Origin of the sequence: Agrococcus sediminis (assembly GCF_007923295.1) — a bacterium.
Taxonomy (GTDB): domain Bacteria; phylum Actinomycetota; class Actinomycetes; order Actinomycetales; family Microbacteriaceae; genus Agrococcus; species Agrococcus sediminis.
In genome coordinates, this window is sequence record NZ_VOIR01000011.1 from 223605 (window position 1) to 281275 (window position 57671).

At 74.2% G+C, this 57671-nt stretch carries 46 protein-coding genes, 1 tRNA gene and 1 pseudogene (2 of these 48 cut by a window edge); 26 read left to right on the forward strand and 22 right to left on the reverse strand.

Translation table 11 applies throughout. The features are described 5' to 3' along the window. The 6 genes in view from FQ330_RS01555 to FQ330_RS01580 are tightly spaced (at most 2 nt apart) and all read right to left on the reverse strand, a layout consistent with a single transcriptional unit that may run on beyond the window. On the reverse strand, positions 1-826 hold the 5' end (the start) of the coding sequence (locus FQ330_RS01555; protein ID WP_146354657.1) for a protein kinase domain-containing protein. Its footprint begins 917 nt before the window's first position; the window shows 826 of its 1743 coding nt (coding positions 1-826); it begins with the start codon at positions 824-826; its stop codon lies off the left edge, out of view. Then, positions 823-2304 (reverse strand): peptidoglycan D,D-transpeptidase FtsI family protein, encoded by a 1482-nt coding sequence (locus tag FQ330_RS01560; protein ID WP_318655675.1) that lies wholly within the window; start codon positions 2302-2304, stop codon positions 823-825. The genes FQ330_RS01555 and FQ330_RS01560 overlap by 4 nt, the downstream gene beginning before the upstream one ends. Next, on the reverse strand, positions 2301-3707 hold the full coding sequence (locus FQ330_RS01565; RefSeq protein WP_146354659.1) for an FtsW/RodA/SpoVE family cell cycle protein: 1407 nt from the start codon (positions 3705-3707) through the stop codon (positions 2301-2303). Before FQ330_RS01565 ends, FQ330_RS01560 begins: the two co-directional genes overlap by 4 nt. Continuing rightward, positions 3704-4945 (reverse strand): PP2C family protein-serine/threonine phosphatase, encoded by a 1242-nt coding sequence (locus FQ330_RS01570; protein WP_128189833.1) that lies wholly within the window; start codon positions 4943-4945, stop codon positions 3704-3706. Before FQ330_RS01570 ends, FQ330_RS01565 begins: the two co-directional genes overlap by 4 nt. Positions 4946-4947: 2 nt before the next feature. Beyond that, a complete protein-coding gene (locus FQ330_RS01575) occupies positions 4948-5490 on the reverse strand; it encodes an FHA domain-containing protein FhaB/FipA (protein WP_128189832.1) in 543 nt (180 codons plus the stop codon). Beyond that, positions 5487-6167, reverse strand: a complete 681-nt coding sequence (locus tag FQ330_RS01580) for an FhaA domain-containing protein (RefSeq protein ID WP_146355310.1) — start codon at positions 6165-6167, stop codon at positions 5487-5489. The genes FQ330_RS01575 and FQ330_RS01580 overlap by 4 nt, the downstream gene beginning before the upstream one ends. Positions 6168-6260: 93 nt before the next feature. Between FQ330_RS01580 and FQ330_RS01585 the strand changes: the two genes are divergently transcribed. Next, positions 6261-6344, forward strand: a tRNA-Leu gene (locus FQ330_RS01585). Between the two features lie 124 nt (positions 6345-6468). Here the strand turns inward: FQ330_RS01585 and FQ330_RS01590 are convergent. From FQ330_RS01590 to FQ330_RS01610, 5 genes are all read right to left on the reverse strand, one after another. Continuing rightward, positions 6469-7641, reverse strand: coding sequence for a zinc-dependent alcohol dehydrogenase (locus FQ330_RS01590; RefSeq protein WP_146354661.1), 1173 nt, complete (start codon positions 7639-7641; stop codon positions 6469-6471). A 53-nt stretch (positions 7642-7694) separates the two neighbouring features. After that, the gene (locus tag FQ330_RS01595) at positions 7695-9164 is read right to left on the reverse strand and encodes an MFS transporter (protein ID WP_146354663.1); all 1470 of its coding nucleotides are present in this window, start codon (positions 9162-9164) and stop codon (positions 7695-7697) included. Positions 9165-9241: 77 nt separating this feature from the next. Next, entirely contained in the window at positions 9242-10450 is a 1209-nt protein-coding gene (locus tag FQ330_RS01600; RefSeq protein ID WP_146354665.1) for a M20 family metallopeptidase, read from the reverse strand. Further along, positions 10447-11622, reverse strand: coding sequence for a M24 family metallopeptidase (locus FQ330_RS01605; protein WP_146354667.1), 1176 nt, complete (start codon positions 11620-11622; stop codon positions 10447-10449). Before FQ330_RS01605 ends, FQ330_RS01600 begins: the two co-directional genes overlap by 4 nt. Before the next feature lie 235 nt (positions 11623-11857). After that, positions 11858-13237, reverse strand: coding sequence for a glucose-6-phosphate dehydrogenase (locus tag FQ330_RS01610; RefSeq protein ID WP_146354669.1), 1380 nt, complete (start codon positions 13235-13237; stop codon positions 11858-11860). Between the two features lie 56 nt (positions 13238-13293). Between FQ330_RS01610 and FQ330_RS01615 the strand changes: the two genes are divergently transcribed. Continuing rightward, complete coding sequence (locus FQ330_RS01615; protein WP_146354671.1) at positions 13294-13764, forward strand: hypothetical protein; 471 nt, start codon at positions 13294-13296, stop codon at positions 13762-13764. Between the two features lie 27 nt (positions 13765-13791). Here FQ330_RS01615 and FQ330_RS01620 read toward each other — a convergent pair whose 3' ends face one another. After that, positions 13792-14052, reverse strand: coding sequence for a hypothetical protein (locus tag FQ330_RS01620; RefSeq protein ID WP_128189825.1), 261 nt, complete (start codon positions 14050-14052; stop codon positions 13792-13794). Between the two features lie 294 nt (positions 14053-14346). On the opposite strand from FQ330_RS01620, the gene FQ330_RS01625 reads away from it, so the two are divergent. Further along, positions 14347-21960: an LPXTG cell wall anchor domain-containing protein gene (locus tag FQ330_RS01625; RefSeq protein WP_146354673.1), complete on the forward strand. Its 7614-nt coding sequence runs from the start codon at positions 14347-14349 to the stop codon at positions 21958-21960. Between the two features lie 240 nt (positions 21961-22200). Continuing rightward, positions 22201-22773 (forward strand): HhH-GPD-type base excision DNA repair protein, encoded by a 573-nt coding sequence (locus tag FQ330_RS01630; RefSeq protein ID WP_146354675.1) that lies wholly within the window; start codon positions 22201-22203, stop codon positions 22771-22773. A gap of 41 nt (positions 22774-22814) precedes the next feature. Here the strand turns inward: FQ330_RS01630 and FQ330_RS01635 are convergent, their stop codons facing one another. Continuing rightward, positions 22815-23438, reverse strand: a complete 624-nt coding sequence (locus FQ330_RS01635) for a TetR/AcrR family transcriptional regulator (RefSeq protein WP_146354677.1) — start codon at positions 23436-23438, stop codon at positions 22815-22817. 72 nt (positions 23439-23510) lie between these two features. Here FQ330_RS01635 and FQ330_RS01640 point away from each other — a divergent pair, with 72 nt between their 5' ends. Further along, positions 23511-23804 carry a DUF1905 domain-containing protein gene (locus FQ330_RS01640; protein ID WP_146354679.1) on the forward strand — a complete coding sequence of 98 codons (294 nt, stop codon included), beginning with the start codon at positions 23511-23513 and terminating at the stop codon, positions 23802-23804. Continuing rightward, complete coding sequence (locus FQ330_RS01645) at positions 23801-24595, forward strand: alpha/beta fold hydrolase (RefSeq protein ID WP_146354681.1); 795 nt, start codon at positions 23801-23803, stop codon at positions 24593-24595. Before FQ330_RS01640 ends, FQ330_RS01645 begins: the two co-directional genes overlap by 4 nt. Before the next feature lie 142 nt (positions 24596-24737). Here the strand turns inward: FQ330_RS01645 and FQ330_RS01650 are convergent, their stop codons facing one another. After that, on the reverse strand, positions 24738-25745 hold the full coding sequence (locus FQ330_RS01650) for a pirin family protein (protein ID WP_146354683.1): 1008 nt from the start codon (positions 25743-25745) through the stop codon (positions 24738-24740). Positions 25746-25802: 57 nt separating this feature from the next. Between FQ330_RS01650 and FQ330_RS13135 the strand changes: the two genes are divergently transcribed. Next, a complete protein-coding gene (locus tag FQ330_RS13135; RefSeq protein WP_192575798.1) occupies positions 25803-26483 on the forward strand; it encodes an RDD family protein in 681 nt (226 codons plus the stop codon). 34 nt (positions 26484-26517) lie between these two features. Here FQ330_RS13135 and treS read toward each other — a convergent pair whose 3' ends face one another. Next, complete coding sequence (gene treS / locus FQ330_RS01660; protein ID WP_146355312.1) at positions 26518-28218, reverse strand: maltose alpha-D-glucosyltransferase; 1701 nt, start codon at positions 28216-28218, stop codon at positions 26518-26520. A 113-nt stretch (positions 28219-28331) separates the two neighbouring features. Then, on the reverse strand, positions 28332-29339 hold the full coding sequence (locus FQ330_RS01665; RefSeq protein WP_192575799.1) for a LacI family DNA-binding transcriptional regulator: 1008 nt from the start codon (positions 29337-29339) through the stop codon (positions 28332-28334). A 271-nt stretch (positions 29340-29610) separates the two neighbouring features. Here FQ330_RS01665 and FQ330_RS01670 point away from each other — a divergent pair, with 271 nt between their 5' ends. From FQ330_RS01670 to nhaA, 4 genes are all read left to right on the forward strand, one after another. Beyond that, complete coding sequence (locus FQ330_RS01670; RefSeq protein ID WP_146355314.1) at positions 29611-30945, forward strand: ABC transporter substrate-binding protein; 1335 nt, start codon at positions 29611-29613, stop codon at positions 30943-30945. A 472-nt stretch (positions 30946-31417) separates the two neighbouring features. Then, a complete protein-coding gene (locus FQ330_RS01675) occupies positions 31418-32569 on the forward strand; it encodes a carbohydrate ABC transporter permease (RefSeq protein WP_146355316.1) in 1152 nt (383 codons plus the stop codon). Continuing rightward, entirely contained in the window at positions 32566-33546 is a 981-nt protein-coding gene (locus tag FQ330_RS01680; RefSeq protein ID WP_146354687.1) for a carbohydrate ABC transporter permease, read from the forward strand. Before FQ330_RS01675 ends, FQ330_RS01680 begins: the two co-directional genes overlap by 4 nt. Before the next feature lie 213 nt (positions 33547-33759). Then, positions 33760-35013 carry a Na+/H+ antiporter NhaA gene (gene nhaA / locus FQ330_RS01685; protein WP_146354689.1) on the forward strand — a complete coding sequence of 418 codons (1254 nt, stop codon included), beginning with the start codon at positions 33760-33762 and terminating at the stop codon, positions 35011-35013. A 6-nt stretch (positions 35014-35019) separates the two neighbouring features. Here nhaA and FQ330_RS01690 read toward each other — a convergent pair whose 3' ends face one another. Then, the gene (locus FQ330_RS01690) at positions 35020-35490 is read right to left on the reverse strand and encodes an amylo-alpha-1,6-glucosidase (protein ID WP_225792677.1); all 471 of its coding nucleotides are present in this window, start codon (positions 35488-35490) and stop codon (positions 35020-35022) included. On the opposite strand from FQ330_RS01690, the pseudogene FQ330_RS01695 reads away from it, so the two are divergent. Then, positions 35464-35658: pseudogene (locus FQ330_RS01695) on the forward strand (carbohydrate ABC transporter permease); the annotation flags it as partial. The gene FQ330_RS01690 and the pseudogene FQ330_RS01695 sit on opposite strands and share 27 nt — an antisense overlap. A gap of 147 nt (positions 35659-35805) precedes the next feature. Here FQ330_RS01695 and FQ330_RS01700 read toward each other — a convergent pair. From FQ330_RS01700 to FQ330_RS01710, 3 genes are all read right to left on the reverse strand, one after another. Then, entirely contained in the window at positions 35806-37875 is a 2070-nt protein-coding gene (locus FQ330_RS01700; RefSeq protein ID WP_146354692.1) for a glycogen debranching N-terminal domain-containing protein, read from the reverse strand. Positions 37876-38013: 138 nt separating this feature from the next. Continuing rightward, positions 38014-39513, reverse strand: coding sequence for an MFS transporter (locus FQ330_RS01705; protein WP_225792636.1), 1500 nt, complete (start codon positions 39511-39513; stop codon positions 38014-38016). Next, positions 39510-40874, reverse strand: coding sequence for a glutamyl-tRNA reductase (locus FQ330_RS01710; protein ID WP_146354694.1), 1365 nt, complete (start codon positions 40872-40874; stop codon positions 39510-39512). The genes FQ330_RS01705 and FQ330_RS01710 overlap by 4 nt, the downstream gene beginning before the upstream one ends. An 82-nt stretch (positions 40875-40956) precedes the next feature. Between FQ330_RS01710 and hemE the strand changes: the two genes are divergently transcribed. From hemE to FQ330_RS01775, 13 genes are all read left to right on the forward strand, one after another. Then, positions 40957-42054: a uroporphyrinogen decarboxylase gene (hemE, locus tag FQ330_RS01715; RefSeq protein ID WP_146354696.1), complete on the forward strand. Its 1098-nt coding sequence runs from the start codon at positions 40957-40959 to the stop codon at positions 42052-42054. Beyond that, on the forward strand, positions 42051-43739 hold the full coding sequence (hemG, locus tag FQ330_RS01720; protein WP_225792637.1) for a protoporphyrinogen oxidase: 1689 nt from the start codon (positions 42051-42053) through the stop codon (positions 43737-43739). Before hemE ends, hemG begins: the two co-directional genes overlap by 4 nt. Beyond that, the gene (hemQ, locus tag FQ330_RS01725) at positions 43736-44455 is read left to right on the forward strand and encodes a hydrogen peroxide-dependent heme synthase (RefSeq protein WP_146354698.1); all 720 of its coding nucleotides are present in this window, start codon (positions 43736-43738) and stop codon (positions 44453-44455) included. The genes hemG and hemQ overlap by 4 nt, the downstream gene beginning before the upstream one ends. A gap of 56 nt (positions 44456-44511) precedes the next feature. Continuing rightward, the gene (locus tag FQ330_RS01730) at positions 44512-45765 is read left to right on the forward strand and encodes a ferrochelatase (RefSeq protein ID WP_128189542.1); all 1254 of its coding nucleotides are present in this window, start codon (positions 44512-44514) and stop codon (positions 45763-45765) included. Next, positions 45762-46700: a hydroxymethylbilane synthase gene (gene hemC / locus FQ330_RS01735; protein WP_225792638.1), complete on the forward strand. Its 939-nt coding sequence runs from the start codon at positions 45762-45764 to the stop codon at positions 46698-46700. The genes FQ330_RS01730 and hemC overlap by 4 nt, the downstream gene beginning before the upstream one ends. A gap of 92 nt (positions 46701-46792) precedes the next feature. Next, complete coding sequence (locus FQ330_RS01740) at positions 46793-47611, forward strand: uroporphyrinogen-III synthase (RefSeq protein WP_146354700.1); 819 nt, start codon at positions 46793-46795, stop codon at positions 47609-47611. A 152-nt stretch (positions 47612-47763) separates the two neighbouring features. Further along, a complete protein-coding gene (locus FQ330_RS01745; RefSeq protein ID WP_146354702.1) occupies positions 47764-48252 on the forward strand; it encodes an aminoacyl-tRNA deacylase in 489 nt (162 codons plus the stop codon). Between the two features lie 218 nt (positions 48253-48470). Continuing rightward, on the forward strand, positions 48471-50111 hold the full coding sequence (locus tag FQ330_RS01750) for an ATP-binding cassette domain-containing protein (RefSeq protein ID WP_146354704.1): 1641 nt from the start codon (positions 48471-48473) through the stop codon (positions 50109-50111). Between the two features lie 21 nt (positions 50112-50132). Next, complete coding sequence (locus tag FQ330_RS01755; RefSeq protein WP_128189891.1) at positions 50133-51149, forward strand: serine hydrolase domain-containing protein; 1017 nt, start codon at positions 50133-50135, stop codon at positions 51147-51149. Beyond that, on the forward strand, positions 51146-51598 hold the full coding sequence (locus tag FQ330_RS01760) for a hypothetical protein (protein WP_128189890.1): 453 nt from the start codon (positions 51146-51148) through the stop codon (positions 51596-51598). Before FQ330_RS01755 ends, FQ330_RS01760 begins: the two co-directional genes overlap by 4 nt. A gap of 65 nt (positions 51599-51663) precedes the next feature. Further along, the gene (gene hemB / locus FQ330_RS01765) at positions 51664-52644 is read left to right on the forward strand and encodes a porphobilinogen synthase (protein ID WP_146354706.1); all 981 of its coding nucleotides are present in this window, start codon (positions 51664-51666) and stop codon (positions 52642-52644) included. Further along, positions 52641-53945: a glutamate-1-semialdehyde 2,1-aminomutase gene (gene hemL, locus FQ330_RS01770; RefSeq protein WP_146354709.1), complete on the forward strand. Its 1305-nt coding sequence runs from the start codon at positions 52641-52643 to the stop codon at positions 53943-53945. Before hemB ends, hemL begins: the two co-directional genes overlap by 4 nt. Before the next feature lie 49 nt (positions 53946-53994). Then, positions 53995-54849 carry a hypothetical protein gene (locus FQ330_RS01775; protein ID WP_146354711.1) on the forward strand — a complete coding sequence of 285 codons (855 nt, stop codon included), beginning with the start codon at positions 53995-53997 and terminating at the stop codon, positions 54847-54849. Between the two features lie 6 nt (positions 54850-54855). Here the strand turns inward: FQ330_RS01775 and nucS are convergent, their stop codons facing one another. Next, positions 54856-55551: an endonuclease NucS gene (nucS, locus tag FQ330_RS01780; protein ID WP_128189886.1), complete on the reverse strand. Its 696-nt coding sequence runs from the start codon at positions 55549-55551 to the stop codon at positions 54856-54858. Beyond that, on the reverse strand, positions 55548-56735 hold the full coding sequence (locus FQ330_RS01785; protein ID WP_146354713.1) for an MFS transporter: 1188 nt from the start codon (positions 56733-56735) through the stop codon (positions 55548-55550). Before FQ330_RS01785 ends, nucS begins: the two co-directional genes overlap by 4 nt. A 68-nt stretch (positions 56736-56803) precedes the next feature. Between FQ330_RS01785 and FQ330_RS01790 the strand changes: the two genes are divergently transcribed. Then, positions 56804-57671: the 5' portion of an ABC transporter ATP-binding protein gene (locus tag FQ330_RS01790; RefSeq protein WP_146354715.1), read on the forward strand. Its footprint extends 173 nt past the window's final position; the window shows 868 of its 1041 coding nt (coding positions 1-868); it begins with the start codon at positions 56804-56806; its stop codon lies off the right edge, out of view.

A 57671-nucleotide genomic window follows, 5' to 3' on the forward strand; every position in this document is an offset into this window, starting at 1 on the left:
CCGCGATGTCGCCGCGGCGCAGCATGGTCGCGGCGCGCGACAGGTGCGCCGCCGAGGTCGGGCGGTCGGCGGGGGTCTTCGCGATGCACGACAGCACGAGGTTGCGCACCGGCTCCGGCACGGTGCCGGGCAGGTCCGGCGGCGCGTCGTTGATGTGCGCCATCGCGATCGCGACCTGCGACTCGCCCGTGAACGGCCGCCGGCCGGCGAGCGCCTCGTAGGCGACGATGCCGAGCGAGTAGATGTCGGTCGACGGCGCCGCCTGCTGCCCCGAGGCCTGCTCGGGCGAGAGGTACTGCACCGTGCCCATGACCTGGCCGGTCGCGGTGAGCGGCACCTGGTCGGCGATGCGCGCGATGCCGAAGTCGGTGATCTTGACGCGGCCCTCGGGCGTGATGAGCAGGTTGCCGGGCTTGATGTCGCGGTGCACGAGCCCCGCCTGGTGCGCGGCGTGGAGCGCTGCGGAGGTCTGCGCGACGATGTCGAGCACCTTGTCGGCCGAGAGCGTGCGGTCGCGGTCGAGGATCGCGCTGAGCGGCTCGCCCGGCACGAGCTCCATCACGAGGAAGGCGCTGCCCTCCTCCTCGCCGTAGTCGAAGACGTTGGCGATGCCCTCGTGGTTGACGAGCGCGGCGTGACGGGCCTCGGCGCGGAAGCGCTCGAGGAACCCGGGGTCGCCCATGTACTCGTCCTTGAGGATCTTGAGCGCCACCGTGCGGCCGATCACCTGATCGGTCGCCTGCCACACCTCGCCCATGCCGCCGATGGCGATCCGGCTGGTCAGCTGGTATCGCCCACCGAAGGTGAGTCCGCTGGATGGTCTCATGAGTTCAGCACCGCCTCGATCACTGCTCTCCCGATAGGTGCGGCGATCACGTTTGAAGTATCACCGACGATGTTCTCATCCGGCACGACCACGACGGCGACTGCCACGCTCCGGTCGTCCGTCTCGCCGTAGCCCGTGAACCACAGGTTGAACGGCTCGTTGTTCTCGCCCGTCTCCGCGGTGCCGGTCTTGCCGCCCACCGTCACACCCGGGATCGCGGCGTTCGAGGCGAGCCCCTCGCTCACGCCGAGCTCCATCGCGCCGCGCAGCGCCGCCGCCGTCTCGGCCGAGATGGGGTTGCCCTGGATGGTCGGCTCCGGGTCGTCGAGCACGTCGAGGTTGGGCGCGAGCACGCGGTCGACCATGTTGGGCCGCATCATCGTGCCGTCGTTCGCGATCGCCGCGGTGGTCATCGCCACCTGCAGGGGCGTCACGCGCACGTCGTACTGGCCGAAGGCCGTCAGCATCGTCTGCGCCTCGTCGAGGCCCGTGGGGTAGGAGCTGGGGGTCACGTCGAGCGGGATGTCGAGCGGCTGGCCGTAGCCGAACGCCGCCGCCTGCTCGGCGAGCGCATCCTGGCCGAGCTCCTGCCCGAGCTGCGCGATGGGGATGTTGCACGAGAGCACGAGCGACGTCTCGAGCGTCGCCTGCTCGCCGGGACCGCACGCCTCGCGGGAGGCGTTGCGCACCTCGCTCGTCGACTGCGGCAGCGTGAGCGTCTCGGGGTTGTCGAACTCCGACTGCATGTCGAAGCGGCCCGACTCGAGCGCGGCGGCGACGGTCACGAGCTTGAAGACCGAGCCGGGGTAGTAGAGGTCGCCCGCGATCGCGCGGTTCTGCAGCGGCTGCTCGGGATCGGCGAGCAGCTGGTTGTACGTCTCGGTGACGGCCGCGGTGTTGTGGCTCGCGAAGGCGTTGGGGTCGAACGTGGGGCTCGAGTACATCGCGAGCACGTCGCCCGTCTCGGGGTCGAGCGCGACGACCGCGCCCTCCCGGCCGCCCAGCGCATCCGCCGCCGCCTGCTGCGCGTCGTGGTCGATCGTCAGCTCGACCGACGAGCCCGCCGGGTCCTGCCCGGTGAGCGTCGCCAGGATCTGGTCGAGGAACTGGCTGTTGGCGCTGCCGGTGAGCTCGGCGTTCATCGCGCCCTCGATGCCCGTGTTGCCCTGCCCGAGCGTGTTGTAGCCCGTGACGGGCGCGTAGAGCGGCCCCATCGGGTACTCGCGCTGCCACTCGAACTCGTCGTTCGACGGCGTCGACAGCGCCACCTGCACGCCGTCGACCACGATCGAGCCGCGCTCGACCGCGAAGGAGTCGTACAGCGTGCGCGTGTTGCGCGGATCGGCGTGCAGCGAGTCGGCCTGCACGGCCTGGATCATCGTCGACGAGCCGAAGAGCCCGAGGAACATCACCAGCAGCAGCGTGCTCACGCGGCGGATGGGCCTGCGCATGCTCTGCTCCCGTTCGACGCCCGTCATGCGATCCCCCTTCCGCGCACCGAGTCGCTCAGCCTCAGCAGCAGCGCGACGATGAGCCAGTTGGCCAGCAGCGAGGAGCCGCCGGCTGCCAGGAACGGCGTGGTGAGGCCCGTCAGCGGGATGAGCCTCGTGACGCCGCCCACGACGATGAACACCTGCAGGCCGATCGCGAAGGCGAGGCCCACGGCGAGGAGCTTCGTGAAGTCGTCCGGCCCCTGGAAGCCCACGCGCACGCCGCGCGAGACCAGGATCAGGTAGAGCCCGAGGATCGCGAAGATGCCGGCGAGGCCCAGCTCCTCGCCGAGCGACGGGATGATGTAGTCGCTGTTGGCGTACGGCGTGATGTCGGGCCGGCCGAGGCCGAGCCCGGTGCCGAGCAGGCCGCCGTGCGCCATGCCGAACACGCCCTGCACGATCTGGAACGAGCCGCCCTGCGCCTCGTAGACGCTCTGGTCGAAGGCGTGGATCCAGGCGTCGATGCGGCGCTGCACGTAGCCGAGCACGAAGTAGGCCGCGATGCCGCCGAGCGCGACGAGGCCGACGCCGATGAACATCCACGAGCGGCGGCCGGTGGCGACGTAGATCATCACGAGGAACAGGCCGAAGTAGAGCATCGACGTGCCGAGGTCGCGCTGGAACACCAGCACGAGCATGCACATGCCCCAGACGATGAGGATGGGCCCGAGGTCGCGCAGGCGCGGGAAGCGGATGCCGAGCACCTTCCTGCCCACGACCGACAGCGAGTCGCGCGCCGTCATGAGGTAGCCGGCGAAGAAGATCGCGAGGGCGATCTTGGCGAGCTCGCCCGGCTGCAGCGAGACGATGCTGCCGATGCCGATCCACACGGTCGCGCCGTTGATCGTGCGGCCGATGCCGGGCACGAGGGGCAGCACGAGCAGGATGATCGCGATCGCCATGGCGAGGAACCGGTAGCGCGCGAGCACGCGGTGGTTGCGCACGACGACGATCGCCGCGATCGCGACGACGAGCGCGATGCCCGTCCAGGTGATCTGGCGCATGGAGGCGGCGTCCCAGCCGGTGACGCCCTCGGCGATGTCGATGCGGTAGATCATCGCGATGCCGAGGCCGTTGAGCACCGTCGCGACCGGCAGGATGATCGCGTCGGCCTCGCGCGCGACGATGCGCAGCGCGATGTGGAGGGCGAGCGTCAGGATGCCGAGCCCGGCGGCGAGCTGCAGCGGGAACAGGTCGACGCGCTGCAGGGCGCCGAGCTGCACGAGCACCATCGCGCCGCCCGCGATCACCCAGGCGATCACGAGCAGGAACAGCTCGAGGTTGCGCAGCTTCGCGGGGTTGCGGATGCGCACGCGGATCGCCTCGGTCACATCGCGCAGCTGCACGATGCCCGTCTGGAGGGCGCTGGGAGCGGTGCGATCCGTCATGGCGTCGGCTCCAATCGCTCGACCACGGCCTGCGCGGCCTGGAGCGAGTCGGCGGAGATCGTCTGCTCGACGTTGCGCTGGTTGAAGGGGGTGAGGTCGTCGATCGCGATGTCGGTCTCCTGCACCTCGGTCGCGAGGACGATCGGCCCGATCTGCTGCTGGATGCCCTGGTAGATCGCGACGTTGCCGGCCTCGTTGACGCCGACGAAGTAGCGGTCCTGGGTCCAGCCGTAGAACAGCACGCTCACGATCGCGACGAGGATCACCGTGAGCACCGCGCCGACGCCCCAGCTGATGCGCCGGTTGCGCCGCATGCGCCGCTGCTCGGCGAGCAGCTCCTGCAGGAACTCCTCGCTCTCGGGCTCGAAGTGCTCGAACGCGGGCTGCTGGCGCGACTGGCGCGGGTGCAGCAGCAGCTGGCCGAGGCTCACCGAGGTGCGCTCGGGCTCGACCGCCTCGTAGCTGATGGGGGCGGCGGCGGAGCCGACGGTGGTCGGCTCGATCGACGACGAGCGCTGCTCGTCGATGTCGCACAGCACCACGGTCACGTTGTCGGGCGCGCCGCGCGAGAGCGACTCGTTGACGAGCCGCTGCACGGTCGACGGGGTGTCGAGCCCCTGCTCGAGGATGGCGCGGATGCGCTCCTCGTCGACGTAGCTCGAGAGGCCGTCGGAGCACACGAGCCAGCGGTCGCCGGGCAGCGCCTGCTCGACGGCCGTATCGATCTCGGGGTGCGTCTCGACGTTGCCGAGCACGCGCATCACGACGTTGCGGCGCGGGTGGTGCTCGGCCTCCTCGCGCGTGATGCGGCCGGCCTCGACGAGCTTCTGCACGAAGGTGTGGTCGGTCGAGAGCTGCTCGAGCGCGCCCACGCGGTAGCGGTAGATGCGGCTGTCGCCGATGTGGGCCATGGCGACGCGGTCGCCGACCCGGATGATGCCGGAGGCGGTCGTGCCCATGCCGCTGAGCTCGGGGTGCTCGACCATCGCCTGCTGGAGCGCGTCGTTGCCCTCTCGCAGCCGCTCGGCGAGCGCCTGCGCGGCCTCCTCGGCACTGCCGTACTCGCGGTCGGCCTCGCGCGCCTTGCGGGTCACGATCGCGCTCGCGACGTCGCCGCCGGCGTGACCGCCCATGCCGTCGGCGACGAAGCACAGGTGGTTCCCGGCGTAGCCGGAGTCCTGGTTCTCCGTGCGGATCCGGCCGACGTGGCTGATCGCGGCGGCGAGGGGTGTGCTCAAGCTCAGCGCCTCAGCTCGAACGTCGTCGTGCCGATCCGCACGGCGCTGCCGACCTGCACGGGCGTCGCCTCGCTGATGCGCTTGCCGTCGACGTAGGTGCCGTTCGTCGAGCCGAGGTCCTGCACCATCCACTGGTCGCGCCAGCGCACGACCTTCGCGTGGTTGTTGGAGGTGTAGTCGTCCTTGATCTGGAGGCCCGCGCCGCTCGAGCGGCCGATCGTCAGGCCCGTCGCCGGCAGGTCGAGCTCGAGGCCCGCCCGGGGGCCCGACGTGATGACGACGCGGGTCGCGGCGCCCGGGGCGGATGCGGCGGCCGGCGCCGCGCGCTCGGTGACGGTCGTCGGCGCATCCGCTGCCGCCGCGGCGGCCGGCGCCGTCGTGGCCGCCTGCTCGCGGGAGCGCTGGTTCTGCACCGCCACGCGCTGCAGCGGCGTCAGGCGCGGCCCGAACAGGTCGCTGCGCAGCGAGTACAGCACGATGAAGATGAACAGCCAGAGCAGCGCGAGGAAGCCGATCCGGATGATGATGAGGGTCAGCTCGCTCACGGGCGCTGCTCCTTGGACTGCGCCAGCACGCGGTAGACGATGCGGGTGGCTCCGATGTCGATGATCGAGTCGGGCTCGAGCAGCGCGCTCTTGAGCGCCCGCCCGTTGAGGGTCGTGCCGTTCGTGGAGCCGAGGTCGCTCACCTGGGCGCGGGTGCCGTCCCAGACGATCTCGGCGTGCTTGCGCGAGGCGCCGGCGTCGTCGACCGTGATGTCGGCGTCCGAGCCGCGGCCGATGACGGTGCGGCCCTTGCGCAGCGTGTGCCGCTTGCCCTTGATGTCGACGACCGCCGTCCAGACGACCTCGCCGGCCTCGGTGTCGGAGGAGATCTCGAACATGCCGGTCGTCATCGCCTCGTCGGGCGTGAGGCCGAGGCCGATGGGGCCCGGGAACGAGTAGCCGGACTGCCGCGCGTGCGTCTGGAGCGTGCCGGTCAGCTCGTCGAGCAGGGCGTCGCCGAGGCGCCGCAGGCGCTGGAAGTCGGAGGGGGCGAGCCGCACGGTGAGGCGGTTCGGCACGAGGATGCGGTCGCGCGAGACGACGGAGGCGTTGGTGTCGAGCTCGCGCTTGAGCGCGCTCGCGAGCTCGACCGGCTCGACGCCGGCGCGGAAGGTCTTCGCGAAGGCGCCGTTGACGGCCTTCTCGAGCCCGCGCTCGATCGAATCGAGGAATCCCATGTCCGTCATCACCGTCCCTATGCCGCCGCAAGCGTACCCGGCGAGTCTAGGAACCTGATATTCTCGTGGGGTTGCCCTGGTTCTCCGGGGTGCGCGCGAGTGGCGGAATTGGCAGACGCGCTGGCTTCAGGTGCCAGTGTCCGCAAGGACGTGGGGGTTCAAGTCCCCCCTCGCGCACGAACGGCCCCGGGCTCCACCCCGGGGCCTTTCGCTTGCGGGGCTGGGTCTCGGTACGGCGGCCTCCGGCCGCCTACTCGACCTTGACCCCTCCGGGCGCAACGCCGCTGTGCGGCATTGCGCCCTACGGCGTCAAGACCACCTTGATGCAGCCGTCCTGCTTCTTCTGGAAGAGCTCGTACATCTCGGGGGCGCGCTCGAGCGGCACGCGGTGCGTCACGAGGTCCTCGACGCCGAGCGGGTCGGACGGGTCCTCGACGAGCGGCAGGAGCGCATCCCGCCACGACTGCACGTTGCACTGGCCCATGCGGATCGCGACCTGCTTGTCGAACAGGGTCATCATCGGGATGGGGTCGGCCTGGCCGACGTACACGCCGCTCAGCGACACCGTGCCGCCCCGCCGCACCGCGTCGAACGCCGTGTAGAGCGCGGTCAGGCGGTCGAGGCCGGCGTTGCGCAGCATCGGCTTCGCCAGCAGGTCGGGCAGCGCGCCGACGACCGCCTGCGCCGCGGCGGTGCCGGGCGCGCCGTGCGCCTCCATGCCGACGGCGTCGACGATCGAGTCGGGTCCGCGGCCGTCGGTCGCCGCGCGCAGCACCTCGACCGCGTCGGTCATGTCGATCGTCTCGACGCCGTGCCGCTCGGCCATCGCGCGGCGCTCGGGCACCGGGTCGACGCCGATCACGCGGTGGCCGAGGTGCCGGCCGATGCGGGCGGCGAACTGCCCGACCGGCCCCAGCCCGAGCACGGCGAGCGTGCCGCCCTCGGGCACGTCGGCGTACTGCACGCCCTGCCACGCGGTGGGCAGGATGTCGCTGAGGAACAGGTAGCGGTCGTCGGGCAGCTCGTGCCCCACCTTCGTGGCGTTGAAGTCGGCGAGCGGCACGCGCAGCCGCTCGGCCTGGCCGCCGGGCACCGAGCCGTACAGCGACGTGTAGCCGTACAGCGACGCGCCCGTGCCCTGCTCGCGGTTCTGCGTCGTCTCGCACTGCGTGGTGAGCCCGCGGGCGCACATGAAGCAGCTGCCGCACGCGATGACGAACGGGATCACCACGCGGTCGCCCGGCCGGAGCGTCGTGACCGCGGGCCCCACCTCCTCGACGATGCCCATCGTCTCGTGCCCCAGCACATCCCCCTCCTCGAGGAACGGCCCGAACAGCTCGTAGAGGTGGAGGTCCGACCCGCAGATGGCCGTCGACGTGACGCGGATCACCGCATCCGTCGACTCCTGCAGCCGCGGGTCGGGCACCTCCTCGACCGAGACCTTGCGCTTTCCCTGCCAGGTGAGTGCTCGCATGGCCTCGACGATACGCCGATGGGGTGCAGATCGCCTGGGGGAGGCTCCCAGGTTCAGCCGGCGCGGCCGGTGCCTCCCTGGCGCAGCTCGCCGTCGACGAGCTCGTGCTTCGGGTCGTGCACCTTGCCGATGAGCTGCTCGCCGATCGCGATGCGGTCGACGTCGTCCTCGCCCGGCACGACGTCGCCGCGGAGGCTGCGCCCGGCCGTCTCGTTGAACGTCCAGATGGCGATGAGGCCGATGATGCCCGCGACCGTCATGTAGAAGCCGGGCACGAGCGTCGAGCCGGTCTCGCCGATCAGCCACTCGTTGATGAGGCCCGCCGGGCCGCCGAGCAGCGAGGTGGCGACGTTGTAGCCGAGCGCGAAGCCCGCGTAGCGCACGGTCGTCGGGAAGAGCGCCGGCAGCGTCGCGGAGATGTTGCACAGCAGCATCACGAGGAACAGGCCGAAGATCGCCAGTCCCAGCACCTGGAGCACGACGTTGCCGGTGTTGAGCAGCAGGATCGCCGGCACCGAGAAGAGCGTGAAGCCGATCGCGGCGGTGAGCAGCACGGGCCGCCTGCCGATGCGGTCGGTGAGCGCACCGAGCGGGATGATCACCGCCATCATCACGAGCTGCACGCCGACGAGCATGAGGCCCGACTGCGTCGCGTCCATGTCGAGGGAGGTGGTGAGGAACGTGGGCATGTAGGTCAGCACCAGGTAGAACGCGGTGTTGATGAGGATCGTGATGCCCATGATCTTCAGCAGCTGCTTCGGCTGCTGCACGACGACGTCGCGCAGCGTCTGCCAGGCGCTCGTGCGCGTGTCGCGCTCCTTCGCCTCGATGAACGTCTCGGAGTCGTGCAGGCGCGCGCGCATGAGCAGCGCGACGATGCCGAGCGGCAGCGTGAGCAGGAACGGCAGGCGCCACCAGCCCTCGGCCATGCCGTCGGTGCCGACGATGAGCTCGAGCGCCGTCACGAGGATCGCGGCGAGCGAGAAGCCGAGCAGCGTGCCGAACTCGAGGAAGGAGCCCCAGAAGCCGCGCCGGTCGTCGGGCGCGTGCTCGGCCATGTAGACCGCCGCGCCGGCGTACTCGCCGCCTGCCGAGAAGCCCTGCACGATGCGCAGCAGGAACAGCAGCGCGGGCGCGAGCCAGCCGACCTGCTCGAAGGTGGGCAGGATGCCGATCGCCGCGGTGGCGACCGAGATCATCATGATCGTGAAGACGAGCACCTTCTGGCGGCCGATGCGGTCGCCGAGCGGGCCGAGCACGGCGCCGCCGATGGGGCGGATCAGGAACGAGACGGCGAAGCCGAACAGCGTCCAGAGGATGGCGTCCTCGGAGCCGCCGAAGATCTGCGTCGACAGGTGCACGGCGAGGTAGCCGTAGATGCCGTAGTCGAACCACTCGATGGCGTTGCCCGCCATCGCGCCCAGCACCGACTTCTTGACGGTCTTGCGCTGGAGCGGGGAGAGGTCGAGCTCGCGCGTGATGGGCGGCGGCTCGGTGGGGTGTGCTGCGTGCTGCTCGGTCATGGCCGTGTCCCTCCTGGGCGGCGCCGCGCGTGCTGCCGGTGCCGGTCGTGGTGCGTCGGGGTCGTGCGGATGGGCTGTCAGGTGTGCAGGTGGATGAGCATGCGAGTGTACGCGCGGGCGGCGGCCGAGAGGTCGGCGATGCGCACGCGCTCGTCGGGCTGGTGCGCCTGGCCGGTGATGTCGCCCGGGCCCAGGATGATCGTCGGGCAGCCGTGGTGCTCGGCGATGAAGCCGCCCTCGCACGCCGCCGTCCAGGCCTCCACCGGGGCCGCCGCGCCCTCGGCGCGGAGCGCCTCGACGGCGGCGGCGACGAGCGGATGCGTCGGGGCGGTCTCGAAGCCGGGCATCTCCATGAGGAGCGACGCGTGGGCGTCGCAGCCGTCGTCGCCGAGCACGCCGCCGATCCCGGCCTCGAGCTGCGCGAGCGCCTCGGCGCCGGTCTCGCCCGGCATCAGCCGGCGGTCGACGAGCAGCGTGCAGCGGTCGGGCACGATCGACGTGCCGTGGCCGCCCTCGATGCGGCCCACGCTCCACGTCGCCGAGCCGAGCAGGCCCGTCGCGCCCGCGCGCATCCGCTCGTGGTCGTCGGCGATCCACGTGGCGATGCGCGCGGCGGTCGTGATCGCGCTCGCGCCGTCCTCGGGGCGGCCGGCGTGGGCGGCGCGCCCGCGCACCTCGACCTGCAGGTTGGCGGCGCCGCGGCACGCGATCACGACCGCGAGGTCGGTGGGCTCGGCGACGATGCACGCGCGGTAGGCGTCGCGCGGGCCCTCGTCGGCGCGCAGGTGCGCCTGGATGCCGGTCGCGAGATCCTCCTCGTCGACCGTCACGAGCAGCTCGAGCGGCAGCTCGGGGCGCACGCGGTGCACCGCCGCCATCGCCTGCAGCGCGGCGGCGAGGCCGCCCTTCATGTCGGTGGCGCCGCGGCCCGTCAGCCAGCCGTCGGCGACGCGCGGGTTGAACGGGTCGGCCGCCCAGCCCTCGCCCGCCGGCACGACGTCGGAGTGGCCGAGGATGAGCACGCCCGGCGCCTCGGGGGAGGGGTCGGGCCCGAAGCGGATCGAGAGGTTGGGGCGGTCGGGCGCGACGAGCGAGCGCCGGCTGCGCCCGCCGAGGCGCGACGCGATCGACTCGAGCACGCGCACCGCGACGAGCTCGGTGCCGCCCGGGTTCTCGCTCGCGGCGAGGATGAGCGACGAGGTGTCGGCGACGATGGTCGCCTCGTCGATGAGCGCGAGCGCCCGCGCGACGTCGTCGACGTCCGCGGCCTCGCGCGCATCCGTCATGCGCCCTCCCGCACGATGAGCTCGCGCGGCGCGTCGGTGAGCAGCTCGACGCCGTCGGCGGTGATCGCGATCGACTCGCTGAGCTCGCAGCCGTAGCCCTCCATCCACATGCCGGCGATGATGTGCAGGCACATGCCGGGCTCGATGACCGTCAGGTCGTCGCCGCGGATCGAGACGGTGCGCTCGCCCCAGTCGGGCGGGTAGCCGATGCCGATCGAGTAGCCGAGGCGCGACGGCTTCTCGATCGAGTGCTGCGCGAGGTGCTCGCGCCAGATGCCGTGCACGTCGGCCACCACGGCGCCCGGTCGCATGCCCTCGAGCACCGCCTGCAGGCCCTCGGCGGTGATCTCGGCGAGGCCCGCGAGGCGCGCGTCGGGGCGGCCGAGCGAGACCGTGCGCGCGAGCGGCGCGTGGTAGCGGCGGTGGGCGCCCGCGAGCTCGATCGAGATCGCCTCGCCGCGGTCGAGCCGGCGGGCGCTGAAGGTCATGTGGGGCGTGTCGGCCGACTCGCCGGTCGGCAGCATCGGCACGATCGCCGGGTAGTCGCCCTCGACGCCCTCGACGCCGGTGGCCTGCGCGAACTGGATCGCGGCCGCGATGTCGTTGAGGCGCGCGCCGTCGGCGATCGCGTCGATGCCCGCCCGCATGGCGGCGGAGGCGACGCGGCCGGCTCCCCGCATGAGCTCCAGCTCGTACGGGCTCTTCACGAGCCGCACCCAGTTGACGAGGTCGTGGCTGTCGACGAGCTGCCACTCGGGCAGGCCGCGCTCGAGGGCGTGGAAGGAGCGCACGGTGAGGAAGTGCGCCTCGGGCTCGTAGCCGATGCGTCCGCGGTGCGCGAAGCCGTGCTCGCGCAGCTGCTCGGCCGCCCAGTCGAAGGGGTGCGCATCGCGCTGGTGCACGAGCGACTCGGGGTAGCCGAGGATGCGCTCGCGGGACAGGAGCGCGGTGCGGTGCGCGCCGCCGGCGTCCATCGCGCGCATGATGAGCAGCGGCTCGCCGGTGAGCGGCACGAACAGCAGCTGCGGCATGTAGAACGACCAGGCGTCGTAGCCGGTCAGGTAGTGCAGGTTGGCGGGGTCGACGACCACGAGCCCGTCGAGGCCCGAGCGCTGCATGCGCGCGCGGGTGCGGGCGAGCCGGTCGGCGAGCTCCTCGGTGCTGGGCGGCATGCGAGCAAGCCTAGGGCCCGGTCCCGGCGGCGAGCCCGGCCTCGCCGAGCGCCCTGGCATCGGCTGCGGGCAGGAAGAAGCGGTGCGGACTGGCACATCGGGCGCTTGCGCTCTCGCAAGTTCTGGTGAAGGCGCCTGGTCGGTCCGCACCGCTTGACTTGCCCAGGACTGTACGCCTGCCCGCCGCCGGCGCGCAACGATCCGCGGCGCGTCTGTGGAGGACGGGCCGTCGCGGTCAGCGCTCGTTCGTGCGCCACCCGCGCGGGCCCGCGGAGCCGGCCCGGTACTCCTGCATCGGCACGGCATCCGCCTTCCACGCCGCGAGCACCGGCTCGATGATGCGCCAGCACTCCTCGGCCGCGTCGCCGCGCACGGCGAGCCGCGGGTCGGCGTCGAGGATGGCGCCGAGCACCTCGCCGTAGGGCAGCAGGGCGCCGCTGCCGAGCTCGCCGCGCAGCACCGTCTGCTCGAGCGTGAAGGGGTCGCCCTTGCCGTTCGTGGTGAGGTGCAGCTCGAAGCCGTCGGGCTTGAAGTCGATCACGAGGCGGTCGGCGGTGTCGCGCCCGGCGAGGCCCTTCGGCACGTGCGCGGGCGCCTTCCAGTGCACGATGGCGCGCTTGCGCACCCCCGCGAGCGACTTTCCCGAGCGGAGCACGAACGGCACCCCGGCCCAGCGCGGGTTGGCGATCTCGACCTGCACCTCGGCGAGCGTCTCGGTGCCGAGCCCCGGGTCGACGCCCTCCTCGGCGACGTAGTCGGGCACCTCGCGCCCGTCGATGTCGCCCGCGGTGTAGCGCGCGCGGCGCGAGTGCTCGACCGGGTCGACGACGCTCGCGGCGCGCAGCACCTGGCCGATCGCGTCGCGCAGGTCGCGCTCGCCGACGCTCGCGAGCGGCTCGATGGCGATGAGCGCCATGATCTGCAGCAGGTGCGACTGGATCATGTCGCGCAGCGCCCCGTTGCGGTCGTAGTAGCCGGCCCTGCCCTCGAGCGTGACCGTCTCGTCGTAGAGGATCTCGACCCGCTCGATGCTGTCGCGATCCCACGTCGGCTCGAGCAGCCGGTTGGTGAACCGGAGCCCGAGCAGGTTGAGCACGGTGTGCAGCCCGAGGAAGTGGTCGATGCGGAAGATGCGCTCCTCGGGCACGATGCGCGTGACGAGGGCGTTGAGTCGCCTCGCCGACTCGAGGCTGTCGCCGAAGGGCTTCTCGATCGCGAGGATCGTGCCCTCGGGCACGCCGATCCGCTCGAGCGTGCCGCAGACGCGCTCGCTCACGTGCGGCGGCAGCGCGAAGTAGATGACGAGCCGGTCGCACGCGATCGAGTCGAGCAGCGCCTGCAGCGACACGGGGTCGGTGGCGTCCGAGGCCACGTAGCGCGTCGTCGCGAGGAGCGCCTTCGCCGCCGCGCCCTGCGTCTCGCCCACCTCGAGGGCGGTGCGCACGCGGTCGTGCCAGTCGTCGGCGGTGAGCTCGCGCAGGTCGGCGCCGACGATCTCGACGCGGCGGGACGGCTGCGCGCGCAGCAGCGTGGCGATGCCCGGCAGCAGCAGGCGGCCCGTGAGGTCGCCGGAGGCGCCGAGGATGAGCAAGGTGGTCGACGGCTGAGGTGCCATGCCCCCGATCCTCGCACTCCCGAGGTGCGCGGCGCCTGCGGGCGTACGGTGGAGGCATGCTCGCCCGCACCGCCCGCCTCGTGCTGCCGGCCGTGTGGCTCGGCCTCATCGTCGGCATCTCGCTCATCGAGGCGCCGCTGAAGTTCCAGGCGCCGGGCATCACGATCCCGCTGGGCCTCGGCATCGGCCGGCTCGTCTTCGCCGCCATGAACGCGGTCGAGGCGGTGCTGGCAGGCCTGCTGCTGCTCGCCGTGCTGCGCTCGCCCGCGCCCCGGCCCGAGCGCATCCTGGTGGTCGCGCTCGCGGCCGTGCTCGCGCTGAAGGCGCTCGTCGTGCGGCCGCTCATGCAGGCGACGACGGATGCGGTGGTCGCCGGCGCCGATGAGGGCGGGTCGGGCATGCACCTGGCCTACATCGCCGCGGACGGGCTGCTGCTCGTGGGCCTCGTCGCGCTGCTCGCGATGGCGGCGCGGTCGCTGCTCGGCACGCCCGCCCCGGAACGCGGAGGGCGCCCCAGCCGCAGCTGAGGCGCCCCTCGCGTCAGGCGGCGGCGGTCACCAGATGACGCCGCCGCCGATCGAGATGCCGCCGTAGGTCAGGAGCACGAAGACGCCGGCGATGATCGCCGGCGCGATGCCGCGGCCGCCGGCGTGCCGGGACTTGAAGAGGGCGATGACGGCGAGGATCGCCGCGATCGCCGCGAGTCCGCCGCCGAGGATGAGGCCGATGAAGAGCGGGATCGGCATCAGGACGAGGCCGAGCAGCCCGATCCAGAACGCCCACCACGCCCAGGGGTTGGAGCGCTTGGTCTGCATGCCTCCATCGTCCCATCGGGATGCTCGGAGCCGCCCGAGAGCCCGGCGGCCGCCGTTGAGCGCGCACCGGCGCTCTTCTTGAGGAATGCTCCGTCTGCCTGAGATTCCCTCAGGATGCCCGCAGGGGATCGAACCACGTTCTGGAACGTTGTCGCAGTTTTGCGGTCGAGGCATTGAACGCCCCCCCGGGCACGCCATTTGCTGGCCCCACGATGCGCATCACAGCGCGGTGGTCCGACACCGAGCGGCGCATCGAGCCGCCTCGCGCGGCGCTTGCACCACGAGGAGCTCCCGATGGTGGGTCACGGCAAGCAGACGGCATCGCAGCAGGTGCCGACGATCCGACGGATCGCGGCGGCAGCCGCTGCGCTCGCGCTCGGCCTGTTCGCGCCGCTGGTCGCGGCGCCCTCCGCCGACGCCGCATCGCTCGGCGCGATCTCGACCGCGTTCGAGATCGACGGCGACATGGCGGGCTCGGCCGACTGGAGCGGCGGCTACGGGCCCGGCGGCGCCAGCACGGGGCTGCTCTACCGCAGCGACCGCACCGAGCGCTGCATCGGCGACGGCGGCACCGCCGCCGACCCGTCCCTCATCACCGGCAGCCAGAACATCCACCAGGCCTCCTGGGCCTGGGCGCCTGGCGAGCTCGCCAAGACCGCGATGACGAAGGCCGACCTGTGCAGCGCCGGCGTGACGTACGAGCTCGTCACGGTCGGCGGCGAGCAGCACGTCGTGCTGTACCACTACTGGACCCGCTCGCCCGGCGGCACCGGCGACCTCTCGGTCTACTTCGAGCTCGAGGGCGGCCCGGACGGCCGCGCCGGGGACCGCCTGCTGGAGTTCGACCTCGGCAACGGCGTGCCCACCGTGCGCCAGTGGGTCTGGACGGGGCGGGGCTTCGAGCCCGGCGGCGGCGGGATCGTCTACGCCGCGGCGACCGGTCCCTCGCAGGCCGGCGCCGAGCCCCACACCTTCGGCGAGTTCGCCGTCGACCTGACCGCGTCGAGCCTGCTGCCCACGAGCGAGTGCCGCTCGTACCGCACCGGCGACATCGTCACCCAGACGGGCAACTCGCAGGGCGGCAACAGCCAGCTCGTCGACATCATCCCCGGCTCCACCGAGTCGCTCGCGATCGGCAACTGCGGCTCGGTCACCGTGCAGAAGGTCGTCGACGGCGCGCAGCTGCCCGGCCAGTCGTTCGGCTACACCGTCGACCAGGCCGACGGCCAGGCGGTCTCCGGCGCGACCGGCGGCACCGCCGTCACGGGCACGATCGCCGCCGGCGGCTCCGAGGTCGTCACGGGCCTGCTCGCCGCGCCCGACTACCGGCTCGCCGAGCACCTCGACCTGCCGACCGGCGTCGACCTGCGCTCCATCGTCTGCACCTACGTGGACTGGGCCTCGCCCGACCGGCGGCCGCGGACCGCCATCATCTGGGAGCAGGGCGCGGCCACCGGCCAGACGTTCCCGATCTTCCCCAGCAGCATCGGCGCATCCGCCCCCACGTGCGTGATCACGAACGAGGTCACCTCGATCACGCTCGACGGCGTCGTCGTCAACGACCACGGCGGTGCGGCCACCGGCGCCGACTTCACCCTCACGGCGACACCCATCGGCGCCGGCGGCGCCGTGAGCGGCATCGACGAGCAGGCCGCCGCGGGGAGCACGCTCGTGGGCACCGCGGAGGCGGGCCAGTACGCCCTGGCCAGCACGACGCATCCGGACTACGCGGCCAGCGCGTGGAGCTGCACCGGCGGCGACCTCGTCGACGGCGTGCTCACCGTCGCCACCGGCGCCGACGTCGTCTGCACGATCACGCACGACGACGTGCCCGCGCACCTGACGCTCGTCAAGGAGGTCATCCGCGACGACGGCGGCACGGCGGTCGACACCGACTTCACGCTCACCGCTGCGCTCGCGGGCACCGCGACCGCAATCGCCGGCGCCGAGGGCGCCGCCGCCGTGACCGGCGCCGCCGTGGCGGCGGGCAGCTGGACGATCGGCGAGCAGGCGCACTCCGGCTACGAGATCGAGGGCATCGCCTGCTTCACCGACGCGAGCCGCTCGACGTCGCTGCCCATGCCGGGCGGCGCGCTCGCCCTCGGGCACGGCGACAGCGCCGTCTGCGTCATCACGAACGACGACCTGCCCGGCACGCTCACGCTCGTCAAGGAGGTCATCGGCCTCGACGGCGGCGACGCCCAGCCCGAGGACTGGACGCTGCGGGCCGTCGGCCCGACGCTCGGCGTGCCCGGCGACGGCGCCGCGATCGAGGGCGACGGCGGCTTCGGCCCCATCACGGTCGACGCCGGCCAGTACGAGCTCTCGGAGCACAGCGGGCCGAGCGGCTACGAGGCGGGGGAGTGGGTCTGCACCGGCGGCGCCGTCGACACCGCGACCGGCACGGTGACCGTGCCGTCGGGCGCCGACGTGCGCTGCACGATCGTCAACGACGACATCGCGCCGCGCCTGACGCTGCAGAACGAGGTGATCGGCGACGACCTCGGCCCGGCCGTCGCCCGCGACTGGACGCTCGTCGCGACCGGCGACGCCGCGACCGCCTCCGGCCTGCACGGCGACGCCTCGATCACCGACGCGCCCGTCATCGCGGGCACGTACGACCTGGCCGCGATCGACGGCCCGTCGGGCTACACCGCCGGCGACTGGAGCTGCACGGGCGACTTCGCCGCGAGCGACGCGGGCTCCGTCACCCTCGACGTCGGCCAGAGCGCCGTCTGCACGATCGTGCACGACGACGTCGCGCCGCTGCTCACGCTCGAGCACGAGGTCGTCAACGACGCCGGCGGGACCGCGAGCCGCTTCGACTGGACCCTCGGGGCCGACGGCCCCACCCCGATCTCGGGCCGCATGAGCGACCCCTCGGTGACCGCGGCCCCCGTCGGCGCCGGCGCGTACGAGCTCTCGGCGCTCGGCGGCCCGGTCGGCTACGCGTCCGAGGGCTGGCGCTGCACCGGCGGCAGCCTCGACGGCTCGACGCTCGCGCTCGCCGTCGGCGAGACGGCCGTCTGCACCGCCGTGCACGACGACATCGCCCCCACCCTCACGCTCGTGAAGCGCGTCGTGAACGACGACGGCGGCCCCTTCGCGGCCGACGAGTGGACGCTCGTCGCCGACGGCCCGGGCGGCGCCGACCTCCGCGGCGCCACCGCGACCGCGGCCGTGACCGGCGCCGAGGTCGTCGTCGGCAGCTACGACCTCTCGGAGCAGGGGCCCGGCGGCTACCTGTCGAGCGGCTGGAGCTGCGACGGCGAGCCGGTCGGCTCGACGGTCGAGCTCGCGCTCGCCGAGGACGTCGTCTGCGAGATCGTGAACGACGACATCCCGCCCACCATCACGCTCGTCAAGCAGGTCGTGCGCGACGACGGCGGCACCGCCATCGGCACCGAGTGGACGCTGACGGCCGACGGCACGGGCGGCCACGTCGCGGGCACCTCCGGCTCGCCCGAGGCGACCGCGCAGATCGTCGACGCCGGCACCTACGCGCTCGCGGAGGCGGGCGGCCCCGCCGGCTACGCGCCGAGCGCCTGGTCGTGCACGGCCGGCGTCGTCGACGGCGACGCGCTCACGCTGCTGCCCGGCGACGACGCCGTCTGCACCATCGTCAACGACGACCGTCCCGCGACGCTCACGCTGCGCAAGGTGGTCGACAACGACGCCAACGGCTCGGCGGCCGTCGCCGACTTCGCGCTCACGGCCGTCGGCCCCGTCACCGTGACGGGCGCCACCGACGACGCCGCGGTGACGGATGCGCCGGTGCCGGCGGGGCAGTACGCGCTCAGCGAGGCGGGCCCCGGCGGCTACGCCGCCTCCCAGTGGGTCTGCGACGGGGCGGCCGTCACGGCCGACGGCGTCGTCACGATCGACAACGGCGCCGACGTCACCTGCACGATCGTGAACGAGGACATCGCCCCCCTGCTGACGCTCGTGAAGGAGGTCGTCGCCGACGACGGCGGCACGCAGCCCGCGACCGCCTGGACGCTCGTCGCCGACGGCCCCGCCGACATCGCCGGCGCGACCGGCACCGCCGAGGTCACCGGCGCCGTGCTGCTCGCCGGCACCTACGAGCTCTCGGAGACCGGGCCCGGCGGCTACGCGGCCGGCGACTGGAGCTGCGACGGCGGCACGCTCGACGGCGCGACGCTCACGCTCGAGGTCGGCGACGACGTCCGGTGCACGATCGTCAACGACGACATCGCGCCGCGGCTGACCCTCGTCAAGGAGCTCGTGCTCGACGACGGCGGCACCGCGGCCGCGACCGACTGGACCCTCGTCGCCGACGGGCCCACGCCCATCCGCGGCGCCGTCGGCGATGACGAGGTGACGGATGCGCCGGTCGAGGCGGGCGAGTACGCCCTGTCGGAGCTCGGCGGCCCGGCGGGCTACGCGGCGCTCGGCTGGCACTGCGACGGCGGCGACCTCGAGGGCTCGACGCTGACGCTCGAGGTCGGCGACGAGGCCCGGTGCACGATCGTCAACGACGACATCGCGCCGACGCTCACGCTCGCGAAGGACGTCGTCCGCGATGACGGCGGCGACGCCCCCGACACCGCCTGGCTGCTGTCGGCGACCGGCCCCACGCCGATCTCGGGCCACGAGGGCGACGACGCCGTGACGGCGGCGCCGGTCGCGGCGGGCACGTACGCGCTCGCGGAGGCCGAGGGCTTCGACGGCTACGAGCAGGTCGGCTGGAGCTGCACCGGCGGCGCGCCGAGCGCGTCGCTGCAGGGCACGGGCTCCGGCGGCGCGACGGTCACCCTCACCGAGGGCCAGCAGGTCGTCTGCACCGTCGTCAACGACGACATCGCGCCCCGGCTCACGCTCGTGAAGGAGGTCGTCAACGACGACGGCGGCACGCGCGCCGCGACCGACTGGCGGCTGAGCGCCACGGGCGACGTGACCGTCTCGGGCGCCACCGGCTCGGCGCTCGTCACCGACGTGGCTGTGCGCGCCGGAGACACCGTGCTCGCCGAGGCCGGTCCCGAGGGCTACCGCACCGACGGCTGGCGCTGCACCGACGGCGCCCTCGACGGCGCCGCGCTGCACCTCGACGCCGGCGACGTCGCCGTCTGCACGATCGTGAACGACGACATCGGCGCGACGCTCACGCTGCAGCAGCACGTGATCACCGACGACGGCGGCACCGCGGTCGCGGGCGACTGGAGCCTCGGCGCCGACGGCCCGACCCCGATCGCCGGCGCGTCCGGGGCGCTCGCGGTCACCGCGGCACCGGTCAGCAGCGGCGTCTACGAGCTGCGCGCCACCGGCGGCCCCGACGGCTACGCGGCCGGCGCCTGGGCGTGCGACGGCGGCTCGCTCGTCGGCTCGACGCTCACGCTCGCGCTCCACGAGACGGCCACCTGCACGATCGTGCAGGACGACATCGCCCCGCGCCTCACCCTCGTGAAGCAGGTCGTCAACGACGACGGCGGCACCGTGCCGGCCGGCGCCTGGACGCTGCACGCCGACGGACCGACGCCCATCGCGGGCGCGGTCGGCGACGGCGCGGTGACGGATGCCCCGGTCGACGCCGGCGCGTACGCGCTGTCGGAGTCGGACGGCGCCGCCGGCTACGCGGCCGGCGCCTGGGCCTGCGACGGCGGCGAGCTCGACGGCGCGACCCTCGCGCTCGCGCTCGGCGAGGTCGCGACGTGCACGATCGTCAACGACGACGTCGCCCCGCGCCTGACGCTCGTCAAGGAGGTCGTCCACGACGACGGCGGCACCGAGCCGGCCACGGCGTGGACGCTGACCGCCGACGGCCCGACCCCGCTCGCAGGCGCGACCGCCGACCCGGCGGTCACCGGCGCCGCGGTCGACGCGGGCGTGTACGCGCTCGCCGAGGCCGACGGCCCCGACGGCTACGACGCATCCGCGTGGTCCTGCACCGACGGGCTGCTCGAGGGCGCGAGCCTCACGCTGCTGCCGGGCGACGACGCCGTCTGCACCATCGTCAACGACGACGTCGCCCCGACGCTCACGCTCGTCGCGCAGGTCGTCAACGACGACGGCGGCACCCGCGTCGCGACCGACTGGACGCTGACGGCCGACGGCCCGACCGCGATCGCCGGCCTCACGGGCTCGCAGCAGCTCGCCGGCGCCACGGTCGCGGCCGGCGCCTACGCCCTCGCGCAGAGCGGGCCCGCCGGCTACGCGGCCGGCGCCTGGAGCTGCACGGCCGGCGCGCTCGACGGTGCGAGCCTCGCGCTGCCGCCCGGCGTCGACGCCGTCTGCACGATCGTGCTCGACGACCTGCCCGGGCAGCTGACGCTGCGCAAGCTCGTCGTCAACGACGCGGGCGGCATCGCCGTCGACACCGACTGGACGCTCACGGCGACGGGTGCCGCCACCATCGCCGGCGCGACCGGCGACCCGGCCGTGACGGCCGCGGAGGTGCCCGCGGGCGAGTACGCGCTCGCCGAGACCGGTCCCGGCGGCTACGCGGCCGACCTCTGGATGTGCGACGGCGCCGCGATGCCCGGCGAGGCGACGGTCGTCGTGCCGAACGCCGAGCACGTCACGTGCACGATCGTGAACGACGACATCGCGCCGCGGCTGACGCTCGTGAAGGAGGTCGTCGCCGACGACGGCGGCGACGCGCTCGCGACCGACTGGACGCTCGCCGCCGACGGGCCGACCCCCGTCTCGGGTGCGACCGGCGACGCCGCGGTGACGGGTGCGGTGGTGCACGCGGGCGCCTACGCCCTGTCGGAGGCAGGGCCCGGCGGCTACGCCGCCTCGGCCTGGAGCTGCACCGGCGGCGCGCTCGACGGCGCCTCGCTGACGCTCGCGGTGGGCGACGAGGCGGTCTGCACGATCGTCAACGACGACCTGCCGGTCGACCTGCGCCTCACGAAGGAGGACGGCGACCCGGTCGTCTTCCCCGGCGACGAGGTGGCGTACACGCTCACGGTCGAGAACGCGGGCGGCCGCGACGCCGACGCCGGCGAGCCCGTGACGGTCGTCGACGTGCTGCCCGACGGGCTCGCGCTCGTCGACGCGCCCGCGGGCTGCGCCGCCGACGGCCAGCGCGTCACGTGCGACGTCGACCCGGCGGCGCTCGTCGCCGGCGGCTCGGTCGAGCTCGTGCTCACCGTCGCGATCGCCGACGACCGCGCCCCGGGGGCGCTCGTGAACCTCGCGTGGGCATCGACCGCCGACGACCCGGCGCCGGACTCGCCCGACTGCGGCAGCGACAGCGACAACGTCGACTGCGAGGAGACCGCCGTCGACGGCCGGCACGTCACCGCGACGAAGTCGGTGTGGGAGCAGGCGGATGGCTCGTGGGCGCCGTCCGACGGCGAGGTCGCGTTCGGCGACGCGGTCGAGTACCGCATCGACGTGACGGCGAGCGGCACGGTCGCGAGCACCGGCGTGGTCGTGGTCGACGCGCTGCAGGACGGGCTGCTCGCCGCCGGTCCCGCGACGTGCTCGGCCGACTGCACCGCGACGCTCGACGCGGCGACCGGCACCCACACCGTCGAGCTCGACGTCGTCGAGCCCGGCGAGACGGTGACGATCACCATCCCCGCGGCGATCCCTGCGGCACCGCCGCTCGAGCCCGGCGCCACCGCCGACGCCGAGTTCCGCAACGTCGCGACCGTCTACGCCGAGGGCACCGACGCGCACGAGTCGAACGCGGTGGCGGTGGCGGCGAGCCGCACCGAGCCCGTGCCGGCCGAGACGCCGGCGCCCACGCCGACGCCCGCTCCCACGCCGACCGCGCCCGCCCCGACGCCGGCGCCCGGCGCGGCGCAGGGCGACGGCCCGGCGGCCCTGCCCCGCACGGGCGGAGAGATCCCGACCGGCATGATCGCCGTCGCGATCGCGCTGCTGGTCGGCGGCGGCCTGCTGCTCCTGCGCCGGAGGCGCGACGAGCAGGAGGCCTGACACAGGCACCCGCGCCCCCGCTCGTCGTGACCGGGCGGGGGCGCGGGCTCGTGGCGCCAGGCTAGGCGCTCGCGCCGGGCTGCACCAGGGGCGTCCTCCGTGACGGCCTCGCGCAGCTCGCAGAGCAGTGGCGCGACAAGCCGTAACGGTGTAATAATTCGAGTGGCGGCGCCCCTCGCCTGTCGTGACCAGGTGGGGGGCGCCACCCTGTCCGGGCCTCGTCCGTGCCAGGCTGGGAGCATGACCCGCGAGCTGCACCTGACCGGCGACGACGCCGCCGACCGCCTCCTCTCCGACGACGACTTCGCGCTGCTCACGGGCATGCTGCTCGACCAGCAGGTGCCGATGGAGACCGCCTTCGCCGGGCCCGCGAAGCTGCGCGACCGGCTCGGCCGCCTCGACGCATCCGAGATCGCCTCGATCAACCCCGAGGCCTTCCAGGCCGCGTTCGCCGAGAAGCCGGCCGTGCACCGGTTCCCCGGCTCGATGGCGAAGCGCGTGCAGCAGCTCGCGGCCGCGGTCGTCGAGGAGTGGGGCGGCGACGCCGGCGCGATCTGGCGCCGCGGCGAGCCCGACGGCCCCGAGGTGCTGCGCCGGCTGCAGGCGCTGCCCGGCTTCGGCGAGCAGAAGGCGAGGATCTTCCTCGCGCTGCTCGGCAAGCGCGCCGGCTTCGACGGCGCGGGGTGGGTGGATGCGTCGGCCCCGTACGGCGAGGAGGGCTCGAAGCGCTCGGTCGCCGACATCGTCGACGCCGCGTCGCTCGCCGAGGTGCGCGCCGCCAAGCAGGCGGCGAAGCGGGCCGCGAAGGGCTGAGCGGGCCGGTGCTCGGGGCCCCGTTCGCGGCGGAGGCGGCGCTACGGTGCGCCGAGCGAGCGCAGGAACGCGGCGACCGCGGCCTCGGCGTGGGCCCGGCGCTCGGCGGCGCCCGGGATCGCGTCGTCGCCGAGCAGCATCGCGTCGTTCAGCGGCCCGCCCATCACGAGCCAGTTCCAGTGCCGGGCGGCGGCCGCCGTGTCGTGCTCCGGCAGCAGCCCGGCGTCCACCCACGCCTGCAGGCGCCGCTCGACGCCCGCGATCGCACGGGCCGGTCCGTGCGCGTGCAGCGCGCGGCCGAGCTCGGGGAAGCGGTTGGCCTCGCCGATGACGAGGCGGCGCAGCCGCAGGATGCGCGGGGTCAGCACGCCGTCGAGCATCGCCGACGCGAGGGCCACGAGCACCGCCTCGACCTCGCCCGACGCATCCGCCTCGTGCCCGGCCGCATCGCCCGCCGCATCCGTCATCGACGAGACGAGCTCGACGAAGAGGCGCTCCTTGCTGCCGAAGTGCCGGTAGACCGTCTGCTTCGACGCGCCCGCGAGCCGCGCGACCTCGTCCATGCTCGCGCCGACGTAGCCGTCGCGCAGGAACACGTCCTCCGCTGCGGCCAGGATCGCCGCGTGGATGCGCGCGCTGCGGGGCTGCTCGGCGACCGTTGACATGCGAGAACTGTACCGTCTAGTCTCGCGGCAGGACGGAACTGGTCAGTCCAGTTCTGATGCGAGGAGGCCGGGATGACCACGCCCCAAGGGACGATCGAGACCGAGGCGACCATCGTGGTCGACGAGCACGAGGGCGGGTGGACGTACGTGCTGCTGCCCGGCTCGAAGGAGGCGATGGGCGTCGGCGGTGCCGTGCGCGTCGCGGGGACGGTCGACGCGGTGCCGATCGAGGCGACGCTCCTGCCGTTCGGCGGCGGCACCCACATGCTGCCGCTGAAGCGCGCCGTCGTCGCGGCGCTGGGCAAGGCGGCGGGCGACGAGATCGCGGTGCGGATCGCGCGGCGCGAGCGCGAGGCGGCCCGATGAGCGCGATCGCGATGACGCGCTCGGGCGACCGGATCGCGTTCGACCGGCTCGGCGAGGGCCCCGGCGTCGTGTTCGTCGCGGGGGCCGGCCCGTTCCGCGCGACCGACCCCACGACGACGCGCACGGCCGAGCTCGCCGCCCGGCAGGGGGTGCAGACCCTCGTCTTCGACCGGCTCGGCCGCGGCGAGAGCGCCGCCGAGGGCGACCTCACCCTCGAGCGGGAGCTCGACGCGATCGCCGCCGCGATCGACGCGGTGGGCGGTCGCGCGGTGCTCGTCGGCCACTCCTCCGGCTGCTCGATCGCCCTCGCTGCCGCCGACGCGGGGCTGCCCGTCACTGGGCTCGCGCTCTGGGAGGCGCCGATCGGGCAGTTCCGCGGGGGCGCGGCGCAGTTCGAGGCCGACTTCCTCGCGCACCTCGACGCCGGCGACCTCGAGGCCGCGCAGGTCGAGTACATGCGCGACATGCCGCCGGAGTTCCTCGAGCATGCGCGCGCCATGCCCGAGTGGCCGCAGATCGCCGCAGGCAGCCGCACCTACCGCGCCGATGCGCGCTCGCTCGCGTGGGCCGAGGAGGTGCCGCTCGCGGAGCGCCTGGCCGGCATCGCGGTGCCGGCGCTCGTCATGGTCGGCGCGCAGACCTTCCCCGGCATGCGCGAGACCGCCGACCGGCTCGCCGAGGCGCTGCCGCGCGCGACCTTCCGCGAGATGCCCGGCGCCATGCACGACTGGGAGCCGGCGCCCATGGCCGACGCGATCGTGCGGCTCGCGCTCGAGGCCGCGCAGGGCTGACGCCCGCGGGTCTCCGCGCCGGCGACCCGTTCCACCGAGCACGACCCGGTGCACCGGGTCCTGTTGGGTGCAGCGGGTCGGGTTCGCGGCGGCGACCGGCGACGCGTGTGCCGCGGCCGGCGACGCGCGAGCCGCGCCGCGCTCAGCGCCGCCGCTTCGCCCGCCCGCGCGGCAGCAGCTCGACCGTCGGCAGGCGCGGGCTCGGCAGCGTCGTGCCCGAGCCGTCGTCGACGAGGCCGAAGCGCGGGCGCTCGCCCTCCGGCGCATCCCGCTCCGCCATCCACGCGTCGCGTGCCCGCTCGACCTCGGCGTGGTCGCGGCCGATGAAGTTCCAGAACATCACGAACTCCTCCTCGTGCGGCACGCCGCCGAGCAGGATCGCGATGCCCTCGCCGTCGCCCGCCGAGACGACGGCGGATGCGCGGCCCGGCTCGAGCACGCCGATCTCGCCGACGCCGATGGGCACGTCGTCGAGCGCGATCCCGGGCGTGAGCGCGAGCACCCCGTGCTCGAACGCGCCCTCGAGGGCGAGCGCCGCCTCGCCGCCGGCGGGGATGCGCAGCTCGGCGCCGAGCAGCGGCGAGTAGACGGGAGCGGCGCTCGCGGCGCCGGCGTAGCGGCCCGCGAAGACGCGCGCGACGGCGCCGCCCTCGAGCGGCACCTCCGGCACGGCGTCGAGACCGGCGAACGACGGGTCGACGCCCTGGTCGGCGAGCGGCAGCGCCGTCCACAGCTGCACCCCGTGCAGCACCGTCGTGTCGGGCGTCGAGTACTCGCTGTGCGCGATGCCGCGGCCCGCGGTCATGACGTTCACGCCGCCGGGCCGCACCGTGTGCTCGGCACCCGTGGAATCGGTGTGGGCCACCGCGCCGGAGACGAGCCACGAGACCGTCTGGAGCCCCGTGTGGGGGTGCGGCGGCACATCCATGCCCGGTCCGTCGGTCAGGTCGGCGGGGCCGAAGGAGTCGGCGAAGCACCACGCGCCGATCATGTGCCGGTGCTTGTTGGGCAGGCTGCGCAGCACGGGCAGCGCGCGGGGGCCGCCGAGCGGCACCTCGCGCGGCAGCAGCAGCTCGACGCCCGCCTCGCGCGCCTCGTCGATGCAGGACTGCTCGGCGCTCTCGACCAGCAGCGCCTCGTCGTTGCTCATGGCTCCACGCTAGCCCCGACCGCCGTCGGGCGACCCGCCAGCGCCTACGATCGAGGCATGACGACGCAGCCGCCCGGGTGGTACCCAGACCCCTACGCCGCCGCTCCCGGCGTGGAGCGCTGGTGGGACGGCGCGCAGTGGATCGCGCAGACGCGCGAGCCCGCCCCGGCCCCCACGTGGTCTCCCGCGCCGTGGCCGCAGCAGCCGGAGCAGCCGGCCGCCGCGGTCGAGCCGGCCGCCGCCACCTGGGGCGCGCGCCTCGCCGCCTACGTGCTCGACGGCATCCCCTTCGTCGTGCTCGCCTTCGTGCTGCTCGGCATGTTCGGCTACTTCGACATCATCGGCAGGCTGGCGGCCGGCGACGAGTCGGCGATGGCCGACCTCGAGGCGATGACGGCGCCCTTCAGCGCCGCCACGACCACGACCCTCGTCGTCGGCGCGATCGCGCACTTCCTCTACAACGTCGGCTTCCACATGCGGAAGGGCCAGACGCCCGGCAAGATGCTCGTCGGCATCCGCGTGCGCATGGCCGATCAGGACCGGCTGCCGGACGGCCGCGCGGCGAGCCTCCGCTGGGTCGTGCAGCAGGGCGGCCCGCAGCTGCTGAGCGGGGTGCCGGTGCTCGGGCTCCTCGCGGGGATGTTCAGCATCGCCGACCACCTGTGGCCGCTGTGGGACGGCCGCAGCCAGGCGCTGCACGACAAGGCCGCGCGCACGATCGTCGTGCGCGCCCGCTGACGGCGCGCCCGCTGACGGCGCGCACCCGCGAGCGCTACGGGCGGGTCATCCCCAGCCAGTAGAACGACTGCGTGCCGAACGTGAGCGAGAAGCGGCCGTCCTCGGCGATCGTCGGGAACGCGCCGCCGCCGAACAGGTCGTTGAGGCGCGAGCCGGCGAACTGCGGGGCGTCGACGGTGACGTGCACCGGGTTGTGGCTGAACGAGAACACGCACAGCACCTGCTCGGCGCGCGCGCCCGCGTAGGTGCCGTCGCCCTCGTACGTGCGCACGAACGCGAGCACGGCCTCGTTGTCGGTGTCGAGCACGGTGATGTCGCCCAGCCCGAAGACGGGGTGCGCGCGCCGCACGTGCAGCACCGAGCGCATCCAGTTGAGCAGGCTCGACGCCTGCGCCATCTGCGCCTCGACGTTGACCGACGAGTAGTGGTAGACGAGCGACTGCACGACCGGCAGGAAGAGCTTGCCCGGGTCGGCGTTCGAGAAGCCGGCGTTGCGGTCGGGCGTCCACTGCATGGGGGTGCGGGATGCGTCGCGGTCGTCGAGCCAGATGTTGTCGCCCATGCCGATCTCGTCGCCGTAGTAGAGGAACGGCGAGCCCGGCAGCGACAGCAGCAGGGCGTTGGCGAGCTCGAGCTCGGCGCGCGAGTTGTCGAGCAGCGACGCGAGGCGGCGGCGCACGCCGACGTTCGAGCGCATGCGCGGGTCGTAGGCGTACCAGCCGTACATCGCCTGGCGGTACTCCTCGCTCACCATCTCGAGCGTGAGCTCGTCGTGGTTGCGCAGGAAGACGCCCCAGGCGGAGCCCGGCGGCACGTCGACCTGCTCGGCGAGGATGCGCTTGAGCTCGACCGCGTTCTGCGCGCGCAGCGAGTAGAAGATGCGCGGCATGGTCGGGAAGTCGAACGCCATGTGGCACTCGGGCTCCTCGGCGGTGCCGAAGTACGCGGCGGTCTCGGCCGGCCACTGGTTGGCCTCGGCGATGAGCACGCGGCCGGGGTACTCGTCGTCGACGATGCGGCGCAGCTTCTTGACGTACTCGTGGGTCGCGGGCTCCGACTCGCCGTTGCCGTCCTCCGACTCGTAGAGGTAGGGGATCGCGTCGAGGCGGATGCCGTCGACGCCCAGGTCGAGCCAGAACCGCAGCGTGTCCTCGATCGCCTCGTGCACGGCCGGGTTCTCGAAGTTCAGGTCGGGCTGGTGCGAGAAGAAGCGGTGCCAGTAGAACTGCCGGCGCACCGAGTCGAACGCCCAGTTCGACTCCTCCGTGTCGACGAAGATGATGCGCACGTTCGGGTAGCCCTCGTCGGTGTCGCGCCACACGTAGAAGTCGCCGTAGGGGCCCTCCGGGTCCTCGCGGGAGGCGAGGAACCAGGGGTGCTGGTCGGAGGTGTGGTTGATCGGCAGGTCGATCATCACGCGCATGTTGCGGGCGTGCGCCTCGGCGACGAAGTGGCCGAAGTCGTCGATCGTGCCGTACTCGGGCAGCACCGCCTTGTAGTCGCTCACGTCGTAGCCGCCGTCCTTGAGCGGCGACTGGAAGAACGGCGGCACCCAGATGCCGTCGACCCCGAGCCACTGCAGGTAGTCGAGCTTCGACGTCAGCCCCTGGAAGTCGCCGAAGCCGTCGCCGTTCGAGTCGACGAACGAGCGCACCATCACCTCGTAGAAGACGCTCTTGCGGTGCCAGTCGCGGTCGAGCGCGAGGCCGGGGGCGTGCCCGCCGATGATGGGCATCGGCGACGTGAAGGTGTTCGAGAAGCTCACGGACGCTCCTTGGGTGCGGCGGATGCGGTGGGTCGTGCGGGCGATCGGAGACCACGCTACCGAGGTCGCGGTCCGAGGGTCGATCAGGGAGGCGGCGCCGTGGATCCGCGCACCACCAGCACGGGCGCGTAGTTGGTGTGGCTGCGATCGGGCTCGGACTCCGGCTCGCCGAGCGCCGAGATGATCCAGGCGACCACGTCCTCGCCGTGCTGGGCCGGGTCCTGCCGGATGGTCGTGAGCCCGAAGGCGGTCGCCGCGGGCACGTCGTCGACGCCGATGACGCTCAGCTCCTCCGGCACGCGCACCCCCAGCTGGTGCGCGGCCAGCAGCACGCCCAGCGCGACCTCGTCGGTGCCGGCGACGATCCCCGTGGGGCGGTCGGCGCGCGCGAGGATGCCGCGCGCGGCGGCGTGGGCGGCCTCGAGCGTCGTCGGCACGGTCTGCACCGGGCGCATCCGCAGCCCGTGGCGGGCCGAGACGAGCTCGAACGCGCGCTTGCGGCGGTCGGAGGAGGAGGCGTCGAACGGCTGCACCTCGGTCTCGCTCGCGAGGTGCAGCAGATCGGTGTGGCCGAGCCGCACGAGGTGCTCGGCCGCCTGCTCGCCGGCCGCGTCGTCGTCGAGGCTGAAGGAGCGGGAGTGGGGCGTGGGCTCGCCGACCGTCGCGACGGGGACGCCGAGCTCGGCCAGGCGCGTCAGGTCGCCGCCGACGAGGCTCCAGGTGATGGTGACGAGCCCGTCGACCTCCCCGCGCAGCATGAAGCGCTCGAACTTCTCGTGCCCGCCGCGCCCGAAGGCGCCGAGGTCGTACAGCAGCACGTCGTGCTCGTGCCGGTCGGCGGCGTGCGCGATGCCGTGCAGCACGCTGCCGAAGTACCAGCGGTCGACGGATGGCGTGAGCACGCCGATCGTGCGGGTCACGCCCGTCGCGAGGCGGCGGGCGGCGCCGCTCGCGCGGAAGCCGAGGTCGGCGGCGGTGCGCTGCACCTTCTCGCGCGTGGTGGGGGAGACCCCGTCGGCGCCGGAGAGGGCGCGGGACGCGGTGGCCTTCGAGACCCCGGCGGCGCGGGCGACGTCGTCGAGCCGGGGCATCGCGCCTCCTCGCGCCGGGCGGCGGGCCGCCTCCTCCATCGAACGGAACCGGTTCCGAGCGTAGCGCCGACCTGGGCGGTCGTCCACGTGTCCCCCAGGTCGATCGTTGCCGAATCGCAACATTGTTCTCCATGGCGGGCGGGCGTGCCGTGCGCTAGCGTCACTTGCAATGGAACCGGTTCCGGTTCCGCACGGCGCCGTGCTCCGTTCGCGGCTCGTGTCCCAGGCACTTGAACCGAACGAAGGAGTTCACGTGAAGCACGCACGCAGGATGGCGCTGCCGCTCGGCATCGTCGGCGTCGCCGCACTCGCCCTCACGGGCTGCGTCGGCGACGCAGAGCCCGGCGCCTCCGAGGAGCCCGGCGGCACGGCAGCGCCCGCAGAGGGCTGCGAGGACTACGCCGACTACGGCACCTTCGAGGGCGCCGAGGTCAACATCTACGGCACGATCCTCGACGAGGAGGCCAACCGCCTCAACGAGTCGTGGGCCGACTTCTCGGAGTGCACCGGCATCGAGGTCGTCTACGAGGGCTCCGCCGAGTTCGAGGCGCAGATCAACGTGCGCGTCCAGGGCGGCAACCCGCCCGACCTCGCGATCTTCCCGCAGCCGGGCCTCCTGGCCTCGGTCGCCGGCACCGGCAGCGTGCTGCCCGCGCCGGAGAGCGTGGTCGCGAACGCGCAGGAGTTCTGGACCGAGGACTGGCAGAACTACGGCACGGTCGACGGCACGTTCTACGCCGCGCCGCTGATGGCGAGCGTCAAGGGCTTCGTCTGGTACTCGCCGTCGGTCTGGGAGGAGAACGGCTGGGAGGTGCCGACGACGCTCGACGAACTCGACGAGCTGACCGCCACGATCGCCGAGTCCGAGGTCACCCCCTGGTGCGTGGGCTTCGGCTCGGGCGAGGCCACGGGCTGGCCGGGCACCGACTGGGTCGAGGACTACGTGCTCCGCACCGCGGGCCCGGATGTCTACGACCAGTGGATCACGCACGAGATCCCGTTCGACTCGCCGGAGATCGTCGAGGCGATGGACCGCGTCGGCGACCTCATCAAGAACCCCGACTACGTCAACGGCGGCATCGGCGACGTCTCGACCATCGCGACGACCGACTTCGGCGAGGCCGGCCTGCCGGTGCTCGACGGCGAGTGCGCCATGCACCACCAGGCCTCGTTCTACGAGGGCTTCTGGGGCGAGGGCGTGACGGTGGCCGAGGACGGCGACGTCTGGGGCTTCATCCTCCCGGGCACCGAGGCCGACGCGGCCGCGGTCACGGGCGGCGGTGAGTTCGTCGGCGCCTTCAGCGACGCCGAGGAGGTCGTGGCCGTGCAGACGTACCTGTCGAGCGACCTGTGGGCCAACAACCGCGTCTCGCTGGGCGGCGTCATCTCCGCCAACAGCGGCCTCGACCCGGCCAACGCCGGCAGCGACCTGCTGCAGTCGGCGGTCGAGACGCTGCAGGACCCGAACACCACGTTCCGGTTCGACGGCTCCGACCTGATGCCGGGCGCCGTGGGCTCCGGCACCTTCTGGACCGGGATGGTCGACTGGGTCTCGGGCGCCGACACGGAGTCCGTGCTCGCCCAGATCGAGTCCAGCTGGCCGTAACGGAGGAGCTGATGCCCGGTGTGGGGGCCGCGCTCGCGGCCCCCACACCCGCATCCGGAGGTGACGCATGAGCACGATGGATCTCATCGGCAAGGTGATGCAGGCGCTCGTGGGCCTGGCGGCGTTCGGCGTCGTCATGGCGCTGCTGCTGGCGTTCCTGGATCGCCCGGAGGACAAGCCGCGCATGGCCAGCTGGGGCGCGGCGATCAAGCAGGGGCTGCGCCCCCGCGTGATCCTGATCGCGGCGTTCGCGCTCATCGCGGTCCTGGCCCGCGTGCTCTACGGCGCCGTGCCGTGGATGACGCAGGAGCTGACGAACGCGGCCATCCTGGTCGGCGTCGCCGGCATCGCCGTCGTCGTCCTGCAGTGGCTGCTCGACCGCCTCCTGCAGCCGGCGGCACCGCGCGTGCGCAGCGCCGTCATGCGGCTGCTCGGCGCGGCGCTCGTCATCGCGCTCGTCATCCTCGCCCAGATGGCCGAGAGCATCCCCGCGCTCGACTGGGTCACGCCCGCGCTCGTGCTCGCGGCGCCCATCGTCGGCTGGCCGCTCGCGGCCGCGCTGCTGGCGACGGCGGCCATCGCGTTCCTCCCCGATCGCATCCGCCGCCACGTGCGGCTCATCGCCTGGCTCGTCGCCGCGGTCGCCGTCGTGGCCGTCGCGTTCGTGCTCGAGCAGGGCCGCGAGCAGCCGATCGGCGTCTGGCCGTGGGCCGCCGCCGCGGCGCTCAGCATCGTCGGCGTGCTCGGCTACCTCGCCGACCAGCACGACGACTCGAAGCCGATGCTCGTGTTCCTCATGCCGGCGGCGCTGCTGCTCACGGTGGGCCTCGTCTACCCGGCGATCCGCACGACCGTCCTCGCGTTCACCGACGCGAGCGGCACGTTCAACGGCATCGAGAACTTCGTCTGGATGTTCACGCAGCCCGAGGCGCTCGTGACGCTCGGCAACACCGTCGTGTGGGTCATCCTCGTGCCGCTGCTGTCGACCGCGATCGGCCTCGCCTACGCGGTGTTCATCGACAAGAGCCGCGGCGAGCGCGTCTACAAGATGCTCGTGTTCATGCCGATGGCCATCTCGATGGTCGGCGCGAGCATCATCTGGCGCTTCATGTACGCCTACCGCGGCCCCGAGCAGGAGCAGATCGGCCTCGTCAACCAGGTCATCGTGTGGTTCGGCGGCGAGCCGCAGCAGATCCTGCAGAACAGCCCGTGGAACACGCTCGCGCTCATCGTCGTGATGATCTGGATCCAGACCGGCTTCGCCATGGTCGTGCTCTCGGCCGCCATCAAGGGCGTGCCGACCGAGCAGCTCGAGGCGGCCGAGATCGACGGCGCCAACCCGTGGCAGCGCTTCGCGAACGTCACGGTGCCGGGCATCCGCACCTCGCTCGTCGTGGTCGTGACGACCATCTCGATCGCGACGCTCAAGGTGTTCGACATCGTCCGCACGATGACCGCGGGCAACTTCAACACCTCCGTCGTCGCGAACGAGATGTACACGCAGGCGTTCCGATCCGGCGAGCCGGGCCGAGGCGCGGCACTGGCGCTGATCCTGTTCATCATGGTGCTGCCGGTGGTCGTCTACAACATCCGCGTCCTGAACCAGCAGAAGGCGATCCGATGAGCTCCGTTGCCGTGACCCCAGACCCCGAGATCACCCCTAAGTCGGCGGATGCGTCGCTCGGCGGCACGACGCGGGCGGACCGCGTCAAGCGCAGGCTCACGAGCCCGGGCGCGACCATCGCGGCGCTCATCATCGCCGTCATCTGGACCATCCCGACGTTCGGCCTGCTGCTGTCGTCCTTCCGGCCCGCGGGCCAGATCTCGACGACCGGCTGGTGGACGTTCTTCGGCGACCCGCAGCTGACGCTCGCGAACTACGGCGAGGTGCTCTTCTCGGGCTCGGCGTCGTCGCCGCAGCTGGGCGAGTACTTCGTCAACTCGCTCGCGATCGCGATCCCGGGCACGATCATCCCGCTCGTGCTCGCGGCGCTCGCGGCCTACGCCTTCGCGTGGGTGAAGTTCAAGGGCTCGTCGACCCTCTTCGTCGTGGTCTTCGCGCTGCAGATCGTGCCGCTGCAGATGGCGCTCATCCCGTTGCTGCAGCTGTTCGTGACCTTCCTGCAGCCGTTCCAGGACGCGCTGCACGAGGCGGTGCCGTTCATCAGCGAGCGCCAGTTCCTGCCGGTCTGGATCGCGCACGCGATCTTCGGCCTGCCGCTGGCGATCTTCCTGCTGCACAACTTCATCTCGGCGATCCCCGCCGACGTCATCGAGGCCGCGCGCGTCGACGGCGCAGGGCACGGGCAGATCTTCTTCCGCATCATCCTGCCGCTCGCGACGCCGGCGATCGCGTCGTTCGCGATCTTCCAGTTCCTGTGGGTCTGGAACGACCTGCTGGTCGCGCTCGTGTTCTCCTCCGGCACACCGGACACCGCGCCGCTGACGCAGCGATTGGCCGAGCTCGCGGGCTCCCGAGGCGAGAACTGGGAGCGGCTCACCGCCGGCGCGTTCGTGTCGCTCGTCGTGCCGCTGCTCGTGTTCTTCGGGCTCCAGCGGTACTTCGTCAGGGGCCTGCTCGCGGGGTCTGCCAAGGGTTGAGCGCGCAGGGCGCAATGCGGCACCGCCGCGTTGCGCCCGGAGCGCTCAAGGTCGAGTAGCCGGGCGCAGCCCGGCGTACCGAGACCTGCTCCACGCAGCACGATGCCGCCCAGCCAGCCGCCCCGCCCCCGCGATACCCTGGACGCGGTGAGCCGGGAAGCCTGGTCGGCGTCCCGCTGAGCGACCCGGCTCGGCGGTGCCGAGAGGAGCGCCATGCAGTCCACCCCGCCCATCCGCCGTCGCGAGCGACTCGCGCAGAGCCTGCGCCTCGAGACCACGAGCGGCGCGCTGCTGCTCGTCGCCGCCGCCGTCGCCCTCATCTGGGCGAACTCGCCGTGGCGCGACTCGTACGCCGCGCTCATGGAGACGACCGTCGGGCCGGCGGCGCTGCACCTCGACCTGAGCGTCGCCACCTGGGCGGCCGACGGGCTGCTCGCGATCTTCTTCTTCGTCGTCGGCGTCGAGCTGAAGCACGAGATCGTCGCCGGGAGCCTCCGCAACCCCCGGCAGGCGGCGGTGCCCGTGCTCGCCGCGGTCGGCGGCATGGCGCTGCCGGCGCTCGTCTACGTCGGCGTCGTGCTCGCCGCCGGCGACCCCGAGGCGCTCACCGGCTGGGCGATCCCGGCGGCGACCGACATCGCCTTCGCGCTCGCGGTGCTCGCCATCTTCGGGCGCGGCCTGCCGACGGCGCTGCGCACCTTCCTGCTCACGCTGGCGGTGGTCGACGACCTGCTCGCGATCGTCGTGATCGCCGTCTTCTACACGGCGGGCGTGCAGCTGCTCGCGCTGCTCGGCGCGCTGCTCGCGGTCGCGGTCTTCGCCCTGGTGGTGCGCACGCGCTGGGCGCGCTGGTGGCTGCTCATCCCCATCGCGCTCGTCGCGTGGTGGCTCATGCACGAGTCGGGCGTGCATGCGACGATCGCGGGCGTGCTGCTCGGCGCGGTCGTGCCCGCGAAGCCCGTGCTGGGGGAGTCGGAGACGCGCACGCACCGCTTCGAGGCGGCGGTGCGCCCGTGGTCGACCGCGATCGCGCTGCCGATCTTCGCGTTCTGCTCGGCGGGGGTCTCGGTCGCCGACGGCGGCGGGTTCGCCGAGGTGGCGTCGCAGCCGGTGCTGCTCGCGGTCGTCGCCGGGCTCGTGCTCGGCAAGCTCGTGGGCGTGCTGGGCGTCACGGCGATCGTCACGCGCGTCACGCCGCTGCGGCTGCCCGACGGCATCGGCCTGCGCGACCTGCTGCCGGTGGCGCTGCTCACCGGCATCGGGTTCACCGTCTCGCTGCTCATCACCGAGCTCTCGTTCGACGACGCCGCGCGCACGGACGCGGCGAAGCTCGCGGTGCTCATCGGCTCCGGCCTCGCCGCGGTGCTCGCGGCGCCGCTGCTGCGCTGGGATGCGAAGCAGGCCCGCAGCGCCGACATGAACGAGGACGGCGTCGCCGACGCGCCCCAGGAGCGCATCGGCGGCTGAGCCCGGCTACCGCGGCGCTGCGAGCGCGCGGTGCACCGGCACGACCGCGGCCGCGCTCCACGCCTGCGGGCGGCACGACGCCGGGTAGGCGACCGGCGTCGCCGCCTCGTCGGCGCCGAACCCGGCGAACAGCTCGGGCAGCCGCCCATCGAAGGCGTCGGCCGTGCGCACGAGCTGCGCCGAGAGCGTCCGGGCCTCGGCCGTGAGGCCGGCCCGGAGCATCCCCTCGATCACGACGCCCGTGTCGTGCGGCCACACCGAGCCGCAGTGGTACGACAGCTGCCAGTAGCCGCCCTCGTCGGAGGCCATGGTGCGCAGGCCCCAGCCCGACGCGAAGCGCTCGTCGACGAGCAGGCGCGCGACCGCGGCCTCCTCCTCGGCCGACAGGAGCGAGGTGCCGAGCAGCTGGCCCATGTTCGACGTCTTCGCGTCGACCGGGGTGCCCGAGCCGTCGAGGGGCAGAGCCCCGAGCTGCACACGCTGACCACCGGTGTCGGCTCGCTCGTGTCGGGGCAGCTGGGCTCGGGCACGCAGTTCCCGCTCAAGCTCGCGGCGGCGGTGCTCATGACGATCCCGGTCGCGGTGATGTTCTTCATCTTCCAGAAGCGCATCATGTCGACGACGGAGGGCGGCGAGAAGGGTTGAGGCCGGAGGGCGCAATGGCGGCCGAGCCGCCGTTGCGCCCGCAGGCCTCAAGGTCGAGGAGCGCGCGGCGAAGCCGCACGCGTCCCGAGACCTCTGCACTCCCGCAGGCGTCGAGGTCGAGGAGCATCGTCGCGCCCCGGCCCCCGTCTACTCCACCGACGGCGGCGACCGATCCGGCTCCACGAGCCGCAGGTACGCGTGCTCGCGGCGCACCGCGCCGCCCGCCGCGACGCGCTGCGCGCGCGCCGGCTCTGCGTCGCGCGCGGGCTCCGGCGCGCTCGGCGCGAGCGGCGTGAGCGCGTGCAGGTGCCGCTCGACCGCGATCGGCCCGACCGCGCTCGCGGCGCGGGCGGTGAGCGCCTGGTGCACCGGCACCACGGCTGCCGCGCTCCACGCCTGGGGCGAGCACGCCCCGGGGACGGGGATCGGCGCGGCGGTGTCGTCGAGCCCGTAGCCGGCGTACAGCTGCGGCATCCGGCCCTGGAACGCATCCGCCGCCCGCTCGAGCTGCTCGGCGAGCGCCGCGGCCTCCGCGCCGAGCCCCGCGCGCAGCAGGCCCTCGATCGCGACGGCCGTGTCGTGCGGCCAGATCGCGCCGCAGTGCTGGGACATCGGCCAGTAGCCGCCCGCGTCGGTCGCCATCGTGCGGAGGCCGAAGCCCGACGAGAGCCGCGGGTCGAGCAGCAGGCGGGCCACCTCGCGCTCCTCCTCGGCCGACAGCAGCGTCGTGCCGATGAGCTGCCCGATGTCGCTCGTGAGCGCGTCGACCTGGGGACCCGAGGCCTCGAGCGCGAGGGCCGGGAAGCGCTCGCGGCCGTGCTCGACCCAGAAGGCCGCGCGGAAGCGCTCGCGCAGCCGCTCCGCCCAGCCTCGCCACCGCTCGCCGCCGTCGCCGAGCGCGTCGAGCAGGTCGGCGGCGCCGACCGCGGCCCGCACGGCGAGCCCCTGCACCTGGGCGACCGCGAGCGAGCCGGCGGCGATGCCGCCGTCGGCGAAGCGCATGGCGTCGGCGGAGTCCTTCCAGGCCTGGTTCGCGAGGCCCGTGCCCGACTCCTCGGGGTAGCTGAGGAACCCGTCGCCCGTGCGCGTGTCGAGCCACCAGAGCGCCGCGTGCAGTGACGGGCGCAGCTCGCGCACCGCCTGGAGCGGCAGCCCCGCCCGCCAGGCGTCGTGCAGCAGCACGATCCACAGCGGCGTCGCGTCGATGGAGCCGAAGTAGACCGGCGGCAGCTCGACGCCCATCCAGGGCAGCTCGATGGAGTCCTGCCGCAGCTCGTGCAGGATGCGGCCGGGCTCCTCGCCGGTGGCAGGATCGGTGCGCACGCCCTGCCGGGCGGCGAGCGTGCGCAGCGTGCCCTCGGCGAGGTCGGTGCCGAGCGGCAGCAGCAGCCGCGAGGCGATGAGCGCGTCGCGCGCGACCATCGTCACGTGCCAGGGGGCGCCCGCGGCGGGGAACGCGCCGTGGCCGGCGTCGAGCAGGAGGTCCTCGAGGTCGGTCACGGCGCGCTCGGCCCACCGGTCGAGCGCGGGCCGGCCGGTCGGTCGCACGCCCGCGCACGGCGCGGGGCACGGCGTGCCGGTCACCGCGAGCGTCGGGTCGTCGAGCTCGAGCTCGAGCGCGAAGCCGGCCCAGTCGTCGGGCAGCACTACGCTGTGGCGCGAGGCGATGACGCGGCTGCCCTCGACGCGCAGCTCACCGCCGCGGCTCGTGCAGCGCAGCACCCGGGTGCCGTCGGTGGCGATCGCGACGCCGTCCTCGACGCGGATGCGCAGCTCGACCGGGCGCGGATCCCCGGCGCGGACCGTCCACATCGGCGCGAGCTCGATGTCGCAGACGAGCTCGACCGCGGCGTTGACGGGCACGTCGCGGCCGTTGACGATCGTCACCCGCTCGACGACCGCGCCCGGCGCGACCTCGCGCATCCGCTCGACCATGACGCGCGCCGCGGGGGCGCGCGCGTCGAGGTCGCGCGCGACGGCGTGGAAGACGACCCAGTCGGCCTCGTCTGCGGTCGTGATGTGCTCGACGGGCGCGCCGTCGACGAGCAGCTCGACGCCCCGCACGTAGCGCCAGTCGCCGTGGTAGACGCCGTAGGCGCTGCTGCCGCCCATCGTGCCGTCGCGGTGCGACCAGACCTGCGTGGGAGCCGCGAGCGCCACGAGCTCGGTGTGGAGGAGCGGCGGTCTCCCGACACCCCTGCTCTGCTCGTGACACATGGGCTTCCGATCGCTGTGCGGTGCGGCTGGCCCAAAACTAGTCCTGTTGCAGAACCGCGTCCCGCAAGGCGCCCTCAGCCTTCGCGCACGAGTGCCGCAGGCCGTGCGCGTCTGCTGAGCGCCATCGCCGCCGAGGCGCTAGGGGGTCGGCCGGCGCGCGTCGTAGGCGAGGAACGAGCGCTGCGCGCGCGTCACGACGGCGATGAGCACGACGATGAGGATGCCGCCGAGCAGCGGCGGCGCCCAGAGCGCCACGAGCGTGGTCGCGATGCCCGCGTAGAGGTCGCCGATGCGCGGGCCGCCGGTGACGACGACGGTGAACAGGCCCTGCGTGCGGCCGCGCATGTCGTCGGGCGCGGCGGTGAGCATCATCGTCGAGCGGAAGATCGCGCTGATCTCGTCGCTCGCGCCCATGCCGGCCATCGCGATCGCGGCGACGGCGAGCGCCGGCCACGACACCTGCGGCCACGCTGCGGCGACCGGCCCGCCCCAGCCGAGCGCCATGGCGAGGATGACGGCGCCGAGCAGCAGCACGAACGCCCCGTAGACGGTGATGGCCCGCGCGACCGCGACGCCGTGGCGGTGGATGTGCGCGACCGGGCCCGAGAAGAGGCTCGCCAGCAGCGTGCCCATGGCAGCCGCCGCGGTCAGGGCGCCGACGGTGACAGGACCGCCGCCGATGGCGACGGCGCCGATCGCGGGCAGCAGCGCGTAGGGCCGGCCGAACGTCATCGCGATGATGTCGACGACGAACGACATGCGGATGTTGGGCGCCTGGCGCAGGAAGCGGTAGCCGTCGCGCAGCGACGCGAGGCCCGGCTTCGCGACCGCGCCGAGCGGGGGCAGGCGCGGCAGGCCGAGCACGCCGAGGAAGCCGGCGGTGAAGAGCGCCGCGTCGATCGCGAACGTGATCGGCAGGCCGACGGTCGCGACGAGCACGCCGGCGGCCGCGGGGCCCAGCGTCAGCATGGTGCCCATCGCGATGCCGTTGAGCGCGGCCGCGCGCGAGAGGAGGTGCGCGGGCAGGATGCGCGGGGTGACGGCGCTGCGCGTCGCCCCCGAGATGGTCGCGGCGACGGTGTTGATCGTCGTGAGCACGTAGAACGGCCACACCGGTGCGCGGCCGCCCTCGGCGACGAGCGCGGCGTCCCACGTCGAGAGCGCGACGAGGCCGAGCACGGCACCCCAGCCGGTGAGGCTCGAGGCGATGAGCAGGGCGCGCCGGTCGAAGGCGTCGGCGAGCATGCCGCCCCAGAGGCCTGCGACGACCATGGGCAGCAGCGCGATGCCGCCGACGAGTGCGACCATCATCGTGCTCGCGGTCATGTCGAAGATCTGCAGGCCGACGGCGACGACCGTCATCTGCGCGCCGATGCCGCTGATCGCGTTGCCGATCCAGAGCCTGGCGAAGGCGGGCGAGGCGCGGAGCGGTGCGAGGTCGACCATGCGGCGGCGCGGCGCCTCGGCGTCGCCGGGGGCGTGCTGCCCGCGCTCGGCGGCGCGCGGGAGGATCGCGTGGTCGCCGGTCACCGGGTCGCTCGGGAGCGGGTCGGTGGGGCCGAAGCCGGCGTCGAGCGCGCCGGTCTCGAGCGGATCGGCGTCGCCGCGGCCGTCAGCGCCGCCGCGAGGCGGCGTCACGCGACGTCGTCGATGCCGTACAGCGCCTGGATCGCGGCGAGGAAGTCGTCGTGCCTGCCCTCGGCGGCGAGCTCGCGCGCCCGCACGGTGGGCTTGTGCAGCAGCACGCCCGCGAAGTGGCGCAGCGCCTGCTCGGCGAGGCGCCGCTCCTCCTCGGTGCCACGCTTGGCGATGCGGGCGAGCTCGGCGTCCATCGCGCCCTGCACGTGCTCGCGCAGCGCCGCGATCGCGGGGCCGAGCTGCCGCTCGGCGGTGCCGCGCTCGAAGCGCGCGGCGGCCTTCCGCACGAGGTGGCGGGCGTCCTCGGTGGCGGTGAGGTGCTCGAGCGGCGCGTGCAGGCGGATCGTCTCGAGGTCGAGCACCTCGACGCCGTGCACGGTCGCGACGTCGGGGTCGACGTTGCGGGGCATGCCCATGTCGATCACGAGCTGCGAGGCGCGGCCGTGGTCGACCGGGCACTCGGCGCCGGGGCCCGCGTGCAGCGGGCAGCCCTCGGCGGTGGGGTCGAGCGCGACGGGGCAGGTGGATGCGTCGTGCGGCTGCACGGCGGAGCCGGGGAAGGCGTGGGTCGCGGCGAGCCGCTCGCGGCCGGCCCGGAGCAGCGCGGCGTCGACCACGTGGTGGTCGGCGCTCGTGCACGTGACGATGACGTCGGCGGTCGCGGCGGCGAGCGGGGCGTCGCGCGGGTCGACGTAGCCGATCGCGTGGCTGCGGGCGAAGCCGGCGCCGCGGTCGGAGGGGCTCCAGACCTCGATGTGCTGGGCGCCGCGGCGGCGCAGCTCGGCGAGCGAGACGCCCGCGAAGCGGCCGGTGCCGACGAGCAGCACGCGCGCGCCGGTGAAGTCGACGCGGGCGCTCGCGAGGTCGAGCGCGAGGCGCACGATCGAGCGGCCGGCCTCGCCGATGCCGGTGCGGTTCTTGATGCCGCGCTGCGTCTCGGACGCGCGCTGGAAGAGGCGCTCGAGGCTCGGGGAGGTCGTGCCGGCGTCCTGCGCCGACTGCAGCGCGCGGCGCACCTGGCCGGCGATCTCGCCCTCGCCGACGACGACCGACTCGAGGCCGGCGGCGACGGCGAACAGGTGCTCGGCGGCGCGGCCCTCGACGAGCGGCTCGAGGGTCTCGGGGTGGTGGAACCCGAGCGCATCCGTCGCGGCCGTCTGCGCGATGCCCGGCGCCTCGTCCCGGTCGGCGTCGACGTCGAGGTACACCTCGAAGCGGTTGCAGGTGGAGACGACGATCGCGCCCTCGATCGACGGGTGCGAGGCGAAGGAGGTGGGCAGCTGCGCGGCGTCTGCCGACGACAGGGCCTCGAGGGCTGTGAAGTCGGCGTTCTTGTGACTCGCCGTCAGGCAGATGAGCACCCGACCATCCTACCGCGTCCCCCAGCCCGCCCCGTCGGCGGCGGGCGAGCGCCCCCAGCGCGGAGGTGGGACAATGGATGCGATGCCTGCGCTGCCCGAGACCCACCCGCTCAACACCCGCACCGGAGCCTCCGGCCTGGTGCGCGCCTACCGCGGCGACCGCCCGGAGGTCACGCCCGTGTGGTTCATGCGGCAGGCGGGGCGCTCGCTGCCCGAGTACCGGTCGCTGCGCCAGGGCCGCGACATGCTCGACACGTGCCTCGACCCGGTGCTCGCGAGCGAGATCACGCTGCAGCCGGTGCGCCGCCACGGCGTCGACGCGGCCATCTTCTTCAGCGACATCATGGTGCCGCTGCGCCTCGTCGGCGTCGACGTGACGATCGAGCCCGGCGTCGGTCCGGTCGTCGCCGAGCCCGTGCGCACCCCCGCCGACGTCGAGCGCCTCGTCGCGCTCGACCCGGCCCGCCTCGACGAGGCGCTCGAGCCGATCCGCGAGGGCGTGCGCCAGACGATCGCGGGGCTCGCCGAGATCGGCGACGGCACGACCCCGCTCATCGGCTTCGCGGGCGCCCCCTTCACGCTCGCCGCCTACCTCGTCGCCGGCCGCCCGTCGAAGGACCACCTCGAGGCGCGCACCCTCATGCGCTCCCACCCCGACGCGTGGGACGCCCTGACCCGCTGGGCGGCCGACGTCACGGGCCGCTTCCTGCGCGCGCAGGTCGAGCAGGGCGCGAGCGCCGCGCAGCTGTTCGACTCGTGGGCGGGCTCGCTGCCGCTCGAGCAGTACCGCGAGCACGTCGCTCCGGCCTCGCGCCTCGCGCTCGACGCCGTGCGCGACCTGACCGACGCATCCGGCCGCCGCGTGCCGCTCGTGCACTTCGGCGTCGGGGCGGGCGAGCTCTACGGCGCGATGGACCTCGACGTCGACTGCATCGGCGTCGACTGGCGCGTGCCGCTCGACCAGGCGCTCGAGCGCATCGACGCCGACGTGACCGTGCAGGGCAACCTCGACCCGGCGGTGCTCGGCGCTCCGTGGGAGATCGTCGAGGCCGCGATCGACCACGTGCTCATCGCGGGATCCGTCGCGCGCGCGCACGTGTTCAACCTCGGCCACGGCGTGCCGCCGACGGCCGACCCCGCGGTGCTGACCCGCATCGTGCAGGCGGTGCATGCGCGGTGACCGACGTGACCGGGGCTGAGCCCGGCCCCGAGGCCGGCGCCGCGCCCGCCGAGGGTGCGGATGCGCCCGGCGGCGCGGGCGCCGAGCGCTGGGACACGATCGTGGCCGGCGCGGGCGTCGCGGGCCTCACGGTCGCGCACGAGCTGGCCGCCCGCGGCTACCGGGTGCTCGTGCTCGAGGCCTCCGATCGCCTCGGCGGCGTCGCGAGCCCGATCGAGGTCGACGGCCTCGCGCTCGACGCGGGCGCCGAGTCGTTCGCGACCCGCGGCGGCGCGGTCGCCGAGCTCGCGCGCGAGCTGGGACTCGGCGACGACATCGTGAGCCCCAACCCGGCCGGCGCCTGGCTGCAGCTCGCCGACCGCGCCGTGCCGCTGCCGAAGCACACGCTGCTCGGCATCCCCTCGTCGCCGCTCGCGCGCGACGTCATCGACGTGCTCGGCTGGGGCGGCGCCGTGCGCGCCTACCTCGACCGCCTCATGCCGGTGCTGCGCATCGGCAAGGACGACGCGCTCGGCCCGCTCGTGCGCCGCCGCATGGGGAGGAAGGCCCTCGACCGGCTGGTCGGCCCGCTCGCCGGCGGCGTCTACTCGGCCGACCCCGACCTGCTCGACGTCGCGACGGTGGCGCCGGGCCTCAACAACGCGCTCACGCAGGCCGGATCGCTCTCGGGCGCCGTGGCGGTCGTGCTCGAGGAGCGCGCCGCCGCGGTCGCGCGCGGCGACGCCGCCCCGAGCAACGCGAGCCGTCCGGGCAGCGCCGTGCAGGGCATCCGCGGCGGCGTCCACCGCCTCACCGCCGCGCTCGCCGAGCGGGCGCGCGAGCACCGCGCCGAGCTGCGCACGGGCGTGCGCGTGCTCGCCGCCGAGCCGACCGGCACCGGCTGGACCCTGCAGACGGATGCGGGCGTCTTCGACGCGTCGTCGCTGGTCGTCGCGCTTCCCGAGGCCGAGGCGCTGCGCGTGCTCGCCGGCGTCGACGGCTTCGCCGGGCTCGCCGCCGACGCGGGCGGCGTGACCGTCGAGCTCGTCACGCTCGTGCTGCCCGCCGGCGCGATCGAGGGCGACCCGCGCGGCACGGGCGTGCTCGTCGCCGGCGACGCGCCCGCGGTGCGGGCGAAGGCGATGACCCACTCGAGCGCCAAGTGGCCGTGGCTGCGCGAGGCCGCCGGCGGCCGCGAGGTCGTGCGCCTCAGCTACGGCTCCGGCCGCACCCCGCCCGCGACCGAGGGCCTCGACGACGCGGCGGCCGTCGCGCTCGCGCTCGCCGACGCGCGCGCGATCCTCGGCCGCGAGCTGCCCGAGCCCGTCGCCGCCGCGCGCGTGCGCTGGCAGCAGGGCCAGCCGGCGAGCGTCGTCGGTGCGGCCGCCCGGCAGCGGGCGATCCGCGCCGCCGCGGCCGCGCACGAGCAGCTGCTCGTCGTCGGCGCCGCCGTCGCCGGCACGGGCCTCGCGCAGGTCGTGCCCGACGCCCGCGCCGCCGCGCTCGGCATCCGGCGGGAGCGCTTCGTCGAGCCCGGGAGGCCCTGGACCGACGACGTCGCCCCCGAGGAGGGGGCCGCCGGCCCCGCGCCCGACGGCGACGACGCGCGGGCATCCGCCGGCGCATCCGCCCCGAACGACACCGCGGGCGCCCCCGGCGCCGCGGCCGACGACACCGCGACCGCACACGACCGAGGAGAGGCATGAGCGAGCACGAGCACGCCCATCACGAGCAGCCCGACGAGCACGGGCAGGCCGAGGCGCAGGACGACGGCTTCACCATCTGGAGCGTGCACCGCCGCGGCGGCCCGGCCGCGAACGGCGGCCGCGCGCCGCTCGAGAAGGAGCTCGCGGCGCTCGAGGCCGAGGGCATCATCGCCCGCGGCATCTACGACGTCTCCGGCATGCGCGCCGACGCCGACATCATGGTCTGGCTGCACGGCACCGCCGGCACGCGCCCCGAGGCGCTGCAGGCGGCGATGCGCCGCGTGCGCCGCTCGCGCGAGCTCGCCGGCACGACGCTGGTGTGGAGCGCCATGGGCGTGCACCGCGACGCCGAGTTCAACAAGCAGCACGTGCCCGGGTTCATGCGCGGGATCGCGCCCAAGCGCTGGGTGACCGTCTACCCCTTCAACCGCTCCTACGACTGGTACCTGCTGCCGGCCGAGGACCGCAGCCGCATGCTCGCCGAGCACGGCCGCGCGGGCGCCGCCTACCGCGGCGTGCTCGCGAACACCGTCTCGGCGTTCGCGCTGGGCGACTACGAGTGGATCCTGCCGCTCGAGTCCGACGAGCTCGTCGAGCTCGTCGACATGATGCGCGAGCTGCGCGCCGTCGAGGCGCGGCTGCACGTGCGCGACGAGGTGCCGTTCTTCACGGGCCGCAGGATCGCGGTCGACGAGATCGAGGAGGTGCTCGCATGAGCGAGATGACGGATGCGCCCCAGGGCGGATGCTGCGGCGGCGGGTGCTGCGGCGGGATGCAGCAGCAGCCCGAGCAGCAGCAGGCGGAGCAGCAGGCGGCCCGGCGCGAGACCAAGGCGCCGGCGGCGACGGCCGTGCACCTGGAGCCGGGAGCGGCCGTCGCGAGCGCGACGCCGGCCGCCCAGCCGGGCCCCGAGCACGTGGAGGAGCCGGTCGCGTACGACGGCATCCTGCTGTCGGGCTTCGGCGGGCCGGAGGGGCAGGACGACGTGCTGCCGTTCCTGCGCAACGTCACCCGCGGCCGCGGCATCCCCGACGAGCGGCTCGAGGAGGTGGCGACCCACTACCGCCACTTCGGCGGCGTCAGCCCCATCAACCAGCAGAACCGCGACCTGAAGGCCGCGCTCGAGGGCGCGCTCGCCGAGGCCGGCGTCGACCTGCCCGTCTACTGGGGCAACCGCAACTGGGCGCCGTACCTCGACGAGGCGCTGCAGCAGGCCGCCGATGCGGGCGCGACGCGGCTGCTGGCCATCCCCACCTCGGCCTACTCCTCCTACTCGTCGTGCCGGCAGTACCGCGAGGACTGGGCCGACGCGCTCGAGGCGACCGGGCTGCAGGCGTCGATGCAGATCGACAAGGTGCGCCAGTTCTTCAACCACCCGGGCTTCCTCGCGCCGTTCGTCGACGGCGTGCGCGCGACGGTCGCCGAGGCGCGCGAGGCCGGTTTCGCCGACGGCGACGTCGAGGTGCTCTTCGCGACCCACAGCATCCCCACCGCCGACGCGGAGCGCTCTGGCGCGCCCGACCTGCACGAGTGGGGTCCGGGCGGCGGCTACGAGGCGCAGCACCTCGCCGCCGCGGAGTGGGTCATGGGCGAGGCGGCGCCGGGCGTCGCCTGGCAGCTCGTCTACCAGTCGCGCTCCGGGCCCGCCTCGCAGCCGTGGCTCGAGCCCGACATCAACGACGCGATCGACGAGCTCCCGGTCGGCGACGGCGGCCGCAAGGCGGTCGTGATCGTGCCGCTCGGCTTCGTGAGCGACCACATGGAGGTCATGTGGGACCTCGACGAGGAGGCCATCGAGACGGCCACCGAGCGGGGCCTGTGGGTGCGCCGCGCGCCGACGCCGGGCGTCGACCCGCAGTACGTGGGCGCGCTCGTCGACCTCGTGCAGGAGCGGCTCGAGGGGCGGCCGGTCGCCGAGCGCAAGGCGGTCACCTCGATCCACACCTGGTACGACGTGTGCCGGCCGGGCTGCTGCGAGAACCCGCGGCTCGGCTTCCGGCCCGCGATCGCCGGGCTGCAGCCGTGACGCTGCGCGTCGGCACGCGCGGCTCGGCGCTCGCGATGGCGCAGACGAAGGCGCTCGCCGCGCGCTTCGCGGGCGACGTCGAGATCGTCGAGATCACGACGAAGGGCGACGTCGACCGCACCTCGCTGTCGCAGCTGGGCGGCACGGGCGTGTTCGTCTCGGCGCTGCGGGATGCCCTGCTCGAGGGCCGCGTCGACGTCGCGGTGCACTCGATGAAGGACCTCCCCACGGCGCCCGCCGCCGGCATCGAGCTCGCCGCGGTCGCGAAGCGCGAGGATCCCCGCGACGCGCTGTGCGCCCGCGACGGGCTCACGCTCGCCGGGCTCCCCGAGGGCGCGAAGGTCGGCACCGGGTCGCCGCGGCGCGCGGCGCAGCTGCGCCTCGCGCGGCCCGACATCGAGGTCGTCGACATCCGCGGCAACGTGCCCACGCGCCTCGCGCGGGCGCAGGGCGACGACGCCGACCTCGACGCGGTCGTGCTCGCGCTCGCGGGCCTCAAGCGCCTCGGGCTCGACGGCAGCGCGACCGAGCTGCTCGACCTCGTCGACTTCCCGACCGCGCCCGCGCAGGGCGCGCTCGCCGTCGAGATCCGCGAGGGCGACGGCGCGAGCCGCGCCGCCGTCGCGAAGACCGACCACGGCCCCACCCGGGCCGCGGCCGACGCCGAGCGGCGCGTGCTCGCGGGCCTCGAGGCCGGATGCGCGGCACCGGTGGCCGCGCACGCCGAGGTCGCCGACGGGATGCTCTTCCTCACCGCGATCGCGTACGCGACCGACGGCTCCCGCCGCCTCGGCGCATCCCACGCCTTCACGCTCGACTCGACGGCGCCCGCCGACCTCGCGGAGGGCGCGCGCGACGTGGCCGAGCGGGCGGTCGCCGAGCTGCTCGAGGCCGGCGCCGCCGACCTCGTGCACGAGGCGCGCACCGAGGGCTGAGGCTCCGGCGGATCGGGCGGCGCGCGGGTGGTCGGGCGCGCCGCGTCCGCCGCCTCTGCGAGACTGCTCGGCACCGACCCAGGGAGGAAGCCATGCGCGTCCTGATCCCCCGTGGCGGCAGCTGGGGCGACGAGGTCGCCCGGCTCGTCACCGACGCGGGCTTCGAGCCGCTGATCCTGCCGCTCGTCACGATCGAGCCGGCCGAGGACCAGGAGCACCTGCAGCGCATCCTCGCGCAGCTCGCCGAGGGCCGCTTCGACTGGCTCGTCGTCACGAGCCAGTCGACCGTGCGGGTGCTGCCGCGCGTGCCGGTCTCGGTGCACGTCGCCGCCGTCGGCGCGGTGACGGCCGCATCGCTGCGGGAGCGCGGCGTGCCGGTCGCGTTCATCCCCACGAAGCAGTCGGCGGCCGGGCTCGTCGACGAGTGGCCCATCCGCGAGGGGCGGGTGCTCTGGCCGCACGCGCTCGACGCGCGGCCGACGATCGCCGACGGGCTGCGGCGCCACGGCATGCAGGTGACAGAGGTGGTCGCGTACCGCACGGTGCCGGTGTTCGAGTCGGGCGACGCGCTCGCCGAGGCGGTCTCGACGCAGACGGGCGCGATCCCGGTCGTCGGCGCGGATGCGACGCGGCAGCAGGAGGAGCTGCAGGCGGCGGGGGAGGACGGCGCCGATGCCGTGCTGACCGCCGTCGAGCCGGCCGAGACGCCGATCGACGCGGTGCTGGTCACCTCGGGCTCGGTCGCGAAGCAGGTCGCGCGGCTCGGCCTCGCGGGCGACACGCGCATCATCGCGATCGGCGACCAGACCGCCGAGGACTGCCGCAAGCACGGCCTGCGGGTCGCGGGCATCGCGCAGCGGCCGAACGCGCAGGCGCTCGTCGCGGCGCTCGTGGCGGCCGCGGGGCGCTGAGCCCGGCGCCGCCCCGCACTGATCCCCCGCAAGCGCTCCGTTCCCCCCGCAGAGGGACCCCTTCGACCGAACGGGACCCGGTGCACCGGGTCCTCCCGGGTGGAACGGGTCCTCGAGGGTGGAACGGGTCGCGCGCGGCGTACCGTGGGCGCATGAGCGAGCACGCCCGCGACACGAACCCCGCGCTCCAGGCGCTCGCCGCCTCCGGCCTCGAGCACGAGATCACCCGGCACGGGCGCGTCGGATCGCTCGCCGAGGCCGCCGAGGCTCGCGGCGTGAGCCCCGCCGAGGTCATCAAGACGATGGTCGTGCGCCGCGGCGAGGGCGACCACCTGCTCGTGCTCGTGCCCGGCGACCGCACGATCGCGTGGCCGAAGCTGCGCGAGCTGCTCGGCGTCAGCCGGCTGTCGATGCCCGACGGCGAGGCGGCGTTCGCGGTGACGGGGTTCCGCCGCGGCACGATCACCCCGTTCGGCACGACGCGGCCGCTGCCCGTCGTCGCCGACGAGCGCGTGCTCGGCCACCGCGTCTCCATCGGCGGCGGCGACCACGGGGTCGCGGCGACGGTCGACGGCGACGCGCTCGTCGCGCACCTGGGCGCGCAGGTCGCCGACGTGACCGATCCCGAGGCGCCGCGCTGACGCATCCACCCTCACGCGCGACGCCACGGGGCGCTGGCGCGCACCCCGCCGGGCGTGTAGCGTCGCTCGAGCAGTCGTCGGCGGTGTCAGCGCCGACGCCCTCCGCACCCCCAGGAGCCACGATGACCGAGATCCACGGAGCCGCGACCCGGCGCTGACCCGACGACCACGCATCGTCGACCCATCCGTCAGCGCTCCCCGCTCTCGGAGGATCCCTCTTGGCACACCCTGTCATCGCGCTCTCGCGCGTCTCGTTCCAGTGGCCCGACGGCACGCCCGTGCTCGACGGCGTCTCCAGCGCGCTCGGCCACGGGCGCACCGGCCTCGTCGGCATGAACGGCGCCGGCAAGTCCACGCTGCTGCGCCTCATCGCCGGCTCGCTCTCGCCCGCCGCAGGCGACATCGTCGTGCACGGCACGGTCGCCGCGCTGCCGCAGCAGCTGGCTCTCGGGCCCGGCACAGTGGCGGATGCGCTCGGCATCGCGGGCGTGCTCGACGCGATCGCGGCCATCGAGTCGGGCGACGTCGCCCCGCACCGCTTCGACGAGGTCGGCGACCGCTGGGGCGTCGAGGCGGAGGCGCTCGCGGAGCTCGCCGCCCTCGGCCTGGCCGGCGACGCCGACCTGCTGCGCCGCCCGATCGCGACGCTCTCCGGCGGCGAGGCGGTGCTCGTCGGGCTCGCCGCGATCCGGCTGCAGCGCGCCGACATCGCGCTGCTCGACGAGCCGACGAACAACCTGGACGCCGACGCCCGCGCGCGGCTCCACGACGCGGTCGGCGCGTGGCGCGGCTCGCTCGTGGTCGTCAGCCACGACGTCGCGCTGCTCGAGCGGGTCGACCGCATCGCCGAGCTGCACGCCCCCGGACCGGGCACCGGCTCGGTGCTGCGCACGTTCGACGGGCCGCACTCGGCCTACCGGGCAGCGCTCGAGGCGGAGCAGGCGGCGGCGGCGCAGGACGTGCGCGACGCCGAGCAGCTGCTGCGCCGCGAGCGGCGCGAGCGCATCGAGGCGGCCGAGCGGCGCTCGCGGTCGCAGGCCGCGGGGCGGCGCGCGTTCCTCGCGGGCGGCATGCCGAAGATCATCGCCGGCGGCCTGCAGCGGAAGGCCGAGCGCACGACCGCGCGCTCGAAGGCGCTGCACGAGGGGCGCGAGTCGACCGCCGCCTCGGCGCTCGAGGCGGCAGCGGCGCGCGTGCGCGACGACCGCACCATCCGCATCGCCCTGCCCGGCACGCGCGTGCCCGCGGGGCGGGACGTGCTCGCGCTGCGGCTGCCCGGCGGCGAGGCGGTCGCGGTGCGCGGGCCCGAGCGCATCGCCCTCACGGGCGCCAACGGGGCGGGCAAGACGACGCTGCTCGACGCGATCGCCGGCACGGCGGCCTCCCGGGCCGACGGCCGGCCCGCGCCCGTCGCCGAGGTGACCCACCGCATCCGCGAGACCGCGATGCTGCCGCAGCGCATCCGGTTCCCGGACGAGGACGCCACGCTCGTCGACGCCGTGCGCGAGACGGCGCCGACCCGGTCGCCGCTCGAGGTGCGGGCGCAGCTCGCGCGCTTCCTCTTCCGCGGCGACCGCGGCGAGCAGCGGGTGCGCGAGCTCTCGGGCGGGGAGCGGTTCCGGCTCGCGCTCGCGCGGCTGCTGCTCGCCGACCCGGCGCCGCAGCTGCTGCTGCTCGACGAGCCGACCAACTCGCTCGACCTCGACAGCGTCGACCGGCTCGTGGAGGCGCTCGCGGCCTACGAGGGAGCGCTCGTGGTGGTGAGCCACGACGCCGCGTTCGTCGACCGTCTCGGCATCGCGCGGGAGTGGAGGGTCGAGGGGCGCAGGCTCGACGATCGCGGCGTAGCATCCAGGTGACCAGCACCCGCGGAGGCAGCCATGCGCTTCGATCGGCAGGCGCTCGACGAGGCCGTCGCCAAGCGCGCCTTCACCGGCGTCGTGACGATCGACGAGGGCGAGCGGCGCACGCTCGAGCGCTGCGAGGGCTTCCTGCACCGGGCGCACGGCGTGCCGATGATCCCCGAGGCGCGCATCGCGATCGCGAGCGGCAGCAAGTCGTTCACCGCCCTCGCGGTGCTGCGGCTCGTCGAGCAGGGCGCGCTGCGGCTCGACCAGCCGGTGCGCGCGCTGCTCGGCGACGACCTGCCGCTCGTCGACGCCGCCGTCACGATCGAGCACCTGCTCACCCACACCTCCGGCATCGGCGACTACCTCGACGAGGAGGCCGAGTGGGAGGTCTCGGACTTCGTGCTGAGCGTGCCCGTGCACCGGCTGACCACCGCGGAGGCGTTCCTGCCGGTGCTCGACGGGCACCCGCAGGCGTTCGCGCCGGGGGAGCGGTTCGCGTACTGCAACGGCGGCTACATGGTGCTCGCCGTGCTGCTCGAGCGGGCGACCGGCGAGACCTACCACCAGGCGGTGCGCCGCCTCGTGCTCGAGCCGGCCGGGCTCGCCTCGACCGGGTTCCTGCCGCTCAACGCGCTCCCCGCCGACGCGGCGCTCGGCTACCTCGACGACGAGGGCGACCTCGTCAACACGCTGCACCTGCCGGTGCTCGGCAACGGCGACGGCGGCGCGTTCACGACCGCCGCCGACCTGCACCGCTTCTGGCTCGCGCTGCTCGACGGGCGCATCGTCTCGCGCGCGACGGTCGACGCGATGATGCGGCCGCGCCACGACGTGCCCGACGAGGGACTGCGCTCCGGGATGGGCCTCTGGCTGCACGCGACGCATCCGGCCCTCGTGCTCGAGGGCTACGACGCGGGCGCCTCGTTCCGCTCGACCCACCTCATCGCGGCGCGGACGACGGTCAGCGTGCTCGGCAACAGCTCCGAGGGCGCGTGGCCCGTGATCGGCGCGCTCGCGAAGGCCGTCGACGCCGAGCTGCGGGCATGAGCGACCCGCACGTGCTCGGGCCCGGCCTCGCGCCGACGCCGTTCACCGCCGCCGAGATCCGCGCCGGCTGCCCCGACGGCCGCTGGGTGCTCTCGCGCACCGAGCGCGCCGGCGAGGTCGCCTTCCACCGGTCGGGCTTCGAGGAGGGCGACGCCGACGGCTGCACGTGCACGACGGTGACGACGGATGCGTCGGGCCGGCCGACGGGGCAGGTGCGGCGCCGCCGCGCGACGTGGCGCGAGCTGCAGGGCCACGCCGCGTTCCCGGCCGAGGCGACGTCGGTCGCGACCGAGCGCATCCGCCTCGCCGTCGGCGAGCTCGAGTGCCTGCGCTACGAGGTGCGGGGCGACGCGGGCACGAGCACGTTCTGGTTCGCGCTCGCGCACCCCGGCATGCCGGTGCGGTACCGCACCGGCGACGCCGAGGTGGAGGTCGTCGCGCTCGGCTGAGCGCCGCCGCCGCCGTCGCGGCCGTGCCGACCTCGTGTCGGCGGGCGCGAGTATCCTGGGGGGACATGGCTCCCACCCTCCGCCCCCGCAGGCTGCGGCAGAGCGCTCCCATGCGCCGCCTCGTGGCCGAGACCCGCATCCACCCCGCGCAGCTGGTGCTGCCGATGTTCGTCGCCGAAGGGCTGAGCGAGCCGAGGCCCATCTCGTCGATGCCCGGCCAGGTGCAGCACACGCTCGACTCCGCCGCGCGCGAGGTCGAGCGCGCGATCGCCGCCGGCGTCGGCGGCGTCATGCTCTTCGGCGTGCCCGAGCACAAGGACGCCGAGGGCTCGGGCGCGACCGACCCCGACGGCATCCTCAACGCCGCGACGCGCTTCCTCGCCGAGCGGTTCGGCGACGCGACGGTCGTGCAGACCGACCTCTGCCTCGACGAGTTCACCGACCACGGCCACTGCGGCGTGCTCGCCGCCGACGGCGCGGTCGACAACGACGCGACGCTCGAGCGCTACGCCGACATGGCGGTCGCCCAGGCTGCCGCCGGCTCCCAGATCCTCGGGCTCAGCGGCATGATGGACGGCCAGGTCGAGCGGGTGCGCGAGGCGCTCGACGCGGCCGGCCACCAGCAGACGGCGATCCTCGCCTACAGCGCGAAGTACGCCTCCGCCCTCTACGGGCCGTTCCGCGAGGCCGTCGACTCGAGCCTGCAGGGCGACCGCAAGACCTACCAGCAGGATCCGGCGAACCGCCGCGAGGGGCTCCGCGAGGCGCTGCTCGACCTCGCCGAGGGCGCCGACATCGTGATGGTGAAGCCGGCCTCCCTCTACCTCGACGTGCTCGCCGACGTGGCCGCCGCATCCGACGTGCCCGTGTGGGCCTACCAGGTGTCGGGCGAGTACGCGATGGTCGAGGCCGCCGCCGCGAACGGCTGGATCGACCGCGACCGCCTCATCGCCGAGAGCCTCACGAGCATCGTGCGCGCAGGCGCCGACGTGGTGCTCACCTACTGGGCGATCGAGCAGGCCGAGTGGCTGGGGGCCATGCGATGAGCACCAACGCCGAGCTCTTCGAGCGCGCCAAGCTCGCGATCCCTGGCGGCGTCAACAGCCCCGTGCGCGCCTTCGGCTCCGTCGGCGGCACGCCCGCCTTCCTCGTGCGGGCGCACGGCGCCCACGTGACGGATGCCGAGGGTCGCGACCTCGTCGACCTGGTCGCGAGCTGGGGCCCGGCCATCCTCGGCCACGCCCACCCCGAGGTGGTGGAGGCCGTGCAGGACGCCGCGGCCCACGGCCTCTCGTTCGGCGCGTCGACGCCCGCGGAGGCGCTGCTCGCCGAGGAGGTCGAGCGCCGAGTCGGCCCCGTCGAGCGGCTGCGGCTCGTCTCGACCGGCACCGAGGCGACGATGACCGCCATCCGCCTCGCCCGCGGCGCGACCGGGCGCGACCTGCTCGTGAAGTTCGACGGCCACTACCACGGCCACTCCGACGGCCTCCTCGTGGCCGCCGGCTCCGGCCTCGCGACGCTCGCCATGCCCGGCTCGGCCGGGATCCCCGCGTCGGTCGCCGCGACGACCGTCGTCGTGCCGTACAACGACCGCGAGGCGATCGAGCGGCTCTTCGCCGAGCGCGGCGACCAGATCGCCGCGATCATCGTCGAGGCGGCCGCCGCCAACATGGGCGTCGTGGCGCCCGACGGCGACTTCAACGGCTTCCTCGCGCGCACCGCGCACGCGCACGGCGCGCTGCTCATCAGCGACGAGGTGCTCACCGGCTTCCGCGTGCACCGCGCAGGGATGTGGGGCCTCGAGCAGTGGGCCGGCGACGAGGCGCCCGACCTCATCACCTTCGGCAAGGTCATCGGCGGCGGCATGCCGCTCGCGGCGCTCGGCGGCCGGCGCGACCTCATGGAGCTGCTCGCGCCGCTCGGCCCCGTCTACCAGGCGGGCACCCTGTCGGGGAACCCCGTCGCGGTCGCGGCGGGCCTCACGACGCTGCGGCTCGCGACCGACGAGGTCTACCGCCGCCTCGACGCGGCCGCCGACGTCATCACGGGCGCGCTCGCCGACGCGCTCACGGCCGAGGGCGTCGCCCACGCGATCACCCGCGTCGGCAGCCTCTTCTCGGTGGCCTTCCGCGAGGGCGCGCCGCGCGACTTCGACGAGGTGCGCGCGCAGGACGCCTTCCGCTACCCGCCGTTCTTCCACGCGATGCTCGACGCGGGCGTGAGCCTGCCGCCGAGCGCCTTCGAGGCGTGGTTCGTGACCGCGGCGCACGGCGACGAGCCGCTCGGCCGCATCGTCGAGGCGCTGCCCGCGGCTGCCCGCGCGGCGGCCGCCGCCAAGGGCGCCTGAGGGCCCGAAGCACCTAGCCTCCGGCGCTCGCCGGGACTACCGTTGCGGCATGGCGACGACGCTGGCGTGCCCCGAGTGCGGCACCCCCATGCGCGAGATCGTGTGGGGGTACGGCACGATCCCCGACGTGCTCGAAGCCGGTGACGTGGTGATCGGCGGATGCGTCGTCGACGTCGACGACGCCGGTCGCGTCGCCGCGCTCCAGTGCCCGATCTGCGGCACCCGCGCCGACGCCGAGGGCGTCGCGCTCGCGCGCCCCGAGCCCGCCGCGCCCGCCGAGCACCCCTTCGCCGTCAGCTTCAGCAGCCCGCCGCGCGGGAGATGGGAGGTCACGATGTCCGATCCAGCACCGACCCAGGGAGCCGCCGGTCCGCAGCCGAGCGGCACCGACGCCGCACCGCCGTTCGTCGACGAGGACTTCGGCGGCGCGCCCTCGGCGCCCGGCACGTGGCGCGACCGGGTGCAGCCCTACTCGTCGCACGAGGACGAGCTGCCGCCGCCGTCGGCGCCGACGCCCGACCACGTCGAGCCGTACGCCTCGCGCGAGGACGCGCTGCCGGCCGGCGGTGCGGCGATGCCCGACCGCGTCGAGCCCTACGCGGCCCGCGAGCACGACCTGCCCGCCGCATCCGCCCCCGCCCCCGACCACGTCGAGCCGTACGCGTCGCGCGAGGACGCGCTGCCCGACCGGAGCGCGGCGTGGCAGGAGCGCATCCCGCCGTTCAGCGGCGGCGCGGCCGACGACGCGGCGCCCGGCGAGGCGGTGCCGGGCGGCGAGGTGCCGGGCGAGGCGGCCGACGACGAGGTGCCGCTGCCGCTCGACGTGCGCATCGACCCGCGGTCGCTCGACACGAGCGACTTCACCGATGCCGAGGAGGAAGGGTGGCCGCCGCGGGGCGACTGACCGGCCTCAGAACAGCCGCGCGTGGCCCGAGTCGATGCCGCGCATGTCGTCGTAGTCGAGCACGACGCAGCGGATGCCGCGGTCCTCGGCGAGCGTGCGCGCCTGCGGCTTGATCTCCTGGGCGGCGAAGACGCCCGTCACGGGCGCGATGCGCGGGTCGCGGTTCAGCAGCTCCAGGTAGCGGGTGAGCTGCTCGACGCCGTCGATCTCGCCCCGCCGCTTGATCTCGACCGCCACGGTCGTGCCCGTCGCATCCTTCGCCAGGATGTCGACCGGGCCGATGGGCGTCATGTACTCGCGCCGCCACAGCTCCCAGCCGTCGCCGAGGCGCTCGATCTGCTCGGCGAGCAGCACCTGCAGGTGCGCCTCGACGCCGTCCTTCACGAGCCCCGGGTCGACGCCGAGCTCGTGGCTCGAGTCGGCGAGCACCTCGTGCACCGAGACGATGAGCGAGTCGCCCGTCTTGCGGTGCGTGACCGTCCACACCTCGGTGACGCCCGCGGCCCGCTGGTCGTCGTCGGGCTCGGATGCGCTGAAGACGGCGGGCGGGCTCATCCAGTTGAGCGGCTTGTACGAGCCGCCGTCGGAGTGCACGAGGATCGAGCCGTCGGCCTTGAGCATGAGCACGCGCGGCGCGAGCGGCAGGTGCGCCGACAGGCGCCCGGCGTAGTCGACGGAGCAGTGGGCGACGACGAGCCTCATGAGGCGACCTCCTGCGGCGTGGCGGGCGAGACGCGCTCGCGCGCGACGTGGCTGGTGACGAGCGAGAGCACCACGAAGACGAGCACGGCGAGCAGGGCGTTGCGCAGCCCCACGAGGTCGCCGAGCAGGCCCAGCAGCGGCGGGCCGGCGAGGAAGGCGATGTAGCCGATCGCCGAGACGGTGCCGACGCGCGCGGCGGCCATGCGCGGCTCGTCGGCGGCCGCGCTCATGCCGACCGGGAAGCCGAGGCTCGCGCCGAAGCCCCACAGCAGCACGCCGGCGACGACGAGCCAGGAGGCGTCCGCGAAGATCACGAGCAGGAGACCTGCGGCGGCGCACGCGGCGGTCGCGCGCAGCACCGGCACGCGGCCGAAGCGCGCGAGCATGCCGACGCCCAGCAGGCGGCCGCCGGTCATGGCGGTGAGGAACAGCGCGAGCATGAACGCGCCGCCCTCCTTCGAGAAGCCGTGGCCGTCGACCATCACGAGCGCGAGCCAGTCGTTGGCGCTGCCCTCGGTGAGCGACATGCCGAGCACGAGCAGGCCCAGCAGCAGCGTGCGCGGATCCTTCCAGACCGCGAGCCGCTCGCGCAGCGTCACCGGCTCCTCGTGCTCCTCGACCGTGTCGGCGGGCAGATGCCGGTGGACGACGAAGCCGAGCGCGATCGTCAGCACGGCGATCGAGGTCGCCTGCCAGCCGAGCCCGATGCCGAGCAGCTCGCAGAGGCCGCCGAGACCCGCGCCGGCGACGGTGCCGAACGAGAAGGAGGCGTGGAAGAGCGGCATGATGGGCTTCCCCAGCCGCCGCTCGTTGGCGGCGCCCGAGATGTTCATCGCCACGTCGGTGACGCCGGTGAGGCTGCCGCCCACGATGAACCCGGCGATCACGAGCCACGCCTGCCCGGCGTCGGCGGCCCATCCGGCGAGCGCGAGACCGCCCGAGACCGCGATCATGCCGAACGACACCACGAGCCGCGTGCCCACGGCGTGGATGATGTGGCTCGCCAGCAGCAGGCCCGTGACCGAGCCGACGGAGATGCCGAGCAGGATCATGCCCATCTCGCCGGTCGAGATGTCGAGCACGTCGCGCACGTGCGGCACGCGCGCCATCCAGCTGGCGTAGCCGAGGCCCATCGCGAAGAACGTCGCGAACACGGCGTTGCGCCAGGCGGTGAGGGAGTGCACCGATCCATTCTGCCGTGCCGGGGAGCCGGGCCGCGCCGGGCCGCCCGCGCAGGAGTAGCGTCAGCGCCATGGCGGATCGGGTCATCGAGACGAGCGGTCTCGACAAGCGGTTCGGGCGCGTGCAGGCGCTCGACGGGCTCGACCTCGTGGTCGAGCAGGGCGCGGTGCACGGCTTCCTCGGCCCCAACGGCGCCGGCAAGTCGACCACCATCCGGGTGCTGCTCGGCATGCTGCGCGCCTCCGGCGGCGAGGCGCGCGTGCTCGGCATGGATCCGTGGCGCGACGCGGTCGCGATCCACCGCCGCGCGGCGTACGTGCCCGGCGACGTGACCCTCTGGCCAGGCCTCACCGGCGGCGAGGCGATCGACACGATCACGCGCCTGCGCGGCCACCGCGCCCCCGCATCCGACCGGGCCCGCCTCATCGAGGCGTTCGACCTCGACCCGCGACGCCGCTCGAAGACCTACTCGAAGGGCAACCGGCAGAAGATCGCGCTCATCGCCGCGTTCGCGAGCGAGGCCGACCTCTACATCCTCGACGAGCCGACGAGCGGGCTCGACCCGCTCATGGAGAGCGTCTTCCAGGCCGAGATCCGCCGCGTCGCCGACCGCGGCGCGACGGTGCTGCTGTCGAGCCACATCCTCAGCGAGGTCGAGCGGCTCTGCTCGACCGTCTCGATCATCCGCGACGGGCGCATCGTCGAGGCCGGCACGCTCGAGCAGCTGCGCCACCTGCACCACACCGTCGTCGCCTACCGCGGCCCGGCGCCGGAGGGGCTGCCGCTCGCCGACGTCTCGGTCGACGGCGAGCACGTGCGCGCCTCCGTCGCCGCCGAGCACATGCCCGAGGTGCTGCGCTGGCTCGGCGACCGCGGGGCGCAGGCCGTCACGCTGACGCCGCCGAGCCTCGAGGAGCTGTTCCTGCGCCACTACGGCG

Coding starts and splice junctions, on each gene's coding strand:
- FQ330_RS01630 (WP_146354675.1), top strand. CDS start 22,201: ATGACCCGCGAGCTGCACCTGACCGGCGACGACGCCGCCGACCGCCTC.
- nhaA (WP_146354689.1), top strand. CDS start 33,760: ATGCAGTCCACCCCGCCCATCCGCCGTCGCGAGCGACTCGCGCAGAGC.
- FQ330_RS01700 (WP_146354692.1), bottom strand. CDS start 37,875: ATGTGTCACGAGCAGAGCAGGGGTGTCGGGAGACCGCCGCTCCTCCAC.
- FQ330_RS01740 (WP_146354700.1), top strand. CDS start 46,793: ATGCGCGTCCTGATCCCCCGTGGCGGCAGCTGGGGCGACGAGGTCGCC.
- FQ330_RS01595 (WP_146354663.1), bottom strand. CDS start 9,164: ATGACCGAGCAGCACGCAGCACACCCCACCGAGCCGCCGCCCATCACG.
- nucS (WP_128189886.1), bottom strand. CDS start 55,551: ATGAGGCTCGTCGTCGCCCACTGCTCCGTCGACTACGCCGGGCGCCTG.
- hemQ (WP_146354698.1), top strand. CDS start 43,736: ATGAGCGAGCACGAGCACGCCCATCACGAGCAGCCCGACGAGCACGGG.
- FQ330_RS01745 (WP_146354702.1), top strand. CDS start 47,764: ATGAGCGAGCACGCCCGCGACACGAACCCCGCGCTCCAGGCGCTCGCC.
- FQ330_RS13135 (WP_192575798.1), top strand. CDS start 25,803: ATGACGACGCAGCCGCCCGGGTGGTACCCAGACCCCTACGCCGCCGCT.
- FQ330_RS01645 (WP_146354681.1), top strand. CDS start 23,801: ATGAGCGCGATCGCGATGACGCGCTCGGGCGACCGGATCGCGTTCGAC.
- FQ330_RS01760 (WP_128189890.1), top strand. CDS start 51,146: ATGAGCGACCCGCACGTGCTCGGGCCCGGCCTCGCGCCGACGCCGTTC.
- FQ330_RS01650 (WP_146354683.1), bottom strand. CDS start 25,745: ATGAGCAACGACGAGGCGCTGCTGGTCGAGAGCGCCGAGCAGTCCTGC.
- FQ330_RS01675 (WP_146355316.1), top strand. CDS start 31,418: ATGGCCGAGAGCATCCCCGCGCTCGACTGGGTCACGCCCGCGCTCGTG.
- FQ330_RS01600 (WP_146354665.1), bottom strand. CDS start 10,450: ATGACGGATGCGCGCGAGGCCGCGGACGTCGACGACGTCGCGCGGGCG.
- hemE (WP_146354696.1), top strand. CDS start 40,957: ATGCCTGCGCTGCCCGAGACCCACCCGCTCAACACCCGCACCGGAGCC.
- FQ330_RS01620 (WP_128189825.1), bottom strand. CDS start 14,052: ATGCAGACCAAGCGCTCCAACCCCTGGGCGTGGTGGGCGTTCTGGATC.
- FQ330_RS01615 (WP_146354671.1), top strand. CDS start 13,294: ATGCTCGCCCGCACCGCCCGCCTCGTGCTGCCGGCCGTGTGGCTCGGC.
- FQ330_RS01560 (WP_318655675.1), bottom strand. CDS start 2,304: ATGACGGGCGTCGAACGGGAGCAGAGCATGCGCAGGCCCATCCGCCGC.
- FQ330_RS01665 (WP_192575799.1), bottom strand. CDS start 29,339: ATGCCCCGGCTCGACGACGTCGCCCGCGCCGCCGGGGTCTCGAAGGCC.
- FQ330_RS01610 (WP_146354669.1), bottom strand. CDS start 13,237: ATGGCACCTCAGCCGTCGACCACCTTGCTCATCCTCGGCGCCTCCGGC.
- FQ330_RS01680 (WP_146354687.1), top strand. CDS start 32,566: ATGAGCTCCGTTGCCGTGACCCCAGACCCCGAGATCACCCCTAAGTCG.
- FQ330_RS01565 (WP_146354659.1), bottom strand. CDS start 3,707: ATGACGGATCGCACCGCTCCCAGCGCCCTCCAGACGGGCATCGTGCAG.
- FQ330_RS01775 (WP_146354711.1), top strand. CDS start 53,995: ATGGCGACGACGCTGGCGTGCCCCGAGTGCGGCACCCCCATGCGCGAG.
- treS (WP_146355312.1), bottom strand. CDS start 28,218: ATGCCCATCATCGGCGGGCACGCCCCCGGCCTCGCGCTCGACCGCGAC.
- FQ330_RS01590 (WP_146354661.1), bottom strand. CDS start 7,641: ATGCGAGCACTCACCTGGCAGGGAAAGCGCAAGGTCTCGGTCGAGGAG.
- FQ330_RS01635 (WP_146354677.1), bottom strand. CDS start 23,438: ATGTCAACGGTCGCCGAGCAGCCCCGCAGCGCGCGCATCCACGCGGCG.
- FQ330_RS01640 (WP_146354679.1), top strand. CDS start 23,511: ATGACCACGCCCCAAGGGACGATCGAGACCGAGGCGACCATCGTGGTC.
- FQ330_RS01670 (WP_146355314.1), top strand. CDS start 29,611: ATGGCGCTGCCGCTCGGCATCGTCGGCGTCGCCGCACTCGCCCTCACG.
- FQ330_RS01755 (WP_128189891.1), top strand. CDS start 50,133: ATGCGCTTCGATCGGCAGGCGCTCGACGAGGCCGTCGCCAAGCGCGCC.
- hemL (WP_146354709.1), top strand. CDS start 52,641: ATGAGCACCAACGCCGAGCTCTTCGAGCGCGCCAAGCTCGCGATCCCT.
- FQ330_RS01625 (WP_146354673.1), top strand. CDS start 14,347: ATGGTGGGTCACGGCAAGCAGACGGCATCGCAGCAGGTGCCGACGATC.
- FQ330_RS01605 (WP_146354667.1), bottom strand. CDS start 11,622: ATGCCGCCCAGCACCGAGGAGCTCGCCGACCGGCTCGCCCGCACCCGC.
- hemB (WP_146354706.1), top strand. CDS start 51,664: ATGGCTCCCACCCTCCGCCCCCGCAGGCTGCGGCAGAGCGCTCCCATG.
- FQ330_RS01580 (WP_146355310.1), bottom strand. CDS start 6,167: ATGGGATTCCTCGATTCGATCGAGCGCGGGCTCGAGAAGGCCGTCAAC.
- FQ330_RS01730 (WP_128189542.1), top strand. CDS start 44,512: ATGCAGCAGCAGCCCGAGCAGCAGCAGGCGGAGCAGCAGGCGGCCCGG.